The sequence below is a fragment of the Cellulomonas sp. NPDC057328 genome (genome assembly GCF_042667215.1).
In the GTDB taxonomy this organism is placed as follows: Bacteria; Actinomycetota; Actinomycetes; order Actinomycetales; family Cellulomonadaceae; genus Cellulomonas.
Genome location: NZ_JBHUZW010000009.1, coordinates 1 through 57,671, shown reverse-complemented (window position 1 = coordinate 57,671; position 57,671 = coordinate 1). Strand labels below are relative to the sequence as shown.

The window sequence follows — 57,671 nt, the reverse complement described above, 5'->3', positions numbered from 1 at the left end:
GTCCCCGAGGGCGACGCCGCGCGGCCGTCCACGCCGTCCGGCGGCGCCGTCTCCGCGAAGGCGTTCGGCCGTGACCGGCAGAGCGTCGTCGCGCGCGAGAAGGAGGAGTACGGCGGCATCAAGTTCGGTTCGGCCTTCTTCGGCTGGCTCACGGCGACCGGCACCGCGGTGCTGCTCACCGCGCTCGTGGCGGCCGCCGGCACCGCCGTCGGTGTCGCGAACGACACCGACGTGAGCGAGGCGGCCGACCAGGCGGCCTCCGACCCCGGGTCCGTCGGCCTCGTCGGCGGCATCGTCCTCGCGGTCGTGCTGTTCCTCGCGTACTACTGCGGCGGCTACGTGGCCGGTCGCATGGCCCGCTTCAACGGCGCCAAGCAGGGCGTGGCCGTGTGGTTGTGGGCCGTGATCATCGCGATCGCCGTCGCCGTGCTCGCCGCGGTCGCCGGCGACCAGTTCAACGTGCTCGGCCAGCTCAACAGCTTCCCGCGCATCCCGATCGCCGAGGGGGACCTGACCACGGCGGGCGTCATCACGCTCCTGGTGATCGCCGCCGTCACCCTCGCCGGGGCCGTCCTCGGCGGGCTGGCGGGCATGCGGTTCCACCGCAAGGTCGACCGCGCCGGCCTCGGTCGCTGACCGGCGCGCACGGCCGGACGGGCGACACGGCGCGGCACGCGACGCCGCGCGCCGCGTCGTGTCGGACCCGTCCGGCAGGATGGCGCCACCATGGACCGCTGGAGCCTCGACGACGTGCAGGCCGCCGCGCCCGACGCGTCGTCGCTCGCGGCGGCCCGGCGGCTCGCGCAGCCGGGGCCGTGGTCGGAGACGGGTGCGTCCGACGCGTTGCTGTGGGGCCGCTGCCAGGGGTCGGGCCGCACGCCGTACCAGGTGAGCGTCGACCTGCAGGCGCGGGCGTACCGGTGCTCCTGCCCGAGCCGCAAGTTCCCGTGCAAGCACGCGCTCGCGCTGCTGCTGCTGTGGTCCGCGGGGGCCGTCGGTGACGACGCGGAGGCGGCCGACTTCGCGCAGGAGTGGGCCGACGACCGCGCCTCGCGCGCGACGCGGCGCGCCGAGAAGGCGGCGCAGCCGGACGTCCCGGCCGACCCGGAGGCGGCGGAGCGCCGCCGTGCGCAGCGCGTCGCGACGATGTCCGCGGGGCTCGAGGACCTCGCGCTGTGGCTCACCGACCTGGTGCGCGCCGGGCTGGCGGCCGCTCGCCGGCAGCCGCTCGCATGGTGGGACGCCGCCGCGGCGCGGCTGGTCGACGCGCAGGTCCCCGGCCTCGCCGAGGAGGTGCGGGCCACCGGCAGCCGCGTGCAGCACGACGACGACTGGGCGCCGGTGCTGCTCGCGACGGTGGGCCGGTGGTGGTCTCTCGTGCACGCGTGGCGGCGGCGTGAGCAGCTCGACGAGGGTGCGCTCGGGGACCTGCGCGCGGTGCTCGGGTGGGCGCAGGCCGCCGACGACGTGCGGGCGCGGGACGCGGTGACCGACACCTGGATCGTCCTCGGGGCGTTCCGCACGCAGGACGGCCGGGTCCAGCAGCAGCGCACGTGGCTGCGCGGCGAGGGCACGGGCGAGGTCGTCCAGGTGCTCGACTTCGCCGCGGGCGGGGACCCCCTGCCGGTCGCGCAGGCCGTCGGTGCGCTGCTGCGCGGCGACGTCGCGCGCTACCCCGGTGCGGCGCTGCGGCGGGCCACGTTCGTGACCCCGCCCGAGGTCGTCGGCGCGGCGCAGGCCCTGCCCGCGGGCGGTGACGTCGCCGCCGCGTTCGACCGGCGCGCGCACGTGCTGGCGGCGAACCCGTGGACGCGCCGGGTGCCGGTCGTGCTCACCGGTGCACGGCTCGACGTCGGCGCGGCGGCGGGCGCGCTCGCCGCGGGCACCGGCCGCGGGGCGGCGGGCGGGGTGGTCGTCGTGGACCCGGCCGGGCACGCCCTGCCGGTGCTGCCCGACGTCGACCCGTGGGGCCTGCTCGCGCGGTCGGGCGGCGCGCCCCTCGACCTCTTCGGCGAGCTGGAGGACGGTGCGCTGCGCGTCCTGGCCGCGGCGGGTCCCGCGGGCGTGCCGGGGGTGGTGGGCGCATGAGCGCGACCCCGGACGTCGACCGCTGGTGGTCCGCGCTCACCGCCGCGGCGCTCGTCGGCGCGGGGCGGGGCCGGGTGCCCGCCGTCCCGGACGCGCTCGCGGTGGTCCCGCGCCCGGACGCCGACGCGCCGACCGCGCTGCTCGACGCCGCCGCGCTCGGCGGCGCCCTGCAGCTGGCCGGTGCGGTGCCCGCGCCGGCCACGACTGCACCGCCACCGTGCCCGCCCGACGCCGCGCCCGAGGCGCCCGCGCGTGCGGTGCAGGTGCTGCGGCTCGTGCTCACGCAGCCGCCGGTGGGGCGCGAGCTGCGGGACGCCCTCGTCGAGCGCTGGTGCGCGGCGGTGGCCGCGGCCGGCCGCCGCGTGCCGCACGCGCTCCTGCCGGCGCTGCTCGCGGAGGCCACCCGCCGGCCCGACGTGCGGGCGGCGGTCCTCGGGGTCGTCGACGCCCGCGGCCGCTGGCTCGCCGCCCGCCGCCCGGAGTGGTCGTGGGCGGTCGAGGAGGAGGCGGCCACGCCGGCGGCGGACGACGCCGCGCTGCTGCGCCTGCCGGTCGCGGAGCTCGTCGCCCGCATCACGGCCCTGCGCGCGACCGACCCCGGACGCGGGCGCCGGCTCGTCGCCGCGGCGCTGCCGACGGCGGGCGCCGAGACGCGCGCGGGGCTGCTGCACGCGCTGTCCGTGGGCCTCGGCCAGGCCGACGAGGACGTGCTCGAGGCGGCGCTCGACGACCGGGCCGCGACGGTGCGGGCCGCGGCCGCCGAGGTCCTCGACGGGCTGCCGACCTCCGCCCGCGCCGCCCGCATGGCCGCGCGGCTGGCACCGCTGCTCACCGTGCACGGGCTGGTGCGCAAGCGGCTCGAGGTCGCACCCCCCGGTGCGCTCGACGCCGCGGCGCGCCGCGACGGGCTCGGCGCCGGGCCGGGCGGCGCCCGCGACGCCGCGGTGCTGTCGGCGCTCGTCACGGGCGCGCCGCTCGACGTGCTGACCGCCGCGGCGCGCACCGACCCCGCGGGCGTGCTCCGGCTGGACGCGGAGCGGGTGCTGCGCGCGCCGGTCCGCCGCGCGGTCGTGGCACGCCGGGACCCGGTGTGGGCCCGGGCGCTGCTCGCCGAGGAGTGGGACGCCGCCGCGACGGCCGTGCTGCCGCCCGCCGAGGGGCGCGAGGCCGCCCGCCGGTGGCTCGCCGCGACGCCCGCGGACGTGCTCGCGTCCGTCGCGCACGCACTGCCCGGGCCGTGGGACGCCACGCTCAGCCGCGCCGTGGCGGAGGCCGTGGCGCAGGTCGCCGCCGACCCCGCCACGACCCGCACGCTCGCCCTGCCGGTCGAGGCGCTCGCCCGGCAGCTGCACCCCGCCGCGCGTGAGCCCCTCGGCCGGGCGCGCGACGCGGCGGATCGTGCGGCGGCCGACGCCGAGCGCGCCGTCGAGCGCGCCCGCGACCCCCAGGAGTCGGCGCGGCTCGCCACCGCCCTCGCCGCGTTCCGCACGCGCGCCCGCGCCCTGACCGACCTGACCCAGCACCTGTCCCTGCTCGCCACGACCGACGAGGCCCTCGCATGACGTCGCAGCCCCCCGCACCCGACGGCACCGGCAGGGACGGCGCCGGCACGCCCGGCGCCGGCACGCCCGGCACCGCCACCGGCACGCCCGCCACCGCCGCCATCGGCACGTCCGTCACCGGCACGTCCGTCACCAGCACCGCGGACGGCGGTGCCGACGTACCCGTGCTGCGTCCGCACGCCGAGGACGCGTTCGCCGACGAGCTCGCGGCGCTCGCGGCCGCGGACGACCACCCGCGACCGCCCGGGTGGCGCCTGTCGCCGTGGGCGGTGACGACGTACCTCGTCGGCGGGACGCTGCCCGACGGGACGACGGTGAGCGCCAAGTACCTCGGCTCGCGGCGGCTCATGGAGATCGCCGTGGCGTCCCTGGCCACCGACCGGGCGCTCCTGCTGCTGGGCGTGCCGGGGACGGCCAAGACGTGGGTCGGCGAGCACCTCGCCGCCGCGGTGAGCGGCGACTCGACGCTCGTCGTCCAGGGCACCGCGGGCACGCCCGAGGAGCAGCTGCGCTACGGCTGGAACTACGCGCGGCTGCTGGCCGACGGCCCGACGGCGGAGGCCGTCGTGCCGAGCCCGGTGATGCGCGCGATGCGCGACGGCGCGCTCGTGCGCATCGAGGAGCTGACGCGCATCCCCGCGGACGTGCAGGACGCGCTCATCTCGATCCTGTCCGAGAAGATGCTGCCCGTGCCCGAGCTGCGGACGGAGGTGCAGGCGCGCCCCGGGTTCAACGTCATCGCCACGGCGAACGACCGCGACAAGGGCGTCAACGACCTGTCGTCGGCCCTGCGGCGGCGGTTCAACACCGTGGTGCTCCCGCTGCCGGACACGCTGGAGCAGGAGGTCGAGATCGTCCGCACGCGCGTCGCCGCGGTGGGCCGCTCGCTCGAGCTGCCGCCCGAGCTCGCCGCGCTCGCGCAGATCGAGCGGGTCGTCACGGTGTTCCGCGAGCTGCGCGGCGGCGTCACGCTCGACCGGCGCACCACGGTGAAGTCGCCGTCGGCGACGCTGTCCACGGCGGAGGCGATCTCCGTCGTCACCAACGGCACCGCGCTCGCGGCGCACTTCGGCGACGGGGTGCTGCGGGCCGAGGACGTCGCGGCGTCCCTCACCGGCGCCGTCGTCAAGGATCCCGTGCAGGACCGGCTCGTGTGGCAGGAGTACCTGGAGACCGTCGTCCGCGACCGCGCCGGCTGGGAGGACCTGTACCGGGCGTGCCGGGAGCTCGTGTGAGCGCGACGGCCCGTGCGGGTGCGACGGCCGGCCGGGTGCACGTGCTCGGTGTCCGGCACCACGGGCCGGGGAGCGCGCGGTCGGTGCTGGAGGCGCTCGACGAGCTCGACCCGGACGTGCTGCTCGTCGAGGGTCCGCCGGAGCTCGCGCCGCTCGTGCCGGTCGTCGCGGACCCGGGTCTCGTCCCGCCGGTGGCGGGCCTGGTCTACGCCGTCGACGAGCCGTGGCGGGCGTCCTTCTACCCGATGGCGGCGTTCTCGCCCGAGTGGGTCGCGCTGCGGTGGGCCGTCGCGCGCGGGCGCCGCGTCGAGCTCGCGGACCTGCCGGCGGCGCACCTGCTCGCCACCCGCGCGCAGGAGCTCCCCGGGCGCGCCGGGCAGGCCGACGAGGCCGAACCGGACGGCGGGGCCCCGCAGGGCACGTCCCCGGACGACACCCCGCACGACACCCCCGACGACGCCCCCCGCGACAGCCTCGCCGCGCTGCCCGCCCCGCCGGACCCGATCGCCGAGCTGGCGCGCGCCGCCGGCTACGACGACCCCGAGCGGTGGTGGGAGGACGCCGTCGAGCACCGCTCCGGCTCCGCGGTGGCCCGGTTCGACGCGCTGCGCGAGGCCATGGCGGCCGTGCGCGCGACCGGGCCCGGCGACGACCTCGAGACCCGGCGCCGGGAGGCGGCCATGCGTCGGGCGGTGCGGGCGGCGCTGCGCGCCGGGGCGCAGCGCGTGGCGTTCGTGTGCGGTGCGTACCACGCACCGGCCGTCCACCCCGACGCCCGCGTGCCCGTCAAGGACGACACCGCGCTGCTCACGGGCCTGCCGAAGGTGAGGGTGACCGCCACGTGGGCGCCCTGGACCGCGGGCCGGCTGGCGACGGCGAGCGGGTACGGCGCCGGCGTCACGGCACCGGGCTGGTACCAGCACCTGTTCGTCGCGGGGGCGCGGCCCGGCGCGACGGCGCAGGACGTCACCACGTCCTGGCTCGTGCGGGTGGGGCGGGCGCTGCGCGACGAGCAGCTCGACGCCCCGCCGGCGTCGGTCGTCGAGGCCGTGCGGCTCGCGGAGACGCTCGCCGCGGTGCGCGGCCGGCCGTCGGTCGGCCTGTCCGAGGTCACGGACGCCGCGCAGACCGTGCTCTGCGGCGGGTCCACCGTGCCGCTGCAGCTCGTGCACCGCACGCTGGTCGTGGGGGAGGCGATGGGCGCGGTGCCCGACGACGTGCCGATGGTGCCGCTCGCCGCCGACCTCGCCCGCCGGCAGCGCGCGCTGCGGATGACGCCGTCCGCCTCGGCGACCCTGCTCCAGCTGGACCTGCGCAAGGAGCAGCACCGCGAGCGGTCGCTGCTGCTGCACCGCCTGCTGCTGCTCGACGTGCCGTGGGGCCGGCCCGCGGCCGTCACGACCCGGACCACCGGCACGTTCCGCGAGGCGTGGGACCTCGAGTGGGTGCCCGAGCTGTCCGTGCGGCTCGTCGAGGCGGGGCTGCGCGGCACGACCGTGCCCGCCGCGGCCGAGGGCCTCGTGCGCGAGCGCGCCGCGGCGGCGGCGGACCTGTCGGCGCTCGCGGACCTCGTCGAGCAGTGCCTGCTGTGCGACCTGCCCGACGCCCTGACCGCGGTGCTCGCCGCGCTCGAGCAGCAGACGGCGCAGCAGCACGACCCGCTCACGCTGCTGCGGGCGGTGGAGCCGCTCGCGCGCACGCGCCGGTACGGCGACGTGCGGGACGTCGACACCGGCGGGGTCGCGCAGGTGCTGCGGACCGTCGTCACGCGGGTCGCCGTCGGCCTGCGGGCGGCGTGCGCGGCGCTCGACGACGACGCGGGGGCGCTCGTGCGCGACGCGGTGGAGTCCGCGGACCGCGGCGTGCGGCTCCTCGACGACCCCGCGCTCGACGCGCCGTGGCGGCGCGGCCTGACGGACCTGGCCGCCGACGAGCGTGTGCACGCCGCCGTCTCGGGCCGCGTGCACCGGCTCCTGCTGGACGACGGGACGCTCGACGTCACCACGGTGGCCGAGCGGATGTCGCGCCGGATGTCGGTCGGCGCGCCCGCGCCCGCGGGGGCCGCCTGGCTCGACGGGTTCCTCGAGGGCGACGCGCTGCTGCTCGTGCACGACCCGGTGCTGCTCGCGCTCGTCGACGACTGGGTCGGCGGCGTGGACGACCGGACGTTCGAGGACCTCCTGCCGCTGCTGCGCCGCGCGTTCGCGCGGTTCTCCGACGCCGAGCGCCGCGAGGTCGGGCACCGGCTGCGGGGGCCGGCGGGGGCGCGCACCACCGCGGTGCACCTCGACCTGGACCGGGCGCTGCCCGCGGTGCACGCCACCGCGCGGCTGCTCGGGCTGGAGCCGGTCGCGTGACGGGCGCGCCGGGAGCGCGGCCGGAGGGGGACCCGGTGGACGACGACGAGCAGGTGGACGGGGTGCACGTGGACGACGAGCGCGCGGGCGAGGTGCGCGCGGACGGGGTGCGCGCGGACGAGGTGCGCGACGACGACGCCGCGGCCGCCGACGCGCCGGCGCCGGACCGGGCGACCCGCTGGCGGCTCGTCCTCGGTGCGCCGGCCGAGGAGGGGCTGGGCGGCGTCACGCTGGACGCGGACGACGCGCGTCGTGACGCGGTGCTCCGCGAGCTGTACGGCGAGGGCGGCGGGCGCCGCGGCGGCCTGGGCGGCTCGTCCCCGCGGGTCGCGCGGTGGCTCGGCGACATCCGCGCGTACTTCCCGTCGTCCGTGGTGCAGGTCATGCAGGAGGACGCGATGACGCGGCTGGGCCTGCGCGAGCTGCTGCTGGAGCCCGAGATGATGGCGGCGGTGCAGCCGGACCTCGACCTCGTGACGACGCTCGTGGGGCTCGGCCGGGTGGTCCCCGAGCACTCCCGCGAGACGGCGCGGCGCGTGGTCCGCACCGTCACGGACGAGCTCGAGGAACGCCTGCGCGCGCGCACGGTGCAGGCCGTCACCGGCGCGCTGGACCGGTCGGCGCGCACGCACCGGCCGCGGCCGGGCGACGTCGACTGGGGCGCGACCATCGTGGCGAACCTGCGGCACTACCTGCCCGAGCACCGCACGGTGGTGCCGGAGCGGCTGGTCGGGCACGCACGGCGCACCTCGCAGGTGCAGCGGGACGTGGTGCTGCTGGTCGACCAGTCCGGGTCGATGGCGGAGTCGGTCGTCTACTCCAGCGTCTTCGGCGCCGTGCTGGCGTCGCTGCGCTCCGTCGCGACGCGCCTCGTCGTCTTCGACACCGAGGTGGTCGACCTCACGGATGCGATGGACGACCCCGTCGACGTGCTGTTCGGCGTGCAGCTCGGCGGCGGTACCGACATCCGGCGGGCGCTCGCGTACGCGCAGGGCCTGGTCGAGCGGCCGACCGAGACGGTGCTCGTGCTCATCAGCGACCTGTACGAGGGCGGCATCGCCGAGGAGATGGTGGCGCGCGCGGCGGCGCTCGTGCGGTCGGGCGTCACGGTCGTCGCGCTGCTCGCGCTGAGCGACTCGGGCGCGCCGTCGTACGACCACCGGCACGCGGCCGCGCTCGCCGAGGTCGGCGTGCCGGCGTTCGCCTGCACGCCCGACCTCTTCCCCGACCTCATGGCCGCGGCGATCGAGCGCCGCGACATCGGGCAGTGGGCGGCGGCGCAGGGGATCGTCACGACGCACGCGGACGGCTGAGCGCGCGGGCGGCGCGCCGCCGACGGGTGCCGCGCGACCGCGGCGCCTGCCGACGGGTGCCGCGCGACCGCGGCGCCTGCCGACGGGTGCCGCGCGACCGCGGCTCACCTCCGCCGGTGCACCACCCCCGCGCTGCCGCCGCCGCGGCGCTCCGGCTCGGCGACGGACACGAACCGTCCGTGGTCGAGGAGCTCGATCGCGGTGGCCGCGCCGATCTCGGGGTTGTCGGCGAACGCGTGCCCGAGGGCCTCGAGGTCCGCGCGCGGGAAGCCCGGCTCGGCCTGCACCGTGGCGGTGTTGCGCGGGGTCGCCCGCGGTGCGGCGACGGCCGCGTCGAGCGGCATGCCGAGGTCGAGGCGGTTCACCAGCACCTGGAGCACCGTCGTGATGATCGTCGACCCGCCGGGAGAGCCGAGCGCGAGCAGCGGGCGGCCGTCCTGGACGACGATCGTCGGTGCCATCGAGCTCCGCGGCCGCTTGCCGGGGCCCGGCAGGTTCGGGTCCGCGCCGCCCTGCGTGTCGGTGAAGCTGAAGTCCGTCAGCTCGTTGTTCAGCAGGAAGCCGCGCCCGGGGACGACGACGCCGTTGCCGCCGGTGGACTCGATCGTCAGCGTGTACGCCACGACGTTGCCCCACCGGTCGGCCGTCGTCAGGTGCGTCGTCGACGTGCCCTCGGCGCCCTCCGGGCCGGCCGTCGCGGTCAAGGCGCAGTCGCCGTACTCGCCGTCGGGCGTGCCCGGCGCCACCGGCTTCGGCAGCGCCGCCGCCGGGTCGACGAGGCACGCCCGCTCGGCGGCGAACCCGTCGGAGAGCAGCTCGTCGAGCGGGACGTCGACGAAGGCGGGGTCGCCGACGTACCGGTTGCGGTCCGCGAACGCCAGCGCGCCGGCCTCGAGGTAGCGGTGCAGCGCCTGCGTCTCGTCGAGCGCGCCGAGGTCGGCGGTCTCGAGGATGTTCAGCGCCTCGCCGACGGTCGAGCCGCCCGACGACGGCGGCGCCATGCCGTACACGTCGAGCCCGCGGTACGTCACGTGCGTCGGGTCGCGGCGCAGCGCCTCGTAGGACGCGAGGTCGCCGAGCTCGAGCAGACCCGGCCGGACGACGCGCGTGCTGCCCGGCACGACCGGCGGCGCCTGCACGGTGTCGACGATCTCGCGTGCGAGCCGGCCGGTGTACAGCGCGTCGACGCCGCGGTGCGCGAGCAGCGTGTACGTCCGGGCGAGGTCGCGGTTGCGGAACACCGACCCGACCCGCGGGGGAGCGCCGCCCGGCAGGAAGAGCTCCGCGGTCGACGTCACGTCGTCGAACCGGTCGGCGTTCTGCGCGGTCTGCTCCGCGAACGTCTCGTCCACGACGAACCCGTGCTGGGCGACCCGGGTCGCGCCGGCCAGCGCCCGGCGCAGGCTGATCGTGCCCCACGCGTCCAGCGCGGTCTGCCACGTGGCGGGCGTCCCGGGCACGCCGACCGACAGGCCGGACGTCACCGCCTCCTCGAACGGGATCGCCGTCCCGTCCTCCACGAATGCGTCCGGACCCATCGCGGCCGGCGCGGTCTCCCGGCCGTCGATCGTATGCACCTCACCGGTGCGGGCCTCGTAGAAGACGAGGAAGCCGCCGCCGCCGATGCCGGCCGAGTACGGCTCCGTGACGCCGAGCGTCGCGGCCGCCGCCACCGCGGCGTCGACCGCGTTGCCGCCGCGGCGCAGGACGTCGAGGCCGACCCGCGTGGCGTCCGGGTCGACCGTCGCGACGGCACCGCCCGTGCCCACCGCGACGGGCACCTTCGCGGGCGGCCGGCCGCCGTGCCACCCGCCGTGCCACCCACCGCCCGGGCCGCCGCGACCGTGGTCGAGCCCGCGGCCGTCCGGCGACGCACCCGCCGGGGTCCCGTCCTCGGCCGGTGCGGCCCCGGGGGCCTCCGCGATCAGCGCCTCGACGTCCGCCGACGACACGTCGGCCGCGTCGGCGGCCGCGTCCGTGCCGGCGGCGGCCGGGCCCGGCGGTGCCGCCGCCACCGGCGCGACGCCGGCGGCGAGCGCGAGAGCGGCCGCCGCGACGACGCCCGCCGGACGGACCAGCGGACGAGCCGGCGGTCGGACGGGCCGGCCGGGTCGGCTGGGCCGGCCGGCTCGGTGGGCGGACGGACGGGCGAGCGACGACGGTGTGCGCATGACGGCCCCCTGTGGCGAGATGTGCGCCGGGAGTCCGGTCTACCACCGCCACCGCACCCTGCCCACCCCCCTCCGTGCCGCACCCCGCCACCCGCCCCTCGCCGGCTCCGATCCGGTCCCGAGCTCGCCGGGTCGGTGCCGAGATCGCCGTCCCGGACCGGCGACGTCACCGTCGAGCCGCCGATTTCGGCGTCAGGTGCGGCCGAGCACGGTCGGCGCGAGCGGGCTCGGTGCGGCGAACCGGCTCGGGCGTCGACCTCGTCCGATGTGCTCCGACCTCGTCCCTTCTCCCTGACGAGGTCGACGCACACCTGACGAGGTCGGCGTGCGACTGGCGGGGGTGGACGCACGCTCGACGAGGTCGGCGTGCGCGCGGTGGCCGGGTGCGCCCGGTACCCGCTGCCGCGCCGAGGTCGCCTGCGCGGCGCCGAGATCGCCGTCCCGGACCGGCGACCTCACCGTCCGACCGGCGACCTCGGCGTCGCTACGGCACGGGACGGCACGCTCGGCGTTAGCACGGTGAGCTCGGCGTCGGCACGGTGAACTTGCCGTCGGGACGGTGAGCTTGCCGTCGGGACGGCGAGCTCACCGTCGGGCGACGTCCCCGGCGGGGTGGGCGGTACGGGCGGGGCGCGTCGAAACTCACGGGAGGCGGGACGGGAGGCGGCGGACCGCGGCGCCGGCGCGGGCCGGGTCGAGCGGCACCGGGCTGACGAGCACCGCGGGCCCGCGGTGCAGCACGCCGTCGCTCAGCGGCATGCACCGGACGCCGCCGCGGCCGCGCATCGCGGCGTGCGCGCCGGGCGCGAGGACGCGGTCCATCCACGCGCACGGGTTGGCGGGCCGCCCGACGCGCAGGCGCACGCTGCTGCCGCCGGACTCCAGGACGACCTCCTCGCCGAGCAGCGGGGCGAGCTCGACGCCGCGGAGGACGACGTTGCGGCGCGTGAGCAGCGGGTCGAACGGCCCGGCGCCGAGCTCGGCGGCGATCGCGTCGAGCGCCTCGACCGCGAACAGCGTCACGGCGGCGTCCATGTGCGCGGCCTTGCCGAAGAACCGGTCGCCGACGATGCCCTTGCCGGCGACGACCTCGGCGCGCTCGGCGTCGGTGCTCGGCACGTCGGCGGCGCCGTCGCGGGGGCGGCCGAAGTAGGCGTGCTCGGGGGAGACCAGCAGGTGGAGGATCTCGACGTCGTACCGGTGGGGCCCGCTCACGCGACCAGTGTGCGCGGTGCCGCGCGCCGGCGTGCGACCGGCCGTCGCGACCGGCCGTCCCGACCGCCCGGATCGACCGCCCGGATCGACCGCCCGGATCGACCGCCCGGATCGACCGCCCGTCCCGACCCGCGGGGCGTCCGGATGTGCGTCCGGGCACCTCGTGCCACGCTGACGGGGAGGGCGGCGCGCCGCCCGGGCCGCACGACGACGGGCCCGGTGCGCACCGAGGCCTCGCGCGACTTCGACGAGGGAGACGAAGACGTGGACGGACAGCGACCCCTCGGGTCCGTGGACCTGACGCGGCGCGGCTTCCTGCGCGGCCTCGGCGCGGCCGGCGCGACCGCGGCCCTGGCCTCGTGCGCGGCGCCGTCGGGCGGCAGCACCACGGAGATCGTCTTCTTCCAGTCGAAGCCCGAGGTGATCGGCTACTTCGACGAGCTCATCCAGCAGTTCCACGAGGCGCAGTCGCGGGTGCGGGTGCGGCACGACGCGACGTCGAACCTGGCGGGCTCGTTCGTCCGCGAGACGCCGCCGGACCTGGGGCTGCTCAACTACAACTTCGAGATCTCCCGGTACGTCGAGCGGGGTGCGCTGAGCGACCTCGGCGACATGCCGGAGGCCGCGCGGATCCGTCCGGAGCTCCTGCCGCTCGTCGAGGTCACCGCCACCTACCCGGGTCGCACGAGCGTCATCCCGTACTCCCTCATGGCGGCCGCGGTGCTCTACAACCGCACGATCTTCGCCGAGCACGGCCTGACGCCGCCGACCACGTGGGACGAGTTCCTCGCGGTGTGCGACACCCTCCAGGCGGCGGGCGTGACGCCGGTCTACAGCACGTTCCGCGACCCGTGGACCATCGCGCAGGGCCACTTCGACTACTCGGTCGGCGGCATGCTCGACACGACGGAGTTCTTCACGGAGCTCAAGGCGCAGGGCGACGACGTGGGACCGGACTCCCCGGTCGCGTTCCAGCAGCAGTTCCGTGAGCCCGTCGAGCGGATGCAGCAGATCGTCGCGTACACCAACCCGGACGCGGCGAGCCGCGGCTACGGCGACGGGAACCTCGCGTTCGCGAACGGCGCGGCGGCGATGTACCTGCAGGGCCCCTGGGCTCTCACGGAGATCGCGAAGACCAACCCCGACCTCGACGTCGGCGCGTTCCCGCTCCCGGTGACGGACGACCCGGCGGACCGCAAGGTGCGCGTCAACGTGGACCTCGCGCTGTGGATCCCGGAGGGCTCCACCAAGAAGGAGGCGGCGCGCGAGTTCCTGTCCTTCCTCATGCAGCCCGAGGTCATCGACACGTACAACGCCGACAACCTCGGCTTCGGCGTCACGACCGACGCACCGCCCGTGACGGACCCGACGCTCGTCGAGCTGCGCGAGTACTACGACCGTGCGGCGTTCTACCTGGGTGCGTCGCAGCTCGTGCCGCAGTCGATCCCGCTGCAGAACTACGCGCAGACCCTCGCGTCGGGCGCCGACCCGCTGCCGGTGCTGCGCACGCTCGACGCCGACTGGGCACGCCTGGCGTTCCGCTCCTGACGCACCCGACGACCGGAGGTCCCCATGGCCACGACCGCAGCCGCCCCGCCCGGGACGTCCCGCGCCGCGGCGGCACCGCGGCGCCACCGTCGGCCGACGGTCAACCGCACGTACTACCTGTTCCTGGTGCCGGCGCTGGTCCTGTTCACGCTCGCGATCACGGTGCCCGCGGTCATGGGCATCACGCTGAGCTTCACGGACTCGGTCGGCTTCGGGGAGTTCTCGTTCACGGGCCTGACGAACTACGTCGCGCTCGCCTCGGACCCCGCGATCCTCAGCTCGTACGGATTCACCATCGGGTTCGCGCTCGTCACGGTGCTCGTCGTCAACGTCGTGGCGTTCCTGCTCGCCGTGCTGCTGACGTCGCGGATCCGCGCCAAGGTCGCGCTGCGTGCGGTGTTCGTCCTGCCCATGGTCATCTCGGGCATCGTCATCGCGTACGTCTTCAACTTCCTGTTCTCGAACTCGCTGCCGCAGCTCGGGCAGGCGCTCGGCGTCGGGCCGCTCGAGCAGAGCCTGCTGGCGAACCCGGACCTCGCGTGGACGACGATCGTCGTCGTGACGGCGTGGCAGGCGATCCCGTCGGCGCTGCTCATCTACATCGCGGGGATCCTGTCGATCCCGGGCGAGGTCTACGAGGCGGCGGCGATGGACGGCGCGTCGGCCGCCCGGCGCCTGCGCTCGATCACGCTGCCGCTGGTCGCGGGGTACGTCCTCATCAACCTCGTCATCGGCTTCAAGAACTTCCTCAACGCGTACGACATCATCGTCGGCCTGACGAACGGCGGTCCGGGCACCGCGACGCGCAGCGTGGCGATGACGATCTTCTCCGGGTTCACCGGCGGCGACTACGCGTACCAGATGGCCAACGCGACGATCTTCTTCCTCATCGCCGTCGTGCTGGCGATGCTCCAGCTGCGCCTCACGCGCGGGAAGGCGGCGGTGTGATGACCCAGCAGACGCTCACCACGACGGCGCCGGCGCAGGTGCCGGTGCGCCGCCGGCGCCGGTTCACGCGGTCGGGCAGCGAGGAGGAGCACCCCAACCGCGGCGCGACGATCGCGCTGGTGCTGTGCTCGGTCGCCGTGTTCCTGCCGCTGTACGCGACGCTGTCGATGGCGTTCAAGACGACGGCGCAGTCGGTGAACGGGCGCGTGTTCTCCCTGCCGTCGCCGTTCAGCACCGAGGGCTTCGTCGAGGCGTGGCGCCTGACGAACTTCCCCCGGGGCTTCGCGATCTCGGTGTTCGTCACGGCGGTCACGGTCGTCGGCACGGTCGCGCTCAGCGCGCTCGCCGCGTACGCGATCGCCCGCAACTGGGACCACAAGCTGTTCCGCTGGTCCTTCTTCTACCTGCTCGCGGCGATGTTCCTGCCGTTCCCGGTGCTCGCGCTGTCGCAGGTGAAGCTCACGGGCATGGTCGGGCTGGCGAACCCCGTGGGGGTCGCGCTGCTGCACGTCATGTTCCAGCTGTCGTTCAGCGTGCTGCTGTTCACCGCCTTCATCCGCTCGCTGCCCGAGGAGCTCGAGGAGAGCGCGCGCCTGGACGGGGCGTCGACGTGGGGCGTGTTCCGCCGCGTGGTGTTCCCGATGATGGCGCCGATGAGCGCGACGGTCGCGATCTTCGCGTTCCTCGCGTCGTGGAACGACTTCATGATGCCGTCGCTCATCACGGCCGACTCGACGCTGCAGACGCTGCCCGTGCTGCAGAGCGTGTTCCAGACGCAGTTCAGCAGCAACTACAACGTCGCGTTCGCCTCGTACCTCATGGCGATGGCGCCGGCGATCATCGTCTACCTGTTCACGCAGCGCTGGGTCATGGCGGGGGTCACCCAGGGCGCGATCAAGTAGCGCCGCGCGGGCACCGCCGCGCCCTCCTCGGTCGCCTGGCGTCCGCCTGCCGTTCACCGGCGTGTGCGAGCATCCCGCGCCGACCAGGACGAGCGACGGGTGCAGCAGCGTGCCCGGGCAGGAGCGAGACGACACGTGACGACGCAGGCCCCCGTCGCCGACCCCCTGCGCGCCGGGCACCGCGCGCCCGCGCCGCGGACCCTCGTGGACGTGTTCGCCGAGACGGTGCGCCGGCACCCGACGGCCGTCGCGATCGACGACGGCGACGAGGTGCTCACGTACGCGGCGCTCGACGAGGCGGTGCGCCTGCGTGCCGAGCGGCTGGCGGCGGCGGGCGTCGTGCCGGGGGACCGCGTGGGCGTCCGGGCGACGTCGGGGACCGTGGGCCTGTACCTGTCCGTGCTGGCGGTCCTGCGCGCCGGCGCCGCCTACGTGCCCGTCGACGCCGACGACCCCGAGGAGCGCGCGCGGCAGGTGTTCGGCGAGGCGGGCGTGCGCGTCGTGCTGGGCGACGGACCCGACCCCGTGCGGCCGGACGGGACGCCCGTGACGGGCACCGACGCGCGGCCCGCCGCGCCCGCGCCGGACGACGACGCGTGGGTGATCTTCACGTCCGGGTCCACGGGACGCCCCAAGGGCGTGGCCGTGTCCCACCGCAGCGCCGCCGCGTTCGTCGACGCCGAGGCCCGCCTGTTCCTCCGGGACGCGCCGCTCGGCCCGGGCGACCGCGTGCTCGCCGGCCTGTCGGTCGCGTTCGACGCGTCGTGCGAGGAGATGTGGCTCGCGTGGCGGCACGGCGCGACGCTCGTGCCCGCGCCGCGCTCGCTCGTGCGCGCCGGGACCGAGCTCGGCCCGTGGCTCGTCGAGCGGGAGATCAGCGTCGTGTCGACGGTCCCGACGCTCGCCGGGCTGTGGCCCGCCGACGCGCTCGCGGGCGTGCGGCTGCTGATCTTCGGCGGCGAGGCCGTCCCGCCGGAGTTGGCCGCGCGCCTCGCCGGGCCCGGCCGCGAGCTGTGGAACACCTACGGCCCCACCGAGGCGACGGTCGTCGCGTGCGCCGCGCCCCTCGTGCCGGGCGAGCGCGTGCGCATCGGGCTGCCGCTCGACGGCTGGGACCTCGCGGTCGTGGGGCCCGACGGCACCGAGGTCGCCGAGGGCGGGACGGGCGAGCTCGTCATCGGCGGCGTCGGCGTCGCGCGGTACCTCGACCCCGAGCTGGACGCCGTGCGGTTCGCTGCCGCGCCCGGGCTGGGGTGGGACCGCGCCTACCGCACCGGCGACCTCGTCGAGCGGCACGCGGCGGGGCTCGTCTTCGTCGGGCGCGCCGACGACCAGGTCAAGGTCAACGGGCACCGCATCGAGCTCGCCGAGGTCGACGCGGCCCTGCTGGCGCTGCCCGGCGTCGCGGGCGCCGCGGCCGCCGTCCGCCGCTCGGCCACCGGCGCGGCGCTGCTCGTGGGGTACGTCGTGCCCGCCGACGGCGGCCCGCTCGACACGCCGGACCTGCTGGCGCGCCTGCGCGCCGTGCTGCCGGGGTCGATGGTGCCGCTGCTCGCGGCGGTCGGCGACATCCCGACGCGCACGTCGGGCAAGGTCGACCGCGACGCGCTGCCGTGGCCCGTGCCGGGTGCGGGAGAGCCGCCCGCCGGCGCCGGCCTCACCGGTACGGCGGCCTGGGTGGGGCAGCAGTGGGCCGACGTCATCGGTGTGCACCCCGCGGACGCGGAGGACGACTTCTTCCAGCGCGGCGGCAGCTCGCTCACGGCCGCGCAGCTCGTCTCGGCGCTGCGCACGCGCTACCCCGAGGCGACCGTCGCGGACGTGTACGCGCACCCCGAGGTCGGCGACCTGGCCGTCTACCTCGAGGCGACGTGGCCGGACCTCGGCGCGGAGCCCGCCGAGGCGGCACGCACCGCGCCCGTGCGGCCCGTGCCCGTCCGGAGCCAGGCCGTGCAGCTGCTCGCGCTGCTGCCGCTGCGTGGGCTGGTCGCGCTGCGGTGGCTCACCGTGCTCGCGGCGCTCGCGAACGCCGCGCACCTCGTCGCGCCGCTGCCGTGGCTGCCGCCGGTGTCCTGGTGGTGGGTCGCCGCGGGCTGGCTGCTGACGATCAGCCCGGTCGGGCGGCTGGGCCTCACCGCGCTCGGCGCACGCCTGCTGCTCGCGGGCGTCGGCCCGGGCACGTACCCGCGCGGCGGGTCGGTGCACCTGCGGCTGTGGGCGGCCGAGCGGCTCGCCGAGCAGTTCGGTGCCATCACGCCGACGACCGCGGCGTTCGTGGGTCTGTACGCCCGCGCGCTCGGGGTGCGGCTCGGACGCGACGTCGACCTGCACTCCGTGCCGCCCGTCACCGGCATGCTGACGCTCGGCCGCGGCTGCGCCGTCGAGCCCGAGGTCGACCTGTCGGGGCACTGGGTGGACGGCGACGTCGTGCACGTCGGGCCGATCACGATCGGCGCCGGCGCGACCGTCGGCGCGCGCAGCGTGCTGTACCCGGGCGCGCACGTCGGCGCCGGCACGGACGTCGCCGCGGGCTCGGCCGTGCACGGGGCGACCGGCGCGGACGAGTACTGGACCGGCTCGCCGGCGGCCCGCGCGCACGAGGCGCGGCACCCGTGGCCGGCCCGGCGGCCCGCGGTCGGCGCGCGGCCCGGCTCCTGGACGGCCGCGTACGCGCTCGCGGGGGCGCTCGTCGCGGCGCTGCCCGTCGCGTCCGTGGCCGCCGGCGTGGTCGTCGTCGGGCTCGCGGTGCGCGGCACGGCGACGCTCGCCGACGCGGTCGCCCCCGCGCTGCTCGCGAGCGTGCCGGCGGGGCTGCTCGCCTACGCGCTGTACGCCCTGCTCGTCGTCGTGTCCGTGCGGCTGCTGGGGCGCCGCCTCGTCGAGGGCTACCACCCGGTGCGCTCGGGGCAGGGGCTGCGGGCGTGGACGACGCAGCGCCTCACCGACACGGCGCGCACGACGCTGTTCCCGGTGTACTCGTCCGTCCTCACGCCCGCGTGGATGCGCCTGCTCGGCGCCCGCGTGGGGGCCGGCACCGAGATCTCCACGGTGGTCGGCCTGCCGACGATGATGCGCGTCAAGGACGGCGCGTTCCTCGCCGACGACACGATGGTCGCGCCGTACGAGCTCGGCGGCGGGTGGCTGCGCGTGGCCGCGGCGAAGGTGGGACGCCGCGCGTTCCTCGGCAACTCCGGCATGACCGCGCCGGGCCGCGCCGTGCCCAAGAACGGGCTGGTCGCGGTGCTGTCCGCGACGCCGAACCGCACGCGCGCCGGGTCGAGCTACCTCGGCAGCCCGCCGGCCCTGCTGCCGCGCGCGGCGACGCTCGACGACCCGGGCCGCACGTACGACCCGCCGGCGCGGCTGCGCTGGGCGCGGGCGGCGGTCGAGGTCGCCCGTGTGGTGCCGGCGCTGCTCGTCGGGACGCTGGGGCTCGCCACGGCGCTCGTGCTCCAGGCCGTCGTGCTCACCGCCGGCTGGGGCGTCGCCGTGCTCGTGGGCGGGGTCGTGCTGCTCGGCACCGGCGTCGTCGCGGCTCTCGTGACGATCGCGGCCAAGTGGCTGCTCGCCGGCCGCCACCGCACCGCCGACCACCCGCTGTGGAGCGCCGCCGTCTGGCGCGGCGAGCTGGCGGACACGTTCACCGAGATGCTGGCCGCGCCGTACTTCGCGGACGCGGTCACGGGTACCGTCGCACTGGTGTGGTGGCTGCGCGGGCTCGGTGCCCGGATCGGGCGGGGCGTGTGGTGCCAGTCGTACTGGCTGCCCGAGGCGGACCTCGTCCGCATCGGGGACGGTGCCACCGTGGGACCCGGGTGCGTCGTGCAGACCCACCTCTTCCACGACCGCGTGATGAGCCTCGACACGGTGACGCTCGGCGACGGCGCGACCCTCGGGGCGCACGGCGTCGTGCTGCCGGCCGCGGGCATCGGCGCGGGCGCCACCGTGGGGCCCGCGTCCCTCGTGCTCCGCGGCGAGCAGGTGCCGGCGGGCTCCCGTTGGGTGGGCAACCCGATCGCGCCGTGGCGCACCGCCCCGGTGCCCGCGTGAGCGCGGCCGCGCCCGTCGCACCGCCCGACGACCCGTACGCCACCGGGCACGGTGACCCGGCGTTCCACGTCGCCCACTACGACCTCGACCTGACGTACCGCGTCGCGCCGAACCGCCTGCGCGGCACGGCGACGCTCGCCGTCGAGACCCGCGCCGCCACGGACGTCCTCCACCTGGACCTCGCCGGGCTCGCCGTCGAGAAGGTGACGGTCGCCGGCGCCCGGCTCGCCCGGTGGACGCACCGCGGGGGCCGGCTCGCGCTGCGGCTGGCGCGCGAGGTGCCCGCCGGCACGCGCCTCACCCTCGCCGTCGCGTACGGCGGCACGCCGCAGCCCGTGCGCAGCCCGTGGGGGACGGTCGGCTGGGAGGAGCTCGAGGACGGCGCCCTGGTCGCGAGCCAGCCCACCGGCGCGCCGTCCTGGTTCCCGTGCAACGACCGGCCCGACGACAAGGCGACGTACCGGACCGCGCTCACGGTCGACCAGCCGTACCGCGCGCTCACCCACGGCGTCCTGGTCGACCGCCGCGCGCGCGCCAGCACCACGACGTGGGTGCACGAGGAGCGCCGCCCGACGTCGACGTACCTGGCCACCGTGCAGGTCGGCCGCTACGAGGAGGTGCCGCTCGGCGACGGGCCGGCGCCCCAGCGGGCGCTCGTCCCGGCGCCCCTCGTGCCGGCCGTGCGCGAGCGCCTGGCGCACCACGACGCGCTGCTGCGGTGCTTCGCCGACGCGTTCGGGCCCTACCCGTTCGGCACGTACACGCTCGTGTGCACGGCCGACGACCTCGAGATCCCCGTCGAGGCGCAGGGCGTGTCCGTGTTCGGGGCGAACCACCTCGCCGGGCACGACGACGACGGCCGGCTCGTCGCGCACGAGCTCGCGCACCAGTGGTTCGGCAACAGCGTCGGCGTCGGCACGTGGCGGGACATCTGGCTCAACGAGGGCTTCGCCTGCTGGGCGGAGTGGTGGTGGTCGGAGGCGTCCGGCGGCCCGGACACCGCGACGCTGGCCCGCACGTGGCACGCCCGGCTGCGCGCGCAGCCCCGGGACCTGGTGCTCGCCGACCCGGGCTACGAGCGCATCTTCGACGACCGCGTCTACAAGCGCGGCGCGCTCACGCTCCAGGCGCTGCGCACCGTGCTCGGGACGCCCGCCTTCCTCGGCCTCCTCCGGGCGTGGACCGACCGGCACGCGCACGCCACCGCCACGACGGACGACTTCCGGGCGCTCGCGGACGAGCACGCGCGGGCGGCGGGCGGCGGGGCGCTCGCGACGGACGTCGGCGCGCTGCTCGCCGCGTGGCTCGACCGCCCGGCGCTCCCGGCGCTGCCGGCCGCGCGCTGACCCTGCCGCCACCGCGGCACGGCGCTCCTCAGCGCGGCGCGCACCCGGCGAGCAGCGCCGACCCGTCGTGCACGCTCACGGTCATGCCGCCGCGCCCGGCCGCGCGGAGGCGGTCGCCGGGCCTCCCGCGTCCTGGCGGGGCGTCGACCGCGACGGCGCCGACGACCCCGGCGCCGAGCGGCAGGTCCCGCACGCGCACGGGCGTCCGCGAGCCCGGTACGCGGACCCGGTCCCGGCGGACGTCCACGTCGGCCGGGTCGGTCCGCAGCCCCGTCCGACGCGCCTTGAGCACGGCCTCCGTGCGCGCCCACGCGCGCGCCAGCGCCGCCGTGCGGGCGTCCGCGGGCAGGCGGTCGTGCCGTGCGCGCTCCCGGGGGCCGAGCGCGACGTCCGCCAGCGGCGCGGCGGCCACGTCGTCGCAGGCCACCACGTCGACGCCGACGGGCCCGGCCTCGGTCACCGCGACGGCGAGCAGGGGGCCCGAGCGGGTGAGCGAGACGTGCAGCGGGGGAGCGGCGGGGACGGTGACCGTGACGGGGCCGTGGTCACCGGCGCACGCCGGGCAGCGCGCCGCCAGCCCGACCGCGGCCGGCGCGACCCCCGACCGCCGGCCCACGGCGACGCGCAGCAGCGCCCGCGCCTGCACGAACGGCGTGCGGAGCGGCACCGGCAGCGCGCCGTGCCGTGCGCGCTCCGCGGGGTCGAGCACCGGCAGGAACGCCGCGTCCGGCACGTCGAGGGGCGGGGTCCACCACACGTCGACGTGCGGGCGTGGCGGTCGGGACCGTCGGCGGTGCGGCACGGTCGCATCCTGCCGCGGGCGCGGCGTCGCCGGGGGACCGGACGCCGGCTCAGGACACCTTGCCGCGCAGCAGCCGGTGCCAGTACACCGACGGCTCGACGTACCGGTCGAAGAACCAGACGCCGAGGCCGGGCCGCACGAGGTCGGGGAAGGGGATGCTCGGCTCGGGCCGGCCGTCCCGGTCGTGCTCCGCCAGCAGGAGGGCACGCCGCGACGTCGTCACCGGCGCGACCGTGTACCCGTCGTAGCGGCGCACCGGCCTGCCCGTGCGCCGCGCCGCCACGTTCTCCGCCACCACGGGCACCTGCTTGCGCAGGGCACCGCCCGACGGGGACGTCTCCACGGTCGCGACGTCGCCGAGCGCCCACACCCGCGGGTACGTGCGGTGCTGCAGCGTCTGCGGGTCGACGTCCGCGAAGCCGTCCGTGCCGGCGGCCGCGAGCCCGGACGCGGCGACCCACGCCGGCGCCCGGTGCGGCGGCACGAGGAAGAGCGCGTCGTAGCCGAGCGCGTCGGGGCCGTCCGGCGTGCGCAGGCGCAGCGTGCGGGCGTCCGCGTCGACGGACTCCACGGCGGTCCCCGTGCGCACCCGGACGCCGTACCCCGCGGCCGCGGCGCGCAGCTCGCGGTCGGCCCGGGCGAGCCCGGCGAGCGCGTCGCCCTCGACGACGAGGTCGATGGTGATCGCGTCGAGCACGCCCGTGCGGCGCCAGTGGTCCGCCGCGAGGAGGAGCGGCTTGAGCCCGACCGGCACGCACGGCACGTGCCGCGCCGACAGCGCGGCGACGACCCGGCCGGACGCGAGCGCCGACAGCATGGTCCACGCCTCGGGCGCGTGCTCGGGCAGGTAGCTGGTGGACGCGTGCGGGGTCGCGACGGCGTCGCGCGCGCCCGGGACGGCGTCCCAGTCCACCTCCGAGCCGGGGCAGACGACGAGGTCGCCGTACGTCAGCGTGCCGCCGTCGGCCAGGTGCACCACCGACGACTGCGGGTCGACGCCCACCGCACGGTCGCGGTACCAGTGCACGTCGCGGGGCATCACCTCGACCTGCGGGCGGCGCAGGTCGTCGAGCGTGGCCTGGCCGCCCGCCACGTACGACAGCAGCGGCCGGTAGTGGTGCACGTCCTTCGGCTCGACGACGGCGACGTCACGGCAGCCGTCGCGCAGCAGCCGCGCCGCGAGGGAGATGCCGGCGTTGCCGCCTCCGACGATCACGACGTCGTGGTGACGCTGGGGGCTCATGGGCCACCACGCTCCCGGGGCTCGAGGACGGGGACGTCCGCCACGCTAGGTGACGGCGCCCGTGCCCGCTCCCCGGGCTGCCCGCGGCGGTCCGGGGTGCCGGGACGGGTGCGGCGGTCAGCGCTCGAAGCGGCCGGTGCGCGGCGGGCCACCGCTGACGGCGGACACGATGTCGGCCGCGATCTCCGCGACCTTGCGGTTGCGCCCCTGGCTGGCGCGACGCAGCACGTCGAAGGCGTCGTCGGCGCTGCACCGCTGCTGCGCCATGAGGATGCCGAGGGCCTGGTCGATGACGCTGCGGGACTCCATGGCCTGGTGCAGGTGCTCGACGAGGTCCGACTGCTCCGCCTGCCGGAGGGCGAGCGCCACGACCGCCTCCGCGCGGGCAGCGAACGCCAGCAGGGAGTCGCGCAGGCCGTCGACGAACACGCCGGGCTCCATGGCGTACGAGTTGAGCGCGCCGACGGTCGTCCCGGCCGCGTCGAGCGGCACCGACATGCTGCTGCGCACGCCGTGCGCGACGGCGTGCGCGCCGTACCGGGGCCAGCGCTGGTCCGCCAGGTAGTCGTCCACGACGAGCAGCTCGCCGGACGCGAGGCTCTCGAGGCAGGGGCCCTCGCGCGCCTCGTACTGCAGCTCGTCGACGTCGGCGGCGAGCCGGTCGCTCGACGCGACGCTCTGCACCCGCCCGCCGCGGCGGACGGTGATTCCGCAGGCGGCGACGGCGGGGTCCGTGGCCGCGGCCGCCGTCGCGATCTCGGCCAGCTGCTCCTCGACCGACCCGAGCCGGAGCACGAGGTCGAGCAGGGCGCCCGTGGTGTCGGAGGTGTCGTCGGGCGGCGCGCCTCGTGCGGGGAGCGCGGGTTCGGGGGTGCGGGGCATGCGGCTCACGCTCTCCGGCGGCGTGGGGCGTGAGCGACGCGCAGGCGCCGGTCCCGGTCCTGCCGCATGTCGACGTGCGACCGCAGACGGCGGCGGAAGGTGGCGCCGCTCGGGGAGTCCCCGGCTGCCCCCGAGCCTACGCCCCTGCGCCGGTGCGGGAGTCCGACTCGTCGGGTCCGTTCCGATCATCCCGGCAAGGGTTAGAGTGGGCACTGGTTGGGACGCAGCCGTCCCGCCGGCCTCCCGTCGGCGGATCCGTTCGCGCCGGCCCTCCTCGGCCCGGCGCTCGGACCGAGGAGACACCGTGGCCATCCTCCCGGCACCCCGTTCCGTGGGCGACCCCGCCCTCGCCCCCGGCTGCAGCGTGACCCGGGCCGCCGGTCCGGCACCGCGGCTGCTGCTGCGGGGCGAGCTCGACCGTGAAGCGGCACCGCCGGTCGAGGCGGTCCTGCGGTCCGCCCTCGCGAACGACCGCCCGGCGCTCCTGCGCCTCGACCTCGGGGACCTCTGGTTCGTCGACGTCGAGGGTGTGCGCGTGCTCGCGCGGACCCACCGCGCCGCGGCGGCGCGCGGTGCGCGCGTCGTGCTGGAGCGAGCCCGTCCCTTCCTCCTGGAGCTCGCCGCGATCGTCGACCCGGACCTCGTCCGCGGCGCGCACGCGGTGGACGGCGCGCGCACCCCCGGCGCGTAACCCCCGGTCGCCAGGCCGCAGCCTCCGCCGCGCTCATGCCCCGACGCGAGATCGCGGGTCGAACGCGAGGTCGCGGGTCCGAGCCCGCGACCTGGCCGCACTCCCGCGACTTCGTGCGCTTCACGCGCCGGCCTCGTCGCCGTGGCCATGGGCGGGCTGTTCCTGCTGGGCCTCAAGCGCACGCTCGAGTACTTCTACGGCTGAGGGGCGCGCGGCGCGGTGCCGGGCCCGCGGACGTCGTCCGTGCCCGGCCGGCGCCGCCGCACCAGGTCGACCACGCCGATCGCGAGGGCGACGCCGAGCAGCGCCACCGTGGCGAGCAGCCCGTGGGTGATGCCCGCGGTGCCGTCGCCCGAGCCGGCGCCCGCGAAGTACAGCGCGCCGACCACGGCGATGCCCACCGCGGACCCCAGGCGCTGCCCGGTCTGCAGGACCCCGCCCGCGGCCCCCGCCTCCGCGACCGGGACGTGCTCGAGCGCGAGCGTCTGGTTCGGTGAGATGACGAGCCCGCTGCCGAGGCCGGCGAGGAGCAGCGGCGCCGCGGTCCACCAGCCGGTCGTCGAGCGGCCGCCCGCCGCGCCCAGCAGCACCTCCGCGAGGAGCAGCCCGGCGATCACGAGCACGAGGCCCGTCACGACGACCGCGCGCCCGCGCGTGCTGACGACCCGCCCGCCGATCGCCGCGGTCACGGCCGACCCGAGCGCGAACGGCGTGATCGCGAGCCCCGCCTGCAGCGGCGTGTACCCGAGGCCGTCCTGCAGGTACAGCGTCAGGACGAAGAAGATGCCGGTGAACCCGGAGAAGTAGGCGAGCGCGAGCAGGGCGCCGGTCGCGTACCCGGGCACCCGGAACAGCGACAGCCGCACCATCGGCGTCCGGCCGCGGGCGTCGAGCCGGCGCTCCCACACGACGAACACCGCGAGCACGACGAGGCCAGCGACGAGCAGGCCCAGGTCGAGCGGCTCCCACTGCTCGCTCACGAGGGGCCACAGGACGCCGACCACGCCCGCGCCGAGCAGCAGCGCACCGACCGGGTCCAGGTCGCGCGCAGGCTCCTTGTCGCGGCGCGGGGCGATGTACCGCAGCGACAGCAGGATCGCGAGCACGCCCACGGGCAGGTTGACGAGGAACACCCACCGCCAGCCGTGGTCGGCGCCGACGACGGCGAGGATCACGCCGCCGAGCACCGGGCCGATCGCGGTGGAGACGCCGATCGTCGTGCCGAGCCGCCCGAACGCGCGGCCGCGCTCGGCGCCCTGGAAGAGCTGCTGGATCAGGCCGGACACCTGCGGGTTGATGATGCCGCCGCCGACCCCCTGCGCGAGCCGGGCCGCGACGAGCCACGCGGCCGACTGCGCCAGCCCGGCCGCGAGGGACGCGAGCGTGAACACGACGACGCCCGCGATGAACAGCGTCCGCCGACCGCGGGCGTCACCGAGCCGCCCGGCGCTCACGAGCACGAGCCCGAACGTCAGCGCGTACCCCGACACGACCCACTGCAGCGCGGACGCCGACGCGTCGAGCTGGTCGGCGATCGACGGCAGCGCGACGTTGACGATGCTGACGTCGAGCAGCGTCATGAAGCCCGCCGTCAGGCAGACGCTCAGCGCCTTCCACCGGTTCGGGTCGGGCTCGGCGGCCGCGTCGGCCGGCGTGCTGGTCCGCGCGTCCGTCACCCGGCCGACGCTACGTCGGGCGCCGGGTGGGCGCGCGGCGACGGCGCCCGCACGTCGGCCCGGTCCCGCCCGCGCCCACCCGCAGGTCACCGCACCAGGCGCACCGGCCCGGCGTCGATCGGCACGCGGAACAGCGCGTACGGCTTCTCGCGCAGGTCCTCGCCGCGCTGGTACGTGGCCTGCCGGTGCAGCTGGTTGGCCGTGACGTACAGCCAGCCGTCGGCGACCGACATCGTGTCGGGCCAGAGCAGGCGCGGGTCGTGCGCGAGCGTCTCGAACGACCCGTCGGGCAGGCGGCGCAGCACGGCGTCCTGCTCGTACGCCGTCAGGTAGAGGCGTCCGGCGTCGTCGGTCTCGAGGCCGTCCGAGCCGGTGCCCTTGTCGCCCTCGTCGACGACCGTCGCCGCGACCGCGTCGTCGTCGAGGTCGCGGTCGACGAGCGCGTCGACCGACACGCTCCACAGCCGGCGGCTCGCGAGCGGGCAGTAGTACAGGCGGCTGCCGTCCGCGGAGATCGCGATGCCGTCCGCGCCCATGGCGACCGGCTGGGCCTCGGCGTCCGGCTCGGGCGCCTGCACGAGCGGCCGGCCCTCGACGAGCGGGCGGAAGTCCTGCCAGCCCAGCGCCTTCGTGGACGGGTGGTCGTGCAGCCGCCGCCACGCGTGCCCGGTGGCCAGGTCGACCACGATCACGCCGTTGGGCCCGGAGTCGGAGGAGTCCGTGATGAACGCGTAGCCCGCGTCGCCGCGGCGCAGGTCGAAGCGCACGTCGTTGAGGTACGTCGACGGCAGCGCCACGTCCGGCGCGAAGGTGATCACCTGCGCGACCGTGTCGGTCGCCAGGTCGACCCGGACCAGCTTGGGGCCGCCGGGCTGCGTCGGGCGGAACTCCGGGCTGCCGGTGTCGAGCACCCACAGCCGGTCCGCCGGGTCGACGACGACGCTCTGCACCGAGACGAACGCGCCCGCGTCGTCCTGCCCGGACGGGGTGTTCCAGCGCTCGTCCGGGTACGCGACGGCCTCGCCGTCCCGCAGCTCGGTGACGGTCGCGGGCACGTCGTCGCCCCACAACGGGTAGTTCACGAACACGCGGCCGGTGCGGGAGACGGTCACGCCGGTGGGCATGGGGCCGTCGAAGCTGTGGACGAGCTCGAGGTCGGGCATCGGTGCTCCTGTCGTGGTCGTGGTCGTGGTCGTGGGGTGGGGCCGGTCGCGGGCGTGCCCCTGCTGCTCGGCCCGGCGTCAGCCGGCGTGCTCCGCGGAGAGCCCCGCGGGGTCGTCGTCCGCCTCCGCCGCGCGCTGCCGGTCGAGCTGCTCCCGGGCGCGGGTGCCGTCGGGCTCCTGGCCGAGCCCGCGCCGCATCTGCTCGACCGTCGACGCGGGCGTCCGCGGGGCCAGCAGGGGCGTGTCCCGGTCGGTCACGGCGTGCAGCACGCACGGTCGGTCCGCGGCGAGCGCGTCGCGCCACGCGTCGGCGAGCAGCGCCGGGTCGTCGACCCGGATGCCGCGCAGCCCGAGCAGCTCCGCGTACGCGGCGTACGGGAAGGCGGGCACCGTCTGCGACACCGGGAACCGCGGGTCGCCCTCCATCTCGCGCTGCTCCCAGGAGACCTCGGCGAGGTCGCCGTTGTCGAGCACGAGGACGACGAACCGCGGGTCCGCCCAGTCGCGCCAGCGCGCCGCGACCGTGACGAGCTCGTTGATGCCGTTCATCAGCATGGCGCCGTCGCCGGCGAGCGCGACGAGCGGCCGGTCGGGGTGCAGCAGCTTGGCGGCGAGCCCGTAGGGGAGCGCGGAGCCCATCGACGCGAGCGTGCTCGACAGGTGCGCGGGCACGCCCGCGGGCAGGCGGAGGAAACGCGCGTACCAGTAGGTGACGGAGCCGACGTCCACGGAGACCTGGGCGTCCGCCGGCAGGTGCCGGGACAGCTCGTGCAGCACGGCCTGCGGGTTGAGGGGTGACGCGGGGGCGGCGGCGCGCCCGGCGGCGATGCGGTGCCACGCGGCGACGGACTCCTCGACCTGCGCCCGCCACGGCCGGCGTGCGTCGGCGGTGCGCTCCGGCAGGCGGTCGAGCAGCGCGCGCAGCGTGGTCGCGGCGTCCCCGGCGAGCGGCACGTCGACGGGGTACTTCGCGCCGAGGTTCCGTGCGGCCACGTCGACCTGCACCGTGCGGACCTGCCCGAGCGGCGGGTAGAACTCCGTCCACGGGTCGCTGCTGCCGACGATCAGCAGCGTGTCGCAGCGGGCCATCAGGTCGGCCGACGCGGTCGTGCCGAGGTGCCCCATGACGCCGCAGTGGAACGGCAGGCCCTCGTCGAGCAGCGGCTTGGCGGGCAGCGAGGTCGTCAGGCCCGCGCCGAGCCGCTGGACGACCTCGAGCACCTCGGAGGTGGCGTGTGCGGCGCCGCGGCCGGCGAGCACGGCGACGCGCTCGCCCGCCGCCAGGACCTCCGCGGCGCGGTCGAGGTCGTCGTCGTAGGGCAGGCTGCGGGCGCGCGCCCGGGCCGGCGACGTCGTGACGACGCCGTGCGTCTGCTCGGGCTCGGGCAGGTCGGCCTTCTGCACGTCGTGCGGGACGATGACGCACGTCGGGCTCGACGTGGCGAGCGCCGTGCGCACCGCGTCGTCGAGCACGTGCGTCAGCTGCTCCGGGGCGACCACCGTCTGCACGTACTGCCCGCACACGTCCTTGAGCAGCACCGGCAGGTCGACCTCCTGCAGGTAGCCGCTGCCGAGCGCGGTCGTGACGACCTGGCCCACGATCGCGACGACGGGCGTGCGGTCCAGCTTCGCGTCGTACAGGCCGTTGAGCAGGTGCACCGCGCCGGGTCCCTGCGTCGCGAGGCACACGCCGACCCCGCCGCCGTACTTCGCGTGGCCGGTCGCCATGAAGGCGGCCATCTCCTCGTGCCGGGCGGTGACGAGCTCGACGTCGTCCTGCGCCCGGTGCAGCGCGGCGAGGATCGGGTCGATGCCGTCGCCCGCGTACCCGAAGACGCGGTCGACCCCCCACTCCGCGAGCCGCCGCACGATCCCGTCCGCCACCGTGGTCATGCCCGTCCCCGTCCGTCGTCCGGTCGTCGTCCCCGGCCATGGTCGGCAGCGGAGCGGGGCGGCGCACCCCGGCCCGGGGATCCGGACGCCGGAGAAGCCCGCGGCGCGGGGCCTACCAGGCGGCGGCGGCGGCCAGGCCCAGCAGGTAGGACTCCCACGGCTGCCCCGCGGGCGGGCCGCCGTTGCACGAGCCGTCGCTCAGACCGACGGTCTTCACCCAGAGGTTGGCGACGTGCGGGCCGCCGTCCGTGGCGCCGGCCGGTGCACCGAGCGCGCGGCCGGAAGGGTTGCACCAGACCGTGCCGTCCGGGCCGGCGAGCGGACCGTTGCCGTTGCGGGACGTGTCCACGACGAAGGACGCGCCGCCGAGGAGCGCGGACAGGTAGGTGCCGTAGGCGACCTCGTGCTCGGTCCGCTGGAAGTTCGACGTGTTGACGGCGAACCCGGCCGCGTCGTCCACGCCCGCCGCGCGCAGGCGCAGCGCCATGTCGCGCAACGACACCGTGCCCCAGCCGAAGCTGTTGCTGCTGGCGGCGTCGAGGTAGACCTCCGCGCCCGCGCCCGTCAGGGCCGCCACGGCGTGGCGGAGCATCGCCAGGCGCGCGTCGCGGTCGCCGCAGCGGTCGAGGTGCAGCAGCGCGTCCGGCTCGACGACGACCACCGCGCGAGCACCCGCGAGCCCGGCGGCGACGGCGTCCACCCACGCCGCGTACTCGGCCGCCGTCGCGAACCCGCCCGCCGAGTGCCCGCCGCAGTCGCGGTCGGGGATCGCGTAGGTCACGAGGACGGGCGTCCGTCCCGCCGCCGTCGCCGCCTGCGCGTACGCGCGGACGCTCGCGCCCACCGTCGCGGTCGGGTCCTGGGGGCCGAGCCAGCGGGCCGAGCCCTGTGCGGCGGCCTTGTCGAGCAGGGCCGCGTCGGCGGTGCGGCCCTCCGCACGGGCACCCGCCGCCGCGCGTGCCGCCGGCGAGCCGGGGTCGGCGTACGGGGGAGCCGACGCGAGCACCGTGCGGTGGACCGCGGGTGCGGCCTCGGGCGTGGCCGGTGCGGACGCGATGGGCCCGGACGCGGTGGGCTCGGGCGCCGTCGAGCCGGACGGCGTCGAGCCGGACGGGGTGGGGTCCGAGGGTGCACCGGTCAGGAGGGGCGACGACGGCCGCGGGCCCCACAGGGGCGACGTCGGCGACGGGCTCGGCGTCGGCGTCGGGGTGCTGGCGGCCGTGGGGGCCGGTGTCGGCGTGGGCGTGCTCGCCGGGAGGGGCAATGCCTCGGGCAGCGGCAGGTGCACCACCGTCGGGACCCGCTCGCCGAGCGTCTCCGGGTTCGTCCAGACCGATGCGTGCGCCGCGGAGATCAGGTAGGCGCGGCCGTGGTCCTTGACGACGAGGCGGGCGCCGGGGGAGGAGGTGCCGCTCGACCACACGGTGGCGCCGTCGGGTGCCACGACACGCAGGTCGCCCTCGGGCGCCATGACGGCGGACGCGCCGGCGCGGGCGGTCGGTGTGCGCCACGTCGTGCGGCTCGCGACCGTGAGCGTGAGCGCGCCGTCGGCGCCCATCGTGAGGCTGACCGTGCCGTCGGGGCTGACGACCGACTCGCGCGGCAGCAGGAGGCCGCCCGGCAGGACCCGGTCGGTGCCGGTCGTACGCAGGGCGGCGCCGACGCCGCTCGCGCTCTTCCAGGCGACGGTCCCCGCGGTGCTGATCGTGTACAGCACGCCGTCCGGCTTGACGACCGTGCGTGCGCCCGGTGAGACGGTCCCGGTCGTCCAGAGCAGGGCGCCGGCGCGCGAGCGCACCTCGAGCGCGCCCCCGGGCTGCTGGACGAGGACGGCGCCGGGGTTGCCGGTGGTCCCCGTGTGCCAGAGCACCCGCCCGGCGAGGCTGAGCGTGACGTCGCCGTCGCCGCCCATCGCGAGGACGTGCGCGCTGCCGACGGAGCGCAGCACGCCGCCGACGGCGAGGGACCGGCCGGGCAGCAGGCGGTCGGACGCCGTCGTCACGGTGGTCGCCGCGGTCGCGGGGGCCGGCGCGGCCACGGCGAGCGTGGCGGCCAGGAGGAGGAGGACGACGACGGCGCTGACGGCACGACGGGCGGCGAGGGCTGGCACGGGAGCTCCAGGAGCGGTGGGACGGGGACGCTCCTCCTCCATCGGCCGTCCGCAGCCGGTGCTGAAGCCGTGCCGGTGCACGTCACAGGGCACCGCACGTCGTCATGTCGACGACGGGCCGAACCGCTCCGCCCGGATCGCCGACGCCTCGTGCCCGAGCACGAGCAGCATGCGGGACACGGCCTCGACGAAGCCGGTCGGCCCGCAGACGTAGACGAGCGGCGCGAGGTCGGCGGGCCAGCCCTGCCGCGCGAGCTCGCGGAGCGTGAGCCGGCCGGGCGGGCGGTCGTCGCCCGTCTCGGGAGGGACGCCGCGCGTCCAGACGACGTGGGTGTCGACGCCGTCGTCGCGCCGGCCGGCGCCCGTCAGCTCGTCGAGGAACAGCGCGTCCCCCGGCATGCGCACCGAGTACACGAGGCGGAACGGGGTGCGGTCCCCGGCGGCGCGGCGCTCGCGGACCATCGCGACGAGCGGCACGACGCCCGAGCCGCCGGCGAGCAGCAGCACGGGTGCGCCGCCGCCGGTGCCCGGAGCCCAGACGAACCAGCCGCCGACCGGGCCGCGGACCTCGATGCGCTGCCCCACCGCGAAGTCGTCGACCAGGTACGGCGAGACCTCGCCGCCGACGACGCGCTGCACGGTCACCTCGACGCGCGTGGGCGCCGCGGGGTCCCACGACGAGCCGATCGAGTACGCGCGCACGGCCGTGTAGCCGTCGTCGGCGGTGAGCCGCAGGTCGACGTGCTGGCCCGCGCGGTGACCGGCCCAGCCGGGCACGTCGAGCACGAGCGTGCGGGCGGACGCGCTCGCGTGGGCCGCGTCGACGAGCGTGGCGACCCGCCAGCCGGACGCCACGGCGAACCGGTCGCCGAGCCGGGCCGCGCCGGTCGTCGGCCCGGCCGGGCCGACCGCCACCGCCCCTCCCGCCACCGCCCCTCCCGACACCGCCTGCCCGGCCGCCACCTGTCCGGTCATCCGCCCGCCTTCGCCCGCGCCGTCGTCAGTCGCCCTGGTAGCGCTGCTCGCGCCACGGGTCGCCGTAGTCGTGGTACCCGTAGCGCTCCCAGAACCCGCGCGTCTCGTCGCGCACGAGGTGGATCTCCTTGACCCACTTCGCCGACTTCCACAGGTACAGGTGGGGGACGAGCAGGCGCGCGGGGCCGCCGTGCTCCGGGTGCAGGGGCCGGCCGTCGTAGGTGTGCGCGACCCAGGCGCGCCCTCCCAGGAGGTCGGCGACCGGCAGGTTCGTGGTGTAGCCGCCGTAGCAGGTGACGAGCGCGTACTGCGCCGACGAGCGGACGTCCGCGAGCAGCACGTCGAGGCTGACGCCGCGCCAGCGGGTGCCGAACTTCGACCACCGCGTCACGCAGTGCAGGTCGACGGTCGGCTCGTCCTGCGGCAGCGCCATGAGGTCTGCCCACGACCACGTCCACGTCTCGCGGTCCTCGTTGCAGACCGTGAGCTCCCAGCGGTCCGTCGGGACGTGCGGGGTGGGCCCGGCCGTCAGCACGGGGAAGCCGCTCTCGACGTACTGCCCCGGCGGGAGCGCCACGCCGTCGGGGCGCGGACGGCCGCGGAACCCGGGGGTCAGCTCGTCGGCGGTGCCGTCGGTCGCCATGGGGTCATTGAACACGCCGGCGGCGCGGAGGAGAACGGACGCGGAGGAGAACGTGTGGCGGTCGCGGGTCGGAGGGGCGCGCGTCCCGGTCCGGGCCGGGACGCGCGCGGCCCTCAGCCGACGAGCCGGTCGCCCGCGATCGTGAGCCGGACCGTGCCGCCCTCGACGGCGGCCACCTCGTCCGCCGCCGCGTACCGGGAGCCGGCGAAGAGCCCGCGGGCGTCGATCTTCACGTACCCGAGCCGGGCGAGGCGCTCGCGCTCCTGCTCCGGCAGGTCGCTCGGGCCGACGATCGCGTCGACGACGGCCCCGACCAGACCGCCGGTCCGACCCGTGCCCTGGCCCTCGGACGTCACGGCGCCCGGGTCGCCGAGCACGACGTCGTCGACCGTGCCGACCGGCTCGCCCGCCGCGTCGACCACGTCCATGCCCTCGGTCACCTGGCCGATGGGGCCGAGACCGGGCCCACCTGTCGTCATGTCTGCCACGTCGCCTCCTGAGCCGGGTCGCGCCCCGGGCGGGCGTGACGTCGTGCCTCCCGACGCTAGGTCCGTCCGGGCGGGTCCGCAGCCCGGCGCCGTGCGCGTGCGCGCCGCCGCGTGGAGGGCGCTGCGGGAACGCGCGACGCACCCGGTTGCGACCAGCTGGTCGGTGTGTGCGCCCCGCGCCGGTCGCCGCCTCAGCCGCCGGCGAGCTCCACGTCGCACACGACCGCCCGGTGGTCCGACGGGAGCGTGCCGTCCACGGGCCGGTCGCCCGCGAGCACGGCCCGGGTGACCCGCGGCGGCGGGTCGCCGGCCCGGCCGGGGCGCGCCAGGACGTGGTCGATGCGCCGGTCGATCTGCTTGACCGCCTCCAGCGGGGCCATCGGCGTGGCGGAGGACAGCGTCACGGCGTCCGCGGCGCCGCCCCCGCGCACCCAGAGGTCGTCGGCGACGGCGAGCAGCGGCGCCAGCTCGGGCGTGCCGGGTTCCGCGTTGAGGTCGCCGACCAGCAGCACCGGCAGGCCGCCGTCGAGGTCCGGGTCGGTGAGCAGAGCCGCGAGCGCACGCGTCTGCGCGCGGTGGTCGGCCGTCGCCTCGGGCGTGGGCTCCCACTCGGTGCACGCGACGAGCACGTGCAGCGGTCCGGCCGGGTGGTCGAGCTCGGCGTGCAGGGCGCGCGCCGGGGCGTGCACGTGCGCGGGGAGGTCGTGCACGGCCGTCGTCAGCACGGGCCACCGGCTGACGAGGCCGATGCCGATCTCCACGCCCACCTGGTCGGGGTGCTCGGGCGGGTCCGGTACCGGCGGCACACCGACGGGGACGAAGACGCCGTACCCGCCGAGCAGGTCCGCCAGGGACTCCGGCTGGCTGCCGTCCGCGTCGCGCCAGGTCTCCTGCAGACCGAGGACGTCGGGCCGCACGTCCGCCAGCACGGCACGGATCGCGCGCTCGCGCGACGGCCAGTCCTCCCCGAACCGCCACCACACGTTCCAGGTCGCCACCCGCACGCTCGCGACGCTACGCCGGTGCCGGGTGCCTGGCGAGGGTCCACCGGTTGCGGCTCGGGGCGCGCTCCCGGCGCGTCTCGGCCACGCTGTCTGCGTCAGCGGACGCGCGCGCCTGCGCGCGACGGCACGGGAGGTGGACCGATGGCGCGAGGCGGCGGGGAGCGTCCCGGCGAGCTCGAGACGTACCGGTCGATGCGGCGGTTCGACCGCACGCCCGAGCCCGCGGGCGCGGCCCCCGAGCCGGCACCCGGCGCGGCGCGGCGCTTCGTCGTGCAGCGGCACCGTGCGCGGCGCCTGCACTACGACGTCCGGTTCGAGATCGACGGCGTCCTCGTCAGCTGGGCGGTGCCGCGCGGGCCGACGCTCGACCCCGACGTGCGGCGGATGGCCGTGCACGTCGAGGACCACCCGCTCGAGTACGAGGACTTCGAGGGCGTCATCCCGGCCGGCGAGTACGGCGGCGGCGACGTCATCGTCTGGGACCGCGGCACGTGGGAGCCGTACAAGGGCGACGACCCGGCCGCAGACGTCGCGCGGGGCGAGCTGCACGCGGAGCTGCACGGCACGCGGCTGACGGGGAAGTTCCTGCTGGTGCGCACCGGCGGCCCGGGCGACGGCGGCAAGGAGCAGTGGCTCATGATGCACAAGCACGACGAGCACGCGGTGAGCGGCTGGGACGCGGAGGACCACCCGACGTCGGTCGTCTCCGGACGCACGAACGACGAGGTGAAGGCGGATCCCGACCGGCTGTGGCGCTCCGACCTGCCGGCCGCGCAGGCGTCGGTCGAGCTGCACCCGCCGGTGCCGCCCGGGCCCACGGACGACGAGCTCGCCGCGCTCGACGCGATCCGCAGGGACGGCACGTGGGACGTCCTCGGGCGGAGCCTGCGGGTGACCAACCTCGACAAGGTGCTGTTCCCCGGGCGCGAGGGCGAGGAGCCGGTCACCAAGCGCGAGCTGGTCCGCTACGCGGCGCGCATCGCGCCCGTCGTGCTGCCGTACCTGCGCGGACGCCCGCTCAACATGCACCGCTACCCGGGCGGCGCGGCGACGAAGGGGTTCTGGCACAAGCAGCTGCCGGACCACGCGCCCGACTGGGTGCCGCGCTGGGACAACCCCGAGGCCGACGACGGGGAGACGACGACGTACCTGGTGGTCGACGAGCCGGCCGCCCTCGTGTGGGCGGCGAACTTCGGCGCCCTCGAGTGGCACGCGTGGACGTCGCTCGCCGCGGAGCCGCACCGGCCGACGTACGCGCTGGTCGACCTCGACCCGGGCACGTCGACGTCCTGGGAGGACGTGCTGCTCCTCGCGCGGCTGCACCGCGACGCCTTCGCGCACCTCGGCGTGACGGCGCAGCCCAAGCTGACGGGCCGGCGCGGGATCCAGATCTGGGTGCCGATCGCGGTCGGGCCGTCGTTCGACGAGACGCGCGCGTGGGTCGAGACGCTGTCCCGCACGGTGGGCGCCGTCGTGCCGGAGCTCGTCAGCTGGCGCTGGGAGGTGCGCGAGCGCGGCGGCCAGGCGCGGCTCGACTACACGCAGAACGCGATCAACAAGACCCTCGTCGCGCCGTACAGCCCGCGGGCCGCCGCCGGCGCACCGGTGTCCGCGCCGATCACGTGGGACGAGCTCGACGCCCCGTGGCTGCGCCCGGACGCCTTCACCGTGCGCACGGTGCTCGACCGCATCGCCGAGCGCGGCGACCCGTTCCGCACGGTCCTGACGCGCGACCAGGTGCTGCCGCGCCTGAGGCGACCGCGCCGGCGCCCGGTCGCGTGCCGGGCGCCGGCGCTCATCTCACTCGACGACGCCGCAGGCGAGGCGGTCGCCCGCGTCGCCTGTACCGAGCGTCTCCTCGTCGGGCCCCTCGGGCGCGTACCGCTCCGGGATGTTCGCGAAGTTGTCGTGCCCGGCGTGCACCATGACGGCGCTGCCGTCGTCGTCGAACAGGTCGGTGTCCGTCAGCCGGTCCGTCACGGTCTCCAGCTGCCCGGTGCCGTCCGCCTGCACGTAGAGGCTGGGCAGGTCGCCGGCGTGCTCGGGGTGCTGGTCCTCGTCCGACCCGAGGTGCCCGCCCGCGGAGAGGAACGCCCCCGTGCGCGATGGGTCGTCGGGCGGCGAGCTCTCGGGGTCGCACAGGCCGGTCGTGTGGACGTGCAGCGCGTAGAAGCCCGGGTCCATCCCCTCCACGTCGACGATGACGCGCACCGCGTCGTCCTCGGGAATCATCTGCACGTCGCCGAGCTCGTTGCCGTCGGCGTCCGCGAGCGTCGCCGTCGCGATCGGGACGCCCGTGACGACGGGCGTGGACGCCGCGGTGCCGGCGTCCGCGGTGCCCGCCGGTGCGGCGCCGTCGGCGGTGCAGCCGGCGAGCGCCAGCGCCGCCAGTGCGGTCACGGCTGCGTGTCGTGCGTGTGCTCTCATCGTCGCCCCCTCGTGCGGTCCTGCGCCGGCGTGGGCCGGCCGGTCGCGGCGCCCCGCGTCGGCTGCGCCGTCCCCAGCGTGTGCCCCTCGTGAGCCGCCCGCACCCGGACGCCCCGGACCCGGGGTGCGTCCGGTCGCCCGACGTGGGCCGGTGCGGGTGCGGGTCCCGGCGGCACGGCACATGCTGGGAGGACCATCCCCGACCCGGAGGAGCGACATGACCGACGACGTCGCGCGTGATGCGCTGCCCGTCCCGGACTACGACCACCTGCCCGTCGGGAGCCTCGGCCACCGCATCCGCTCGCTGGAGGCCGACGAGCTCGACGTCCTGCGCCGCTACGAGGAGCAGCACGGCAACCGGCTCCCCGTGCTGCAGGTGCTGGACCAGCGCCTGCGCGAGCTCGCCGACGGCGCCGAGCCGTCCACGGGCGACCCGGCCGGGTACGCGCCCGAGCAGGCCGCGCCGCCGCAGGGCGGCAGCGCCGCGTCGCCGGCGACGACCGGCCCGCCGCAGAACCCGCCGTCGCACGGCGACCCGACGAACCCGGCGCAGCCGCGCGGCTGACGTCGGGCGGGTGCCACGGGCCCCGGTGGCCAACGGTCGCCGGGGCCCGTCGCCGCCCGGGCGTGACCGCGGACGTCCGTGACGTCGTGGTCAGCGGTCCTCCGGCTCCAGCGCGCTGCCGTCGCCGAGCTGCTGCGACGTGATGACGCTGAGCGTGCCGTCGGTCTCGAGCACGACGCGCGCGACCTGGTCCAGGCCGCCCACGCCCGAGCTGCGGACCGCCTGGCGGAGCTCCGCCTCGGTGAGGCGCTGGGCCGTGAGCGCGTCGTGGTCGACGACGCCGTCCCGCAGCACGGTCGTGGGGTGGGCCGTCACGACCCACCTCCCGGCTCGCACGCGCGTGGCCGTCCACGACACCGCGAGCTGCAGCAGGAGCAGCACGACGAACGCCGTGGCGCCCTCGGTCCACGACACGTCGGCGCTCAGCAGGATGGTGGCCAAGGTCGAGCCGAGCGCCACCGTGACGACGAGGTCGAACGCGCTGAGCTTCGCCAGCGACCGCTTGCCGGTGACCCGCAGCAGCGCGACGAGCGTCGCGTACGCGGCGGCGCCGACGAGCACGACCCGCAGCAGGTCGCCCCAAGAGTCGAACCACACCGGCGTGCCTCAGCGGCCGGTCGGCGGGTCAGGGTGGCGTGCGGTGCGCATGGTCCTCCTCGTCGGGCGACGTCCGTCGCCGTCCACTGTGCCCCGGCGGCGCGGCCCGCGCAGGCCGTGCGCTCAGGCGTGCAGGAGGGGGACGCCCGCCGCGTCCAGGTCCCGCAGCACCGGGTGGTCGGCGGGCACGTCGGTGACGACGCCGGCGACGTCCGCGAGCGGCAGCACGGTGAACGGCGACGCCGCGCCGATCTTCTCGGCGCTCGCGAGGACGTACGTGTCGGCGGCCCGGCGGGCGAGCGCGCGCTTCATGGCGGCCTCGTCGGCGTCGCCCGTGGTGAGGCCGGCGGTCGGGTGCACACCGGTGACGCCGAGCAGGAACAGGTCGGCGCCCACGCGCTCGGCGGCCTCGACCGCGGCGGCCCCGCACGCGACACCGGAGTGCTTGAACACGCGTCCGCCGAGGAGCACGAGCTCGACGCGCGGGTGCCCCACGAGCGCCGCGGCGACGACGGGGCTGTGGGTGACCACGGTGGCGTCGAGGTCCGGCGGCAGGGCGGCCGTGACGGCGAGCGCGGTCGTCCCGCCGTCGAGGAGCACGGTGCTGCCGGGCGTGACGAGCCGTGCCGCGGCGGCCGCGACGCGCTCCTTGCTCGTGACGGCGACCGTCCGGCGGGCGGCGAGGTCGCCGACCGCGGGGGAGGCGGGCAGGGCGCCGCCGTAGACGCGCTGGCACAGGCCAGCGGCCGCGAGCTCGCGCAGGTCGCGGCGCACGGTGTCCTCCGAGAGGCCGAGCTCGGCGGCGAGGTCCTTGGCGACGATCCGGCCGTCGGCGTGCAGCCGCTCGAGCAGGACGTCGCGACGCTGGGCGGTGAGCACGGGGCCTCCTCGGTCGTGCACGATCACTGCACGATTGATCTTGTTGTTGCACGGTACTGCACGTAGCGTGCTCGGCATGACCTCTGCGCCGACCGCCACGACCGACGCCCAGCCCGGCACCCGCGTGCCCGACCACCGCGGCCGCACCGACCTCGACCGCACGGGCCTCGACCTGACCGGCAACCCGCGCGTGCGGGTCGTCGGCGTCGAGCTGCTCGCCGCCGCGTGGCACGTGCTGCGCCGCACGACCCTCGACTACCGCGGCAGCGACGGCCGGTGGCGGCGCCAGCAGCGGGAGACGTACGACCGCGGCAACGGCGCGACCGTCCTGCTGTACGACCCCGACCGTGCGACCGTCCTGCTCACGCGCCAGTTCCGGTTCCCCGTCTACGTCAACGGCCACCCCGACGGCATGCTGCTGGAGACGGCCGCGGGACTGCTCGACGACGACGACCCCGCCACGGCGATCCGGCGCGAGGCCGAGGAGGAGACGGGCGTGCAGGTCGGCGCGCTCGAGCGCGTCTTCGACGTGTGGATGAGCCCCGGCTCGGTCACCGAGCGCCTGCACTTCTGGGCGGCGCCGTACACGCCGGCGCAGCGCACGGCCGCCGGCGGCGGGCTGGCGGAGGAGGGCGAGGACATCGAGGTCGTCGAGCTGCCGTTCCCGCGGGCCCTGGCCATGACGCTGACCGGGGAGGTCGCGGACGCGAAGACGATCATGCTGCTGCAGTGGGCGGCCCTGCACGGGCCGTTCCGCGGGCGCTGACCCGCCGGCCGGCGCCCGCGCCGCGGTCAGGCGTCGCCGGCGGTGCGCCGGACGTCGTCCGGCTGCGGCGTGCGGAACGGCGGCTCCTCGTCGGTCACGTCCGCGTCGCGCACGGCCGCCGGCGCGGTGTCGGCCGCGCGGGTCGTCGGCCCGTCGTGGTCGTCGACCTGCGTGTCGGGGTCCTCGCCGCCGATGCCGGTGCCCGGCGCGGGCTCCGGCGCGCCGTGGCCGGGGTCGGCGGCGGCGATCTCCTCGTCGGTCTCGGGCAGGTGGGGCATCAGGGGCTCGGCCATGGACATACGACCTGACTACCCGCCGCCGCACGGGCCCGCCACCGGGCGGTACGGATGTTCACCGAGCCGTCACCCGGCGGTGCGCCGGGCCGGCACGCGCACGCGGTCCCCGTCGTGCGCGGCGACGACCGTCGTCGACGCGCCCGCCGCCCGCACCGCCGCCTCCGCCTCCGCGCGCAGCGGCTCGACGTCGGTGTACCGCGACGAGAAGTGGCTGAGCACGAGCGTGCGCACGCCGCCGGCCGCGGCGAGGGCGCCCGCCTGGCCTGCCGTCAGGTGCAGGTACGCCTCGGCGAGGCCCGCGTCCGCGTCGGCGAACGTCGACTCGGCGAGCAGCAGGTCGGCGGCGTCCGCGAGCTCGGCGGCGCCGTCGCACACCGCGGTGTCCATGACGACGGCGACGCGTTGACCGGGACGCGGCACGCTGACGTCCTCCACCCGCACCGGCCCCAGCCGGCCCTCGCGCGCGAGCCGGCCCACGTCCGGTCCGGTGATCCCGGCCGCCGCCAGCCGGTCGGGCAGGAACGTGCGCCCGTCCGGCTCGGTCAGCCGGTACCCGTACGCCTCGACGCGGTGCCGCAGCGGGACGACCTCCAGCCCGTCGGCGACCGCACCGGCGGCGCCGTGCGGGTGCAGGTGCAGGTCCAGCCCCGGCGTGGCGAGCGCGACGAGCGCGCGCACGACCGGCTCGCCCGACGCCGGGTAGTGCACGTGCACCGGGTGCTCGACGCCGTCGAGCACCATGCGCGACAGGACCCCTGGCAGCCCGTAGCAGTGGTCGCCGTGCACGTGCGTGAGGCACACGCGCGTCACCGCGGACGCCGCCACGCCCGCGTGGATCATCTGCCGCTGCGTGCCCTCGCCGGGGTCGACCAGCACGCCCTGCCCGTCCCAGCGCAGCAGGTAGCCGTTGTGGTTGCGCGTGCGCGTCGGCACCTGCGACGACGTGCCGAGGACGACGAGCTCACGCACGGCGCGTCATCCCGTGCGGGCGCCCCGCGTCAGCTCTTGTTGCCCGGCTCGTTGCGCCGGGTCTCGTACTCGCTGTGCCCGTTGGGGCACCGGGGTATCTCGTCCCCCTGCGTGACGTGCACCTTCTCGTCGCACCTCGCGCAGTAGAAGTCACCGGTCTTCTGCGCCTTCTCTCCGGCGTGGGCTGCCATGGCGTGTCCTGTCGTCGGGGGCACGCGGGCGGCCGTGGGCTCCGCCGCCCGACGTGCGGACACGTCCACGCTAGGCCGCTCACCGCGCCGCCGCCCGGCGGACCAGGTCGGCGAAGGCCTCCGGCTCGTACGCGTCGACGACCGGGAAGCCGGCGCCCGCCTCGCCGACCCAGTGCAGCTCGACGCCCGGGTTGTGCACGTCGGAGCCGTCCTGGAGGAAGAAGTGCGGGCTGCCCTGCACGTCGTCGGCGCGCGCGCGGTAGTCGCGCATCATCGGGCCGCGGGCACGTCCCTCGTCGAGCGCGTCCCGCAGCGCGTCGACGTCGACGGCGTCGCATCCGCCCGCGACGTCGAGCACCTCGTGCTGGAGGCTGATGGGCCGGCTGTCGCGGAAGAACGCCAGCCGCAGCGCCATGTCCAGCTGCTCGGCGGCGACGAGGGACTGGTCCTTGGCGGCGTGCACGGCCTCGTTCGCCGGGGCGGACGTGATCGGCCAGGTCGACGGGTCCTGCTGCCACGGCGTCCACCCGAGGTCGGGGGCGAGCGCGCCGACGACGGGCAGCTCGACGTCGAGGTACCGCTTGGGGATCGGGAAGCGGTTGACGTCCTCGAGCAGGAACGCCCGGTGGTCGACGCGGACCTCGTCCGTCAGCCCCAGCCGCTCGCGCTCGGCGTAGAACCGGTGCAGGGCGAGCGTGGACCAGGCGCAGACGATGTCGGTGTAGACGACCACGGTGCCGGGACGGACGTCGATGCTCACGTGCGGGCCTCCTCCTCACGCGGGCGCGCCGGTGCGGCCCGGTCGCCGTCCATGGTCGCCGCGGTGGCCCCGTCACGCCCGGCGGGCGCACCCCGGCGGTGCGTGCCAACCTGGACCGTGCGTCCAGGACGTGGCGCGCCGACGACGGCTCGAGGGGTGGTGCGCCCGTGCGCGCGATGGTCTACCGAGGTCCGTACAAGGTCCGCGTCGAGGAGAAGGACGTCCCGCGGATCGAGCACCCGAACGACGCGATCGTCCGCGTGACGACCGCGTCGATCTGCGGCTCCGACCTGCACCTCTACCACGGGCTCATGCCGGACACGCGGATCGGCCACACGTTCGGCCACGAGTTCATCGGGGTCGTCGACCAGGTCGGGCCGTCGGTGCAGAACCTGCAGGTCGGCGACCGCGTCATGGTGCCGTTCAACATCTACTGCGGCTCGTGCTTCTTCTGCGCGCGCGGCCTGTGGTCCAACTGCCACAACGTGAACCCGAACGCGACCGCGGTCGGCGGGATCTACGGCTACTCGCACACCACCGGCGGCTACGACGGCGGGCAGGCCGAGTACGTGCGCGTGCCGTTCGCGGACGTGGGCCCGTCGAAGATCCCGGACTGGCTGCCCGACGAGGACGCCGTCCTCATGACCGACGCCCTGGCGACCGGCTACTTCGGCGCGCAGCTGGGGGACATCGCGGAGGGGGACGTCGTCGTCGTGCTCGGCGCGGGGCCGGTGGGCCTGTACGCGGCGCGGTCCGCGTGGCTCATGGGCGCCGGCCGCGTCATCGTCGTGGACCACCTCGACTACCGCCTCGAGAAGGCGCGGACGTTCGCGTTCGCGGAGACGATCAACTTCGGCGAGGTCGACGACGTCGTCGTGACGCTCAAGCGGGCGACCGACCACCTCGGCGCCGACGTCGTCATCGACGCCGTGGGCGCGGAGGCGGACGGCAACCTCACGCAGCACGTGACGGGCGCCAAGCTCAAGCTCCAGGGCGGCTCGCCGGTCGCGCTGAACTGGGCGATCGACGGGGCCCGCAAGGGCGGCACGATCTCCGTGCTCGGGGCGTACGGGCCCATCTTCAGCGCCGTGAAGTTCGGCGACGCCGTGAACAAGGGCCTGACGCTGCGGATGAACCAGGCGCCGGTGAAGCGGCAGTGGCCCCGGCTGCTCGAGCACATCCGCGCCGGCTACCTGACGCCGAGCGACATCGTGACGCACCGCATCCCGCTCGAGCACATCGCGGAGGGCTACCACATGTTCTCCGCCAAGCTCGACGGCTGCATCAAGACCCTCGTCGTCACCGGCGACGCCTGAGAGGAGCGGACCGTGCCCTACACGCCCGAGAAGCCCCCGCTGCCGGAGACCCCGGAGCAGCTGCGCGCCCGCATCCCCGGCTGGGGTGCGGACCTCGACCCCGCCGACCGGCCGTCCGTGCCGCGCGAGCGGCGCGACCTCGACAGCGGCGCCCACTGGCACGAGCCGGAGCAGCAGCCGGGCGGCGAGGACCGCGAGCGCTCGATCGAGCACGCGCGCCTGACGCCGGCGTTCGGCACCGCCCAGCCGCTGCACGGCCTGTCCGGGGCGATCCGCCGCTACGCGTACGACCGGTTCAGTGAGGGGCGCGCCGCCCACTGGCTCCTGCTCATCGCCGGCGACCGCGTCGACGCGTGGGAGAGCCACCTCGCGTCGTTCGTGTCGGGACGGCCGGACGACCCCGTCACCGAGACGGGCATCCTCTCCGAACGCCGCCGGCACGGGCTGAGCTCGCGCCGGGACGGCAAGCGCGTCGACGTGCTGCACCAGTCGTTCGACCCCGTGCTCGTCGGCGGCACGTGGGTCGTCGCCGGGGTCGTCGCCGCCGCCGGGATCCGCGCGCTGGTGCGCCGGCTGCGCTGACGAGGGGGCCCCGCGCACGTCCACGGCGGCCGGTCCGGGGGGACGGCCGCCGTGGACCGTCCCGGGCCGCGCCTACACGTGGGAGGGACCGGCCACCGCCGGCCGCGGCCGGTCCTGGTCGTACAGGTGCACGGCGACGACGGCGACGTCGTCGTCCGCGCGGCCGTCGAGCATGCGCCGCACGACCTCGTCGACGAGCGCCTCGAGGTCGAGGCCGTCCGCGCTGCGGGCGTCGGCGACCGCGCGCGGCGCGAGCTCCGCGAGGAGGTCGCGCAGGCGCGTGAGCCCGTCGCGGACGTGCTCGCCGCGGCGCTCGACGAGACCGTCGGTGAACATCAGCACGGTCGAGCCGTTCCCCAGCACGACGTCCTCGTCCAGGCGCCGGCGGCCCGGCACGACCCCGAGCAGCATCTGCGGCTCCGCACCGGCCAGCTCGCGGACGGTGCCGTCGGGCAGCAGCAGCAGGGGCGCGAGGTGGCCGGCGTTCGACCAGCGCAGGCGCCGCAGCCCGCGCTCCTGCAGGTCCGCGTCCTGCTCCAGCCGGGCGACCACGGCGCTGGCCATGGTGTCGACCTTGAGCGCGCGCATGGCGTCGTCGAGGCTCTCGAGGACCTCCGCGGGCGACCCGCCGGACGTGTACGCGATGCCGCGCAGCAGCGTGCGGACCTGGCTCATGGCGGCGGCGGCCTGGGTGTCGTGGCCCATGACGTCGCCGATCGCGAGCACCGTCGAGCCGTCGCGCTGCAGGAACGCGTCGTACCAGTCGCCGCCGACCTCGGCGGCCTCGTCGGCGGGCTGGTACCGCACGACGACGTGCACGTGGTCGGGCTCGACCGGCGCCGACAGCAGCGCCCGCTGCAGGGTCTCGGAGATGTGCCGCTGCTCCTCGTACAGGCGGGCGTTGTCGAGCGCCAGCCCGGCGCGGTCCGCGAGCTGGACGAGCATCGCGAGGTCGTCCGCGGGGAGGGTGCCGCGCTCCGCGTCGAGGAAGAGCGTGATCGCGCCGACCGTGCGGCCGCGGGCGCGCATCGGGATCGCGTACGCCATGTGGGGCGCGAGGTCCCGCAGCACGTCGCGGGCCTCGCCGGACAGCGCCGCGACGATCGTCTCGGTCGCGTCCGGCACCTCCACGAGCTGGCCGGTGCGCAGCGCCTGGAACAGGTACGAGCGGGGCGACAGGGCCGTCAGGCGCAGGTCCGCGTAGCGGGCCACGGTCTCCCGCAGCTCCGGCTCGGCGTGCCAGCTCGCGATGTCCCGCAGCTGGCGGTGCTCGTCCGCCATCGTGATGAGGCACCAGGACCCGAGCCCCGGCACGAGGTGCCGGGCGAGGCGACGGACGGCGTCCTCGGTGTCCAGCGTGGAGCTGAGGTCGTCGCTCACGGCGGCGAGCAGCTGCAGGCGGGCGGACGCCGCCCGCAGGCGCCGCTGGGCCCGGGCCGCCTCCTCCTGCGACGAGCGGCGCGCCGTGATGTCGAGGAAGTACACCGACAGCCCGTCGGTGCCCGGCCAGGCGCGGACCTCGTACCAGGCGTCGAGCGGCGGCGGGTAGTACGCCTCGAACGCCCGGGGCTCGCCCGACGCCGCGGCACCGCGGTAGTGCACCTCGAAGTCGGACCCCACCGCGGCCGGGAACAGCTCCCAGATGTCCCCGCCGACCAGCTCGTCCCGCGAGCGGCCGAGCAGCCGCTCCGCCTCGCCGTTGACGTACGTGAACCGCCACGCCTCGTCGAGCAGGAAGAACGCCGCCGACATCGTCTCGAGGACGCGCGCGATGCGGGCGTCGGTGTCGCGCTGCGCGGTCGTGTCGTACGCCGCGCCGAGCAGCCGCACCGCCGTGCCGTCCTCCCCGGCCAGCACGGTGCCGCGGGCCTGCACCCACCGGTACGTGCCGTCCGGCAGGAGCACCCGGTACTCGGCGTCGTACTCGGAGCACGACTCGATCGCGCGCGCGATGGCCTGGTCCACGCGGGGCGCGTCGTCGGGGTGGACGACGAGCCGGAACTCCTCGATCGTCCCGCCGAACTGCCCGGGCTCCATGCCGAACAGCGCGTGCAGCTGGTCGTCCCAGTCGATGCGGCCGCTGCGCAGGTCCCAGTCGAAGGACCCGACACCGCCCGCGTTCACCGCGAGCAGCCAGCGCAGCCGGTCCGCCTCGTAGTCCAGGGAGAGCGTCGCGAGCTCGAGCTCGGTCACCGCCGCGGCCGCGAGGTCGGACAGCAGCCCGACGTCGGTGCCGGACCACGCGCGCGGCTCGGGGTGCGTGACGCAGAGGGCGCCGACGACCCGTCCCTCGCGCCCCACGAGCGGCACGCCCAGGTGGGCGCGCACGGTCCCGTCGCGCACGGCGGGCAGCGAGGCGGTGCGCGGGTCCGCGGCCGTGTCCGGGACGACGAGGGGCACGGTGCCCGTCGTGGTCGCGGCGCACAGGTCGTCGAGGTCCGACGCGGAGGCGAGGCCGGGTACCGCGGACGCGCCGTCGACGAGCGACAGGTGCGCGGTGCCGGCGCCGAGCAGCCGGGCCGCGAGGTCGGTGAGGCGCGCGAGCGCGGCGTCCACGACGGACGCCGGCGTCAGCACGTCCGGCCGACGGCGCGACGGACCAGGACCGGACACGGGACCGCCCTCCACCGGGATCCGCGGATCGGCCGTTGCTCGGCCAGGACATGTCGCGGGTGCCCAGGATAGGGGTCAGTCCTCGCGGATCACGTCATCCGGGTGCTTGTCGCGCCGCAGCCCTCGCCAGGACGGGTGACGCAGGCGGCCGTCGGACGTCCAGCCCGCGTGCACGACCTCGCCGACGAGACGGGGCTCGACCCAGTGCACGTCCCGCACGTCCGCCGGCGGCAGGTGCCCCTCCACGGGCTGCGTCGCGCGCTCCAGCGGGCGCAGCAGCGTCCCCAGGTCGTCGAGGGCGCGGCCCGTGAAGCCCGTGCCGACGCCGCCCGCGGGCCGCAGCACGCCGTCGGCGTCGTGGACGCCCAGCACCAGCGAGCCGACCGTGCCCGCGCGCCGGCCCTGCCCGGGGCGCCACCCGACCAGCACCACCTCCTGCATGTGCACGTGCTTGACCTTGCGCCAGTCCGGCGAGCGGGCGCCCGGCCGGTACGTCGCGGCGCGGCGCTTGGCGAGCACGCCCTCGAGCCCGAGCTCGCGGCTCGCGGTGAGCACGTCGGCACCCGGGCCGGCGAACGACGGCGGCACCTGCCACGACGGCCCGCCGAGGCCCAGGCCCTCGAGGAGCTCGCGGCGCTCGTCGTACGGCAGGGCGAGCGTCGGCCGGTCGCCGACGTGCAGCACGTCGAACACGAGGTAGACGACCGGCACCGTGCGCGCGAGCCGGCGCGCCACCGCGGGGTCGGCCACGTGCATCCGCTGCTGGAGCCGGCCGAAGTCGGGGGCGCCGCGCGCGTCGAACGTGACGAGCTCGCCGTCGAGCACGACCGGCGCGGGTCCGACCGCGTCCCCGAGGGCGGCGATCTCGGGGTACGAGCGCGAGACGTCGCGGTCGTTGCGCGACAGCAGCCGCACGCGGCCGCCCTGCACGTACGCGACGGCGCGCACGCCGTCCCACTTCATCTCGTACGCCCAGCCCGCGTCGTCCCCGGTGGGGAGCTCGCCGGGCACGGCGAGCATCGGGCGGACCAGGTCGGGCAGCGCGGGCACGCGTCGAGTCTCGCCCCGACCGGGCGGCGCGGCGACGCGAGCGTCCCCCGGGCGTGGGACGCGACGCGTGCCGCCGCGTCGCGCCTCACCCGTGCGGCGTGCACCCCGCACCGCCTGCCAGGATCGGTCCGTGCACCCCGACGACGCGCCCGCCCGCCCCCGAGCCGCCGCCCACGTCGGCCCGACGGGCGGGCAGGGCCCCCGGGCCGGTGCGTGGCTCGTCCTCGTCGTGGTCGCGGTGGCCGTCGCCGCGCTCGCGGGCATCGCGCTGACCTGGCCCACCGGGCCCCGCGCGGCGCAGGACCCGACGCAGGCCGGAGCCGTCGACTTCGTCACCGCGCGCGTCACCGACGCCCGGTGGGAGACCTGCGAGGGCACCGTCGAGGACGTCGAGCCGGACGGCAGCGTGCCGGCGGAGGTGCGGTGCCTGCGGGTGACGGCCGACGTGCCCGGCGACGACGCGGGCGGGTCCGTCGAGGTGTACGCCACCGCCGGGCTGGCGCCCGCCGACGTCCCGGCCGGCACGCGCGTCGTGCTCGAGCGGTACCCCGCGGCCGACGGCCAGCCGGAGGTGTGGGCGTGGGGCGACTTCGCGCGCGGGGTGCCGCTGACGGCGTTCGCGGTCGTGTTCGGGCTGCTCACCGTGGCCGTCGCGGGCGTGCGCGGGCTGCGCGCGCTGGTCGGGCTCGCCGTCGCGTTCGGCGTGCTCGGCGCCTACCTGCTGCCCGCCGTCGTCGCGGGGGAGAACGCGCTGGTCGTGGCGCTGTGCGCGTCCGCCGCCATCGTCGTCACGGTGCTGTACCTCGCGCACGGCGTCTCGCTGCGCACCACCACCGCGCTCGTCGGGACGCTCGCCGGGCTCGCGCTCGTCACCGGCCTGGGCGTCGCCGGCGCCGCGCTGGCCCACCTGCAGCCGGTGACGAGCGAGGACACGTTCCAGCTCGCGCGGCTGCTCGGCGACGACGGCGTGCAGGTGCTGCGCGGCGTGTTCCTGTGCGGCGTCGTGCTCGCGGGCCTCGGCGTGCTCAACGACGTGACGATCACGCAGGCGTCGGCCGTGTGGGAGCTGCGGGCCGCGGACCCGTCGGCCGGCGTGCGGGAGCTGTTCACGCGGGGCATGCGCATCGGGCGGGACCACATCGCGTCGACCGTCTACACGATCGCGTTCGCGTACGCCGGGGCCTCGCTGCCCGTCCTGCTGCTGCTCGAGGTCTACAGCCAGCCGCTCGCGCGCACGCTCACGAGCGGGGCGTTCGCCGAGGAGATCGTCCGCACCCTGGCCGGCTCGATCGGGCTCGTGCTGGCCATCCCGCTGACGACGGCGATCGCGGCGGTCGTCGCGAGCGGCACGGCGCACGCCGACGTCGCCGCCGACCGCGGGCACCGGCACTGACGCCCGCGGTCGGGCACCGACGCGCCGCGGGGCCGGCCGGTGCGCCGGGGGACGGTCAGCGAGCCGCGCCCGCCCGGGCGCACGCGGCGCACACGCCGACGAAGTCCACGGAGTGCTCGAGCTCGGTGAACCCGTGCTCGGTGGCCAGCGCGCTCACGAGCTCCTCGAGCTGCGGCGCGTCCACGTCGACCGTGCGGCCGCAGTGCCGGCACACCAGGTGGTGGTGGTGGCTCGCCGTGGGGGCGCAGCGCAGGTACGTGTGCTCGCCCGTGGGGTTGAGCAGGACCTCGACGTCGCCGGACTCCGCCATCGCGTTGAGCGTCCGGTAGACCGTCGCCAGCGCGATGTCGTCGCCGCGCTGCTGGAGGGCGAGGTGGATCTGCTTCGCGCTCCGGAACTCGCCGAGGTCGTCCAGCAGGCCGGCGATCGCCGTCCGCTGCCGGGTGACGCGCTGCCCGATCATGTCGCTGCCCTCCGCACCGGCGCGGGCCCGTCCCGCCGCCGCGTTCTCAACGTCACCACCGTAGATGAGAATTCCCGCGAGGTGGGCCAGGCGACGCCGGACGGGTGCGCGGGCGCCGCGGCCGCCGACGGTACGCTCGCACGCGGTGCCGGCGGTCGTGCCGTGGCGCCGCACGTCTCGCGCGGGCCGGTCCGCGCCACCCCGGGAGGACGCACGCATGACGGTGGGCGACGAGGTCCTGCAGCAGCAGCCGACGTACCGCAGCGACGTCACGGTCGAGCTCGTGCGGCACGCCGCACGCGACGCCGACGTGCTGTTCGCGGCGCGCGTCTCGACGGCGGGCGAGGCGACCCTGGAGAACATCGACGCGGACGCGTCGCGCTCCAAGGGCCTCATCAACTACCTCATGCGCGACCGGCACGGCACGCCGTTCGAGCACAACTCGATGACGTTCTTCGTCAGCGCGCCCATCTTCGTCTTCCGCGAGTTCCACCGGCACCGGGTCGGGTTCTCCTACAACGAGGAGAGCGGGCGCTACCGCGAGCTGCAGCCCGTGTTCTACGTGCCGGGCGAGGACCGCCGGCTCGTGCAGCAGGGCAAGCCGGGCCGGTACGAGTTCCTCGACGGCACGCCCGAGCAGCACGCGGTCGTCGACGCCGCCATGCGCGACGCCTACGCGCACGCGTACACCGCGTACCAGGAGATGCTCGCGGCCGGCGTCGCGCGCGAGGTCGCCCGGGCCGTCCTGCCCGTCGGCCTGTTCTCGTCGATGTACGCCACGTGCAACGCGCGCTCGCTCATGCACTTCCTGTCGCTGCGCACCAAGAGCGAGGACGCGAAGGTGCCGTCGTTCCCGCAGCGCGAGATCGAGATGGTCGCCGAGCAGATGGAGGCGGCGTGGGCGCAGCTCATGCCGCTCACCCACGCCGCCTTCGTCGAGCACGGGCGCGTCGCACCCTGACGTCCCACGTGTGACGCGCGACGGCCGGCCGGACGGCCTCAGTCGGTCAGCTCGGAGCGCTCCGCCTTCTCGCCCGTCGGCTTCGTGAAGGCGCTGTGCACCTTCGCCTTCGCGGCGTCGGGCAGCACCGCGGCCATCGCCGACTGCATGCGCGCCTTGACGGTGTGCACCTCGACCTTGTCCTTGCCGTCGAGCAGGCCCTCGACGCCCTGGCGGGCGATGTCGGCCGGGTCGTCCTTGCTGCCCTGCCCGACGACGGTCTCGACCATGTCGGCGCGCTCGAAGAAGTCCGTGTCCGTCGGCCCGGGCATCAGCGCGGTGACGGTGACGCCCGTGTCCTTGAGCTCGTGCCGGATCGCCTCCGCGAACGACGTGAGGAACGACTTCGACGCCGCGTACGTCGCGTAGCCCGGGCCCGGCATGAGGCCGGCCACGGACGACGTGATGAGCAGGCGGCCCGCGCCGCGCTGCACCATCGCGGGCAGCAGCGCCTTGGTGAGGCGCAGGTTCGCGACGATGTTGAGCTGCACGGTCGCGAGGTCGTGCTCGAGCGGGATCTCCACGAACGCGCCGCCGTCGCCGCGGCCGGCGTTGAGCGCCGCCACGTCGAGCGGGCGGCCGACCGCCGTCACCTCGTCGAGGAGCGTCTGGACGCCCTCGACGGTCGTCAGGTCCGCCTGGACGGCGCGCACGGCGGTGCCGATCTGCGCGAGGCCGTCGGCGGCCAGCGTGAGCTCGGGGTTCTCGGCCGTGACGAGCAGGTCGAACCCGCGCTCCGCGAGCTCGCGCGCCAGCTCCAGGCCGATGCCGCTGGACGCGCCGGTGACGAGCGCGAGCGGGCGGACGGTCAGGTCGGTCTCCATGCTGCACACCTCCGGGTCGGCTCCGACCGACGCTACGGGCGGGGGCCGCACCGGGCATCCCGGGACGCCGGTCCAGCTCGCCGGGCGCCGACCTCGTCACGTCGGCGCCGACCTCGTCCCTCCGCCGCGACGAGGTCGGCACCGACCTGACGAGGTGGAGCCGGGGCGCCGCGGCGTGGGCGGTCAGCGGCGGCGGGGCTCCGCCGTGGAGGCGCGGACGACCAGGTGGGTCGCCAGCGTGACCTCGGTGCCGGGGGCGGCAGCCGCGGACGGGGCGCCGGCGTTCACGCGGGCCGCGGCGACGAGGCGCAGCAGCAGGTCGACGGCGGTGCCGCCGGCGCGGCGCTGCGGCACGTCCACGGTCGTCAGCGCGGGGTGGCCCATCGTCGCGACGGTGTCGTCGTGCCCGACCACGCTGAGGTCGTCGGGCACCCGCACCCCGCGGGCCGCCGCCCGGCTGAGCAGCCCGACGGCGACGAGGTCGTTGTAGGCGAGGACCGCGGTCGCGCCGTCCGCGAGGACGAGGTCGGCCGCCTGCACGCCGCCGGCGAACGTGGGGGCGACGGCGGCGCAGCGCACCACCTCGACGCCGCCGTCGGCCGCCGCGGCGGCGAGGCCGACGTCGCGCTGCGCGCCCGCCCACGACGACGGGCGGCCCGGCACGTACGCGACGCGCCGGTGCCCGAGCGCGCGCAGGTGCTCGACGGCCTGCCGCGTGCCGTCGGCGAGGTCCGCCGCCACCGACGGGAGGCCGTCGACGCGCCGGTGCAGCAGGACGGTCGTCGCGCGGTCGGCGACCTCGAGGAGCTCGGCGTCGGACGCGCGCGGCGAGCACAGCAGCAGGCCGTCCGTGCTGCGTCGCAGCGACGCGACGGCCTCGACCTCGAGCCCGGCCTCCTCGTCGGTGTCCGTGACGAAGACGGGCAGGTCCGCCGCCCGGGCCCGCGCGGCGACGCCCTTGGCGACGTCGGCGAAGAACGGGTTGGTGAGGTCCGGGACGACGAGCCCCAGCGCGCCGGCGCGACCCGTGATGAGCCCGCGCGCGGCCCGGTTGGGCCGGTACCCGAGCCGGTCCGCGACGGCGCGCACGGCCGCGCGCGTGGTGGGGCTGACGGTGCCGCCGGTCAGCGCGCGGGACACGGTCGCGGGCGACACGCCGGCCTCGCGGGCGACGTCGTGCAGGGTCGTGGGCGTCGCGGGCACGGCGGCCTCAGGTCACCGCGCCGAGCTGCCACGGCACGAACTCGTCGCGCCCGAGGTCCAGCTCCTCGCTCACCGTCGCGCGGCCCGACGCCACCTCGAGCACGAGGTCGAGGATCTCGTCGCCGACCTCGCCGATCGTGGCGGTGCCGGTGACGATGCGACCCGCGTCGAGGTCCATGTCCTCGCGCATGCGCTCGAACATCTCGGTGTTCGTCGCGATCTTCACGCACGGCGCGGGCTTCGAGCCGAGCACCGACCCGCGGCCCGTCGTGAAGCACACGACGGTCGCCCCGCCGGCGACGAGGCCGGTCACGGAGACGGGGTCGTAGCCGGGGGTGTCCATGAACGTGAAGCCGCGGTCGGTGATCGGCTCGGCGTACTCGTACACCGCGGACAGCTCCGCCGTGCCGCCCTTCGCCACCGCGCCGAGGGACTTCTCGAGGATGGTCGTCAGCCCGCCGGCCTTGTTGCCGGGCGACGGGTTGTTGTCGAGCGTGCCGCCGCCGCGCGTCATGTAGTCCTGCCACCAGTCGATGCGGTCCAGCAGGCGGCGGCCGACGGCCTCGCTGACGGCGCGCCGGGTCAGCAGGTGCTCGGCGCCGAAGACCTCCGGCGTCTCGGCGAGCACGCTCGTCCCGCCCTGCGCCACGAGCAGGTCGGACGCGCGGCCGAGCGCCGGGTTGGCGGTGATGCCCGAGTAGCCGTCGGAGCCGCCGCAGTTCAGCCCGAGGACCAGCGACGACGCCGGGACGGTCTCGCGGCGCCGGCCGTCCAGCTCGTCGAGCATGCCGCGCACGACCGCGACGCCCGCCCGCACGGTGGCACGCACCCCGCCCTCGTCCTGGATCGTCAGGTGCTCGACGAGCGTGTCCGGGGACGCCGGCAGGTCGGCGAGCAGGCCCTGGACGGCGAGCATCTCGCAGCCCAGGCCGAGCACCAGCAGGCCCGTGACGTTGGGGTGCGCCGCGTACCCGCGCAGCGTGCGCCGCAGGACCTGGCCGCCCTCGGACGTCGGCACGAGACCGCAGCCGGAGTCGTGGGTGAGCGCGACGACGCCGTCGACGTGCGGCCACGCGTCCATCACGGGCCCGCGGAACTGGTCGGCGATCATCCGGGCCGTCGACGCGCTGCAGTTGACCGACGTCACGATGCCGACGTAGCTGCGCGTGCCGACCAGGCCGTCGGCGCGGCGGAAGCCCTCGAACGTGCGGGGGGTCGCGGCGGGCGGCACCTGCACGCGCGCCGTGCCGAACTCGTACGCGTGCGCGACGGCGTCCATGCCGAGATTGTGCGCGTGCACGTGGTCGCCCGGTGCGACGGGCGCCGTGGTCCGCCCGATCACCTGGCCGTACTTGTGCACCTGCGCACCGGCCGGCAGGGCGCGGACGGCCAGCTTGTGCCCGCGGGGCACGTCGGCCGGCACGGTGACGGTGCCGCCCGCGAGGACGAGGGGCGTGCCGGCGGCGACGTCGGCCGTGGTGACCGCGACGTCGTCGTCGGCGGCGAGGAGCAGCGCGACCTCGGCGAGGGGGCGGGCGGGCGCGGCGGCGGTGCCGGGCGGGGTCGCGGGTGCGGTGCCGGTCGGGGTGCCGGTCGGGGTGGGGCTCACGACGCTCCGTCGGGTCGGGGGCGGGCCGTCCTCGGGGAGGACGACGGCGCCGGTGCAAGGGCGCTGGAAGAATGCAAACGTTTGCAGTGCCATCGTCGCACCGCACCGGGGCGATGTCGAGCACCCCTCGCAGCCGACGCCGAGCACCCGTGCCTGCGGACGAGCCTGCGTTGCCCGGGCGGCCCCGGCACACTGGGCCGGTGCCGAACGACGCCACCACCCCCGTCTCGTCCGACGTCCCCGACGGCAGCGCCCAGCCCGCCGCGGCGGGCGTCCCCGCCGCGGCCGCGGCCGCCGCGCCGTCCCGCCGGCGGCGGGAGGAGCGGCGCCCGCGCGCGCTCGTCCTCGTGGGCCGTGGCCGCTACGAGGACCCGTGGCACGACGGCGCCGCCACCGCCGGCGTCCTGCACCCGCTGCTCGCCGCCGACGGCTGGGACGTCCACGTGCACGGCACGTCGCCCGCGCTGCTCGCCGAGGACGGCCTCGTGGCCGAGACGCTCGGCCGGCCGGACCTCGTCGTCGTGACCGCCGGCTCCGGGCGTGTCGACCCCGATTTCGACGGCGACGACGCCGCCTGGGCGCCCTTCCACGCCGCTCTCGCGGCGCTCCTCGCGGACGGCGTCCCGCTGCTGGCGCTGCACTCCGCCGCCAACACGTTCGCGGACGCGCCCGGCTGGGCGGCGGCCGTGGGCGGCCGGTGGGTCGACGGCGCGTCGTGGCACCCGCCGATCGGGCCGGCGACGTTCGACGTCGCCGACGCGGGGCACCCGGTCACCGCCGGGCTCGGCGCGGTCGAGGCGTTCGACGAGCGGTACTGCGACCTCGTCGTCGACGACGGCAGCCACGTGCTGCTGACCACGCGGCACGAGGGCCGCGACCACCCGGTCGTGTGGGTCGCCCCGGGGGGCCGGGCGGTCTACGACGCGCTCGGGCATGACGTGCGGTCGTGGGCGAGCGCGTCGCGGCGGGAGCTCGTGCGCCGTTCGGTGGCCTGGCTCGCCGGTCGCTGACCGGTAGCCGACGGGTCACGGCGGTCCGGCGCTGATACGTGTCGGCGCCGAAGATGGTCGTGCGCCCAGGAACCTGCGCGGAAATCGGCACAGAACCGCGCACACGGGTGCAGACTGGCCGTATCCCCGCGTGGGGTGCGGACCAGGGGAGAGGGATGCCGGGACGACGTGTGACCTCGAAGGACGTGGCGCGCCACGCCGGGGTGTCGCAGAGCACGGTGAGCTACGTGCTGAACGACTCACCGAACCAGTCGATCAGCAAGGCGACACGTGAGCGCGTGCGCGAGGCGGCGGCGGCGCTCGGGTACACGCCGTCCGCGGCCGCGCGGGCGCTGCGGCGCGGGTCGAGCGACACCGTGCTCATGGTGCTGCCCGACGCGCCCATCGGCTCCGCCATCGCCGCCATCCTCGAGGGCGTGACCGCGGTCCTCGAGCCGCACGGGCACCCCGTCGTGTACCGCAGGCAGCGCGACGTCGGAGACCTGCGGGCGCTCTGGCACGAGCTCATGCCCGCCGCGATCGCGAACCTCGCGGCCTTCCCGGCGGCGGAGGAGGCCGCGATGGAGGCGGGCGGCATCCCCGTCGTGAGCGTCTCCCTCGACGGTGCGCCCGGCCGTGCGATGCGCGTGCCGCAGACCGCCATCGGCCGCCTCCAGGTGGAGCACCTCGTGCAGCGCGGCCACACCCGGCTCGCGTTCGCGGCGTCGACGGACCCGACCGTGGCGGAGTTCGCGCGGGGTCGCCTCACGGGTGTCGAGGCGGCGTGCGCGGACCACGGGCTGCCGGCGCCGGTCGTCCTGGACGTCCCGCTGTTCGTGGACGCCGCCCAGCGCGCGGTGCAGCGCATGCGCGACCGCGAGGACCCCGTCACCGCGGTGTGCGCCTACAACGACGAGGTGGCGCTCGCGGTGCTGGCGGGGTTGCGCGCGGCGGGCCTCACGTCGCCCGACGACCTCGCCGTCGTCGGCGTCGACAACGTCACCGCCGGTCGTCTCGCGGCGCCGCCGCTGACGACGGTCGACATCGGGCCGGACGACATCGGCACGACCCTCGGCAAGCACGTGCTGCGGCGGCTCAAGCCGGAGCTCGAGCTCCCGGAGCCGGACGACGAGCCGGCGATGGACCTGGTGGTGCGCGCGACGACCTGATCGCGCGGCCACCCGACGGGACCCGACCGGTGCCGCGACCCGGCGACCGGCACAGAGCGAGGAGGACGGCCATGGCGGAACGACGTGTCACGTCCCGCGACGTCGCGCAGAAGGCGGGCGTCTCGCAGAGCACCGTGAGCTACGTGATGAACGACGCCCCGGGCCAGACGATCAGCGCGGCGACCCGCGAGCGCGTGCTGCAGGCCGCCGCCGAGCTCGGGTACACGCCGTCCGCGACGGCGCGGGCCCTGCGGCGCGGCACGAGCGAGGTCGTGCTCGTCGTCATCCCCGACGGGCAGATCGGTCAGGTGGCGCTCGAGGTGCTGGGCGCCTTCGGCGAGATCGTCGAGGACCACGGCTACTCCGTCGTCTACCAGCGACGTCGCGGCCGCGCGCTGGACGCGATCCTGCGCGAGCTGCGCCCGGTCGGCGTCGCCGACGTCGCCGCGTTCGCGACGGAGGACGAGGCCGCCGCCGCGCACCTGGGCATCCCCGTGGTCGGTCTGTCGGTCGACGGCGGTGACGGTCACGCGATGCGGATCCCGCAGCGCAAGGTCGGCGCGCTCCAGGTGGAGCACCTCGTCGCGCGCGGGCACACGCACCTCGGGTACGCGGCGTCGGCGGACCCGCTCACGACGATCCTGATGCGGCCGCGCCTCGCCGGCGTGCAGGCGGCCTGCGCCGCCCACGGCCTGCCCGCGCCCGTCGTCGTCGACGTGCCGCTGTTCCCCGACGCCGCGGCACGGGCGGTGCGGCGCCTGCGCGACCGCGACGACCGGGTGACGGCCGTGTGCGCCTACGACGACGAGGTCGCGCTCGCCGTCCTCGCCGGCGCGCACGCCACCGGCGTCCGGGTGCCCGACGACCTCGCGGTCGTGGGCGTCGACGACGTGCCGCTCGCCCGCCTCGCCCTGCCGCCCATCACGAGCGTGGGCATCCGCACCGCGGAGGTCGGGTCGGGGCTCGCCCGCCACCTGCTGCGCCGGCTGCGGCCCGACCTGGGGCTGCCGGAGCCGGACGACGAGCCGCCGATCGACATGGTGGTGCGCGCGAGCACCTGACGTGCGGAGCAATTGACGCGCGCGAGTGGGCCTCGCGGCGCGGGCACGCCGGGCGGCGCCGCTGCGCCCGTGCCTGGCGGTACCTGCCCGCGCGCCGGTGCCTGGCGGTGCGCCGGCGCGTCAGCGCGGGAAGCGGAGCCCGCTCGCGCGCCGCACCGGCCGCTCGACGGCGGCGCGCACGGCGTCGGCCGTGCCCACCACGCGCACCGCGTCGCGCGCACGGGTCACGGCCGTGTAGAGCAGCTCGCGCGTGAGCAGCGGTGACGCGGCGGGCGGCAGCAGCACGGACACGCGCGTGAACTGGCTGCCCTGCGCGCGGTGCACGGTCATCGCGTGCACCGGCTCGACGGCGGGCAGCCGGTGCGGCCGGACCAGGCGCGGTGCGCCCGGCGTGCCGAACGCGACGACGACCCCACCGGCCCGGTCGTCCACGACCACGCCGGTGTCGCCGTTCGCGAGACCCGTCGACCGGTCGTTGCTCGTGACGAGCAGCGGGACGCCCACGGGCCAGGGCCCGGCCGGGACGCCGTCGTCCCCGGCGACGGCGGCCACCCACTGCTGCGCCACGGCCGCCCACAGGGCGACACCCGCCGGCCCGCGCCGGTGCGCGAGCAGCAGCCGGTGGCGGCCCAGCGCCTCCAGCG

48 protein-coding genes and 1 pseudogene (1 of these 49 running past the window's edge) are annotated in these 57,671 nt (G+C 76.7%); 22 read left to right on the top strand and 27 right to left on the bottom strand.

Features of this window, described 5'->3' with window-relative positions; translation table 11 throughout:
• The 6 genes from ACFUMH_RS03295 to ACFUMH_RS03270 all read left to right on the top strand — a co-directional run.
• Positions 1–636, top strand: the 3' portion of a protein-coding gene (locus tag ACFUMH_RS03295) for a hypothetical protein (RefSeq protein ID WP_378200344.1). The gene continues 42 nt to the left of window position 1, outside the view; 636 of the gene's 678 nt are visible here — the last part of the coding sequence; its start codon lies off the left edge, out of view; the stop codon is at positions 634–636.
• A gap of 90 nt (positions 637–726) precedes the next feature.
• A complete protein-coding gene (locus tag ACFUMH_RS03290; protein ID WP_378200341.1) occupies positions 727–2,088 on the top strand; it encodes an SWIM zinc finger family protein in 1,362 nt (453 codons plus the stop codon).
• Positions 2,085–3,650: a DUF5691 domain-containing protein gene (locus tag ACFUMH_RS03285; RefSeq protein WP_378200338.1), complete on the top strand. Its 1,566-nt coding sequence runs from the start codon at positions 2,085–2,087 to the stop codon at positions 3,648–3,650. The genes ACFUMH_RS03290 and ACFUMH_RS03285 overlap by 4 nt, the downstream gene beginning before the upstream one ends.
• The gene (locus ACFUMH_RS03280) at positions 3,647–4,885 is read left to right on the top strand and encodes an AAA family ATPase (protein WP_378200335.1); all 1,239 of its coding nucleotides are present in this window, start codon (positions 3,647–3,649) and stop codon (positions 4,883–4,885) included. The genes ACFUMH_RS03285 and ACFUMH_RS03280 overlap by 4 nt, the downstream gene beginning before the upstream one ends.
• On the top strand, positions 4,882–7,242 hold the full coding sequence (locus ACFUMH_RS03275; protein WP_378200332.1) for a DUF5682 family protein: 2,361 nt from the start codon (positions 4,882–4,884) through the stop codon (positions 7,240–7,242). Before ACFUMH_RS03280 ends, ACFUMH_RS03275 begins: the two co-directional genes overlap by 4 nt.
• Before the next feature lie 35 nt (positions 7,243–7,277).
• The gene (locus ACFUMH_RS03270; RefSeq protein WP_378200329.1) at positions 7,278–8,555 is read left to right on the top strand and encodes a VWA domain-containing protein; all 1,278 of its coding nucleotides are present in this window, start codon (positions 7,278–7,280) and stop codon (positions 8,553–8,555) included.
• Between the two features lie 104 nt (positions 8,556–8,659).
• Here ACFUMH_RS03270 and ggt read toward each other — a convergent pair whose 3' ends face one another.
• Positions 8,660–10,726, bottom strand: coding sequence for a gamma-glutamyltransferase (gene ggt / locus ACFUMH_RS03265; RefSeq protein WP_378200326.1), 2,067 nt, complete (start codon positions 10,724–10,726; stop codon positions 8,660–8,662).
• A 642-nt stretch (positions 10,727–11,368) separates the two neighbouring features.
• Positions 11,369–11,941, bottom strand: coding sequence for an MOSC domain-containing protein (locus ACFUMH_RS03260; RefSeq protein WP_378200323.1), 573 nt, complete (start codon positions 11,939–11,941; stop codon positions 11,369–11,371).
• A 264-nt stretch (positions 11,942–12,205) separates the two neighbouring features.
• Here ACFUMH_RS03260 and ACFUMH_RS03255 point away from each other — a divergent pair, with 264 nt between their 5' ends.
• The 5 genes from ACFUMH_RS03255 to ACFUMH_RS03235 all read left to right on the top strand — a co-directional run bounded on the left by ACFUMH_RS03255 (position 12,206) and on the right by ACFUMH_RS03235 (position 20,735).
• Positions 12,206–13,489 carry an ABC transporter substrate-binding protein gene (locus ACFUMH_RS03255; protein ID WP_378200320.1) on the top strand — a complete coding sequence of 428 codons (1,284 nt, stop codon included), beginning with the start codon at positions 12,206–12,208 and terminating at the stop codon, positions 13,487–13,489.
• A gap of 24 nt (positions 13,490–13,513) precedes the next feature.
• Complete coding sequence (locus ACFUMH_RS03250; protein WP_378200317.1) at positions 13,514–14,437, top strand: carbohydrate ABC transporter permease; 924 nt, start codon at positions 13,514–13,516, stop codon at positions 14,435–14,437.
• On the top strand, positions 14,437–15,339 hold the full coding sequence (locus tag ACFUMH_RS03245) for a carbohydrate ABC transporter permease (RefSeq protein ID WP_378200314.1): 903 nt from the start codon (positions 14,437–14,439) through the stop codon (positions 15,337–15,339). Before ACFUMH_RS03250 ends, ACFUMH_RS03245 begins: the two co-directional genes overlap by 1 nt.
• Positions 15,340–15,474: 135 nt before the next feature.
• Positions 15,475–19,389, top strand: a complete 3,915-nt coding sequence (locus ACFUMH_RS03240; RefSeq protein WP_378200311.1) for a Pls/PosA family non-ribosomal peptide synthetase — start codon at positions 15,475–15,477, stop codon at positions 19,387–19,389.
• Entirely contained in the window at positions 19,386–20,735 is a 1,350-nt protein-coding gene (locus ACFUMH_RS03235) for a M1 family metallopeptidase (RefSeq protein WP_378200308.1), read from the top strand. Before ACFUMH_RS03240 ends, ACFUMH_RS03235 begins: the two co-directional genes overlap by 4 nt.
• 28 nt (positions 20,736–20,763) lie before the next feature.
• On the opposite strand, the gene ACFUMH_RS03230 is transcribed toward ACFUMH_RS03235, so the two are convergent.
• The 3 genes from ACFUMH_RS03230 to ACFUMH_RS03220 all read right to left on the bottom strand — a co-directional run bounded on the left by ACFUMH_RS03230 (position 20,764) and on the right by ACFUMH_RS03220 (position 23,662).
• The gene (locus ACFUMH_RS03230) at positions 20,764–21,537 is read right to left on the bottom strand and encodes a 4'-phosphopantetheinyl transferase family protein (RefSeq protein WP_378200305.1); all 774 of its coding nucleotides are present in this window, start codon (positions 21,535–21,537) and stop codon (positions 20,764–20,766) included.
• Between the two features lie 49 nt (positions 21,538–21,586).
• The gene (locus ACFUMH_RS03225) at positions 21,587–22,780 is read right to left on the bottom strand and encodes an NAD(P)/FAD-dependent oxidoreductase (protein ID WP_378200302.1); all 1,194 of its coding nucleotides are present in this window, start codon (positions 22,778–22,780) and stop codon (positions 21,587–21,589) included.
• Between the two features lie 117 nt (positions 22,781–22,897).
• A complete protein-coding gene (locus tag ACFUMH_RS03220; protein ID WP_378200299.1) occupies positions 22,898–23,662 on the bottom strand; it encodes an ANTAR domain-containing protein in 765 nt (254 codons plus the stop codon).
• A 304-nt stretch (positions 23,663–23,966) separates the two neighbouring features.
• On the opposite strand from ACFUMH_RS03220, the gene ACFUMH_RS03215 reads away from it, so the two are divergent.
• A complete protein-coding gene (locus ACFUMH_RS03215) occupies positions 23,967–24,353 on the top strand; it encodes an STAS domain-containing protein (protein ID WP_378200296.1) in 387 nt (128 codons plus the stop codon).
• 194 nt (positions 24,354–24,547) lie between these two features.
• Here ACFUMH_RS03215 and ACFUMH_RS03210 read toward each other — a convergent pair whose 3' ends face one another.
• From ACFUMH_RS03210 to ACFUMH_RS03175, 8 genes are all read right to left on the bottom strand, one after another.
• Positions 24,548–26,029 carry an MFS transporter gene (locus ACFUMH_RS03210; protein ID WP_378200293.1) on the bottom strand — a complete coding sequence of 494 codons (1,482 nt, stop codon included), beginning with the start codon at positions 26,027–26,029 and terminating at the stop codon, positions 24,548–24,550.
• A gap of 86 nt (positions 26,030–26,115) precedes the next feature.
• Positions 26,116–27,192, bottom strand: a complete 1,077-nt coding sequence (locus ACFUMH_RS03205) for an L-dopachrome tautomerase-related protein (protein ID WP_378200290.1) — start codon at positions 27,190–27,192, stop codon at positions 26,116–26,118.
• A gap of 78 nt (positions 27,193–27,270) precedes the next feature.
• Positions 27,271–29,085, bottom strand: a complete 1,815-nt coding sequence (locus tag ACFUMH_RS03200; protein WP_378200287.1) for a thiamine pyrophosphate-requiring protein — start codon at positions 29,083–29,085, stop codon at positions 27,271–27,273.
• Between the two features lie 112 nt (positions 29,086–29,197).
• Entirely contained in the window at positions 29,198–31,195 is a 1,998-nt protein-coding gene (locus tag ACFUMH_RS03195; protein ID WP_378200284.1) for a glycoside hydrolase family 6 protein, read from the bottom strand.
• Positions 31,196–31,297: 102 nt separating this feature from the next.
• A complete protein-coding gene (locus ACFUMH_RS03190; RefSeq protein ID WP_378200280.1) occupies positions 31,298–32,170 on the bottom strand; it encodes a ferredoxin reductase in 873 nt (290 codons plus the stop codon).
• 25 nt (positions 32,171–32,195) lie between these two features.
• Entirely contained in the window at positions 32,196–32,813 is a 618-nt protein-coding gene (locus tag ACFUMH_RS03185; RefSeq protein ID WP_378200277.1) for a sulfite oxidase-like oxidoreductase, read from the bottom strand.
• A 113-nt stretch (positions 32,814–32,926) separates the two neighbouring features.
• On the bottom strand, positions 32,927–33,301 hold the full coding sequence (locus tag ACFUMH_RS03180; RefSeq protein WP_378200274.1) for a hypothetical protein: 375 nt from the start codon (positions 33,299–33,301) through the stop codon (positions 32,927–32,929).
• Between the two features lie 191 nt (positions 33,302–33,492).
• A complete protein-coding gene (locus tag ACFUMH_RS03175; protein ID WP_378200271.1) occupies positions 33,493–34,305 on the bottom strand; it encodes an endonuclease/exonuclease/phosphatase family protein in 813 nt (270 codons plus the stop codon).
• A 141-nt stretch (positions 34,306–34,446) separates the two neighbouring features.
• Here ACFUMH_RS03175 and ACFUMH_RS03170 point away from each other — a divergent pair.
• Positions 34,447–36,006: pseudogene (locus ACFUMH_RS03170) on the top strand (DNA polymerase ligase N-terminal domain-containing protein); the annotation flags it as partial.
• A 99-nt stretch (positions 36,007–36,105) separates the two neighbouring features.
• Here the strand turns inward: ACFUMH_RS03170 and ACFUMH_RS03165 are convergent.
• Complete coding sequence (locus ACFUMH_RS03165; RefSeq protein WP_378200371.1) at positions 36,106–36,489, bottom strand: superoxide dismutase family protein; 384 nt, start codon at positions 36,487–36,489, stop codon at positions 36,106–36,108.
• Between the two features lie 460 nt (positions 36,490–36,949).
• Here ACFUMH_RS03165 and ACFUMH_RS03160 point away from each other — a divergent pair, with 460 nt between their 5' ends.
• Positions 36,950–37,297 carry a hypothetical protein gene (locus tag ACFUMH_RS03160; protein WP_378200268.1) on the top strand — a complete coding sequence of 116 codons (348 nt, stop codon included), beginning with the start codon at positions 36,950–36,952 and terminating at the stop codon, positions 37,295–37,297.
• A gap of 90 nt (positions 37,298–37,387) precedes the next feature.
• Here the strand turns inward: ACFUMH_RS03160 and ACFUMH_RS03155 are convergent, their stop codons facing one another.
• Both ACFUMH_RS03155 and ACFUMH_RS03150 read right to left on the bottom strand, forming a co-directional pair.
• On the bottom strand, positions 37,388–37,894 hold the full coding sequence (locus tag ACFUMH_RS03155) for a DUF421 domain-containing protein (RefSeq protein ID WP_378200265.1): 507 nt from the start codon (positions 37,892–37,894) through the stop codon (positions 37,388–37,390).
• Between the two features lie 123 nt (positions 37,895–38,017).
• Positions 38,018–38,773: a DeoR/GlpR family DNA-binding transcription regulator gene (locus ACFUMH_RS03150; protein WP_378200262.1), complete on the bottom strand. Its 756-nt coding sequence runs from the start codon at positions 38,771–38,773 to the stop codon at positions 38,018–38,020.
• A 76-nt stretch (positions 38,774–38,849) separates the two neighbouring features.
• Here ACFUMH_RS03150 and ACFUMH_RS03145 point away from each other — a divergent pair, with 76 nt between their 5' ends.
• The gene (locus tag ACFUMH_RS03145; protein ID WP_378200259.1) at positions 38,850–39,539 is read left to right on the top strand and encodes an NUDIX domain-containing protein; all 690 of its coding nucleotides are present in this window, start codon (positions 38,850–38,852) and stop codon (positions 39,537–39,539) included.
• A 26-nt stretch (positions 39,540–39,565) separates the two neighbouring features.
• Here the strand turns inward: ACFUMH_RS03145 and ACFUMH_RS03140 are convergent, their stop codons facing one another.
• The 4 genes from ACFUMH_RS03140 to ACFUMH_RS03125 all read right to left on the bottom strand — a co-directional run bounded on the left by ACFUMH_RS03140 (position 39,566) and on the right by ACFUMH_RS03125 (position 41,755).
• Positions 39,566–39,832 carry a hypothetical protein gene (locus ACFUMH_RS03140; RefSeq protein WP_378200256.1) on the bottom strand — a complete coding sequence of 89 codons (267 nt, stop codon included), beginning with the start codon at positions 39,830–39,832 and terminating at the stop codon, positions 39,566–39,568.
• Positions 39,833–39,901: 69 nt separating this feature from the next.
• Positions 39,902–40,804 (bottom strand): ribonuclease Z, encoded by a 903-nt coding sequence (locus ACFUMH_RS03135; protein ID WP_378200253.1) that lies wholly within the window; start codon positions 40,802–40,804, stop codon positions 39,902–39,904.
• Positions 40,805–40,833: 29 nt separating this feature from the next.
• A complete protein-coding gene (locus ACFUMH_RS03130) occupies positions 40,834–40,995 on the bottom strand; it encodes a hypothetical protein (protein ID WP_378200250.1) in 162 nt (53 codons plus the stop codon).
• Between the two features lie 79 nt (positions 40,996–41,074).
• Entirely contained in the window at positions 41,075–41,755 is a 681-nt protein-coding gene (locus ACFUMH_RS03125; RefSeq protein WP_378200248.1) for a DsbA family protein, read from the bottom strand.
• A 167-nt stretch (positions 41,756–41,922) separates the two neighbouring features.
• On the opposite strand from ACFUMH_RS03125, the gene ACFUMH_RS03120 reads away from it, so the two are divergent.
• Both ACFUMH_RS03120 and ACFUMH_RS03115 read left to right on the top strand, forming a co-directional pair.
• On the top strand, positions 41,923–43,071 hold the full coding sequence (locus ACFUMH_RS03120) for a zinc-dependent alcohol dehydrogenase (RefSeq protein ID WP_378200245.1): 1,149 nt from the start codon (positions 41,923–41,925) through the stop codon (positions 43,069–43,071).
• Between the two features lie 12 nt (positions 43,072–43,083).
• Positions 43,084–43,653 carry a hypothetical protein gene (locus ACFUMH_RS03115; RefSeq protein WP_378200242.1) on the top strand — a complete coding sequence of 190 codons (570 nt, stop codon included), beginning with the start codon at positions 43,084–43,086 and terminating at the stop codon, positions 43,651–43,653.
• A gap of 72 nt (positions 43,654–43,725) precedes the next feature.
• On the opposite strand, the gene ACFUMH_RS03110 is transcribed toward ACFUMH_RS03115, so the two are convergent.
• Positions 43,726–46,266 (bottom strand): SpoIIE family protein phosphatase, encoded by a 2,541-nt coding sequence (locus ACFUMH_RS03110; RefSeq protein ID WP_378200239.1) that lies wholly within the window; start codon positions 46,264–46,266, stop codon positions 43,726–43,728.
• 75 nt (positions 46,267–46,341) lie between these two features.
• A complete protein-coding gene (gene ligD, locus ACFUMH_RS03105; RefSeq protein ID WP_378200235.1) occupies positions 46,342–47,316 on the bottom strand; it encodes a non-homologous end-joining DNA ligase in 975 nt (324 codons plus the stop codon).
• Positions 47,317–47,446: 130 nt separating this feature from the next.
• Here ligD and ACFUMH_RS03100 point away from each other — a divergent pair, with 130 nt between their 5' ends.
• On the top strand, positions 47,447–48,709 hold the full coding sequence (locus ACFUMH_RS03100) for a YibE/F family protein (RefSeq protein WP_378200232.1): 1,263 nt from the start codon (positions 47,447–47,449) through the stop codon (positions 48,707–48,709).
• A gap of 55 nt (positions 48,710–48,764) precedes the next feature.
• On the opposite strand, the gene ACFUMH_RS03095 is transcribed toward ACFUMH_RS03100, so the two are convergent.
• Positions 48,765–49,172: a Fur family transcriptional regulator gene (locus ACFUMH_RS03095; RefSeq protein ID WP_378200229.1), complete on the bottom strand. Its 408-nt coding sequence runs from the start codon at positions 49,170–49,172 to the stop codon at positions 48,765–48,767.
• Positions 49,173–49,389: 217 nt separating this feature from the next.
• Here ACFUMH_RS03095 and thyX point away from each other — a divergent pair, with 217 nt between their 5' ends.
• Entirely contained in the window at positions 49,390–50,133 is a 744-nt protein-coding gene (gene thyX / locus ACFUMH_RS03090) for an FAD-dependent thymidylate synthase (protein ID WP_378200226.1), read from the top strand.
• A 38-nt stretch (positions 50,134–50,171) separates the two neighbouring features.
• On the opposite strand, the gene ACFUMH_RS03085 is transcribed toward thyX, so the two are convergent.
• The 3 genes from ACFUMH_RS03085 to ACFUMH_RS03075 all read right to left on the bottom strand — a co-directional run bounded on the left by ACFUMH_RS03085 (position 50,172) and on the right by ACFUMH_RS03075 (position 53,808).
• Positions 50,172–50,996, bottom strand: a complete 825-nt coding sequence (locus tag ACFUMH_RS03085) for an SDR family NAD(P)-dependent oxidoreductase (RefSeq protein ID WP_378200223.1) — start codon at positions 50,994–50,996, stop codon at positions 50,172–50,174.
• 183 nt (positions 50,997–51,179) lie between these two features.
• Positions 51,180–52,199 (bottom strand): LacI family DNA-binding transcriptional regulator, encoded by a 1,020-nt coding sequence (locus ACFUMH_RS03080; RefSeq protein WP_378200220.1) that lies wholly within the window; start codon positions 52,197–52,199, stop codon positions 51,180–51,182.
• 7 nt (positions 52,200–52,206) lie between these two features.
• Positions 52,207–53,808 (bottom strand): UxaA family hydrolase, encoded by a 1,602-nt coding sequence (locus ACFUMH_RS03075; RefSeq protein ID WP_378200217.1) that lies wholly within the window; start codon positions 53,806–53,808, stop codon positions 52,207–52,209.
• A 200-nt stretch (positions 53,809–54,008) separates the two neighbouring features.
• On the opposite strand from ACFUMH_RS03075, the gene ACFUMH_RS03070 reads away from it, so the two are divergent.
• From ACFUMH_RS03070 to ACFUMH_RS03060, 3 genes are all read left to right on the top strand, one after another.
• Entirely contained in the window at positions 54,009–54,818 is an 810-nt protein-coding gene (locus ACFUMH_RS03070; RefSeq protein WP_378200214.1) for a ThuA domain-containing protein, read from the top strand.
• Between the two features lie 170 nt (positions 54,819–54,988).
• Positions 54,989–55,966, top strand: a complete 978-nt coding sequence (locus ACFUMH_RS03065; protein ID WP_378200211.1) for a LacI family DNA-binding transcriptional regulator — start codon at positions 54,989–54,991, stop codon at positions 55,964–55,966.
• A 71-nt stretch (positions 55,967–56,037) separates the two neighbouring features.
• On the top strand, positions 56,038–57,027 hold the full coding sequence (locus tag ACFUMH_RS03060) for a LacI family DNA-binding transcriptional regulator (RefSeq protein WP_378200208.1): 990 nt from the start codon (positions 56,038–56,040) through the stop codon (positions 57,025–57,027).
• Positions 57,028–57,147: 120 nt separating this feature from the next.
• On the opposite strand, the gene ACFUMH_RS03055 is transcribed toward ACFUMH_RS03060, so the two are convergent.
• Positions 57,148–57,671: ATP-binding domain-containing protein (locus tag ACFUMH_RS03055; RefSeq protein ID WP_378200205.1), on the bottom strand; the 524-nt coding region annotated here is incomplete at its 5' end.

Excerpts from the sequence above, each read along its gene's own strand:
- ACFUMH_RS03290 (WP_378200341.1), top strand. The coding sequence starts at position 727 with ATGGACCGCTGGAGCCTCGACGACGTGCAGGCCGCCGCGCCCGACGCG.
- ACFUMH_RS03285 (WP_378200338.1), top strand. The coding sequence starts at position 2,085 with ATGAGCGCGACCCCGGACGTCGACCGCTGGTGGTCCGCGCTCACCGCC.
- ACFUMH_RS03280 (WP_378200335.1), top strand. The coding sequence starts at position 3,647 with ATGACGTCGCAGCCCCCCGCACCCGACGGCACCGGCAGGGACGGCGCC.
- ggt (WP_378200326.1), bottom strand. The coding sequence starts at position 10,726 with ATGCGCACACCGTCGTCGCTCGCCCGTCCGTCCGCCCACCGAGCCGGC.
- ACFUMH_RS03250 (WP_378200317.1), top strand. The coding sequence starts at position 13,514 with ATGGCCACGACCGCAGCCGCCCCGCCCGGGACGTCCCGCGCCGCGGCG.
- ACFUMH_RS03245 (WP_378200314.1), top strand. The coding sequence starts at position 14,437 with ATGACCCAGCAGACGCTCACCACGACGGCGCCGGCGCAGGTGCCGGTG.
- ACFUMH_RS03225 (WP_378200302.1), bottom strand. The coding sequence starts at position 22,780 with ATGAGCCCCCAGCGTCACCACGACGTCGTGATCGTCGGAGGCGGCAAC.
- ACFUMH_RS03220 (WP_378200299.1), bottom strand. The coding sequence starts at position 23,662 with ATGCCCCGCACCCCCGAACCCGCGCTCCCCGCACGAGGCGCGCCGCCC.
- ACFUMH_RS03205 (WP_378200290.1), bottom strand. The coding sequence starts at position 27,192 with ATGCCCGACCTCGAGCTCGTCCACAGCTTCGACGGCCCCATGCCCACC.
- ACFUMH_RS03200 (WP_378200287.1), bottom strand. The coding sequence starts at position 29,085 with ATGACCACGGTGGCGGACGGGATCGTGCGGCGGCTCGCGGAGTGGGGG.
- ACFUMH_RS03190 (WP_378200280.1), bottom strand. The coding sequence starts at position 32,170 with ATGACCGGACAGGTGGCGGCCGGGCAGGCGGTGTCGGGAGGGGCGGTG.
- ACFUMH_RS03185 (WP_378200277.1), bottom strand. The coding sequence starts at position 32,813 with ATGGCGACCGACGGCACCGCCGACGAGCTGACCCCCGGGTTCCGCGGC.
- ACFUMH_RS03165 (WP_378200371.1), bottom strand. The coding sequence starts at position 36,489 with ATGGACCCGGGCTTCTACGCGCTGCACGTCCACACGACCGGCCTGTGC.
- ACFUMH_RS03160 (WP_378200268.1), top strand. The coding sequence starts at position 36,950 with ATGACCGACGACGTCGCGCGTGATGCGCTGCCCGTCCCGGACTACGAC.
- ACFUMH_RS03145 (WP_378200259.1), top strand. The coding sequence starts at position 38,850 with ATGACCTCTGCGCCGACCGCCACGACCGACGCCCAGCCCGGCACCCGC.
- ACFUMH_RS03140 (WP_378200256.1), bottom strand. The coding sequence starts at position 39,832 with ATGGCCGAGCCCCTGATGCCCCACCTGCCCGAGACCGACGAGGAGATC.
- ACFUMH_RS03130 (WP_378200250.1), bottom strand. The coding sequence starts at position 40,995 with ATGGCAGCCCACGCCGGAGAGAAGGCGCAGAAGACCGGTGACTTCTAC.
- ACFUMH_RS03095 (WP_378200229.1), bottom strand. The coding sequence starts at position 49,172 with ATGATCGGGCAGCGCGTCACCCGGCAGCGGACGGCGATCGCCGGCCTG.
- thyX (WP_378200226.1), top strand. The coding sequence starts at position 49,390 with ATGACGGTGGGCGACGAGGTCCTGCAGCAGCAGCCGACGTACCGCAGC.
- ACFUMH_RS03085 (WP_378200223.1), bottom strand. The coding sequence starts at position 50,996 with ATGGAGACCGACCTGACCGTCCGCCCGCTCGCGCTCGTCACCGGCGCG.
- ACFUMH_RS03060 (WP_378200208.1), top strand. The coding sequence starts at position 56,038 with ATGGCGGAACGACGTGTCACGTCCCGCGACGTCGCGCAGAAGGCGGGC.